The organism is Stenotrophomonas sp. TWI377 (genome assembly GCF_039674525.1).
Lineage (GTDB): Bacteria > Pseudomonadota > Gammaproteobacteria > Xanthomonadales > Xanthomonadaceae > Stenotrophomonas.
Window position 1 is genome coordinate 1 of sequence record NZ_JBDJNT010000024.1, and the last position, 44,441, is coordinate 44,441.

Genomic DNA, 44,441 nt, shown 5'->3' on the forward strand with positions numbered 1-44,441 from the left:
CGGCCTCGGCACTATCGTGGGCCGGCCGGGGTCGGCCCGCCGGGGGCCCGGCGCGGCACGTGGCGGGAGGCCCCCGGGCGCCCGCCCCCGGCGGGCACTACCGGGCTGCGGTCCGCGTGCACTGAATTCATGCATCAACCACGGTCACGGCGCGCACAATACCGCCCATGCCCGCCTCCCCCGCTGCCGGTGCACCCGGCCAGAAGAATCCCAGCCTGCGCGAGCGCGTCAATGCGATGCGCAACCTGCCCCCGTTCCTGCGCCAGGTCTGGCAGACCAGCCCCGGGCTGACCCTGGCCAGCCTCGGGCTGCGTGTGATCCGTGCGTTGCTGCCGGTGGCGATGCTGTATGTCGGCAAGCTGATCATCGATGCGGCGGTACTGCTCAGCCAGCACGATGCGGGCTTCCCGCCGTTCGGCGAGGCGCTCTCCAGCGGGCTGCTGAACCCGCTGCTCGGGTTGCTCGCACTCGAGTTCGGCTTGGCCATGGCCTCGGACCTGCTCGGCCGCATGGTCAGCTACGCCGATACGTTGTTGTCAGAGCTGTTCACCAACGTCACCAGCGTGCGCCTGATGGAACACGCCGCCGAGCTGGACCTGGAAGATTTCGAAGACCCCGACCTGCAGGACAAGCTGGACCGCGCACGGCGCCAGACCATGGGCCGGATGAACCTGATGAGCCAGCTGTTCGGCCAGGTGCAGGACAGCATCACCGTGGCCAGCCTTGCGGTCGGCCTGATCGTGTACGCGCCGTGGTTGATCCTGCTGCTCGCGGTGGCGCTGATCCCGGCGTTCATCGGCGAATCGCATTTCAACGCCGCCGGCTACAGCCTCAATTTCCAGTGGACGCCCGAGCGTCGGCAGCTGGAGTACCTGCGCCAGATCGGGGCCAGCGTGGAAACCGCCAAGGAGGTGAAAATCTTCAACCTCCATCGCTTCCTGATCGACCGCTACAAACGGCTGGCCGAGAAGTTCTACCTGGCCAACCGCGCCCTCGCGCGCAAGCGCGCGATCTGGGGCACGCTGCTCGCCGCGCTGGGGACGCTCGGGTACTACGCGGCGTATGCCTACATCGCCTGGCGCACGGTACGCGGCGATTTCTCGATCGGCGACCTCACCTTCCTGGCCGGCAGTTTCCTGCGCCTGCGCCAGCTGCTCGAAGGGCTGCTGATCGGCTTTTCGCAGGTCGCCGGGCAAGCGCTGTACCTGGACGATCTGTTCTCGTTCTTCCAGATCGAACCGGAGATCCATTCGCGCCCGGACGCGGTCGCCATCCCGCAGCCGATCACCCAGGGCTTCGTGTTCGAGAATGTCGGATTCCGCTACCCCGACGCCGAAAGCTGGGCGGTACGCCATCTGGATTTCGACCTGCGTGCCGGCGAAGTGCTGGCGCTGGTCGGCGAGAACGGTGCCGGCAAGACCACCCTGGTCAAGCTGCTGGCCCGCCTGTACGACCCCGACGAAGGCCGCATCCTGCTTGATGGCCGCGACCTGCGCGATTACGACCTGGACGACCTGCGCGCCAACATGGGCGTGATCTTCCAGGACTTCGTGCGCTACAACCTCAGCGCCGGCGAGAACATCGGCGTCGGCCTGGTCGAGGCGATGACCGACGACGCCCGCATCCGCGATGCCGCGCGCCGCGGCATGGCCGATGAAGTGATCGCCGGCCTGCCCGGCGGCTACGACCAGCTCATCGGCCGCCGCTTCAAGATGGGCGTGGACCTGTCCGGCGGTCAGTGGCAGAAGATCGCGATCGCGCGTGCCTACATGCGCGATGCACAGGTCATGATCCTGGATGAACCGACCGCGGCGCTGGATGCGCGCAGCGAGTTCGAGGTGTTCCAGCGCTTCAAGGAACTGTCCGACAACCGCACCGCGGTGCTGATCTCGCACCGGTTCTCCTCGGTGCGCATGGCCGACCGCATCCTGGTGCTGGCCGGCGGCCGGATCGAGGCCAGCGGCACCCATGCCGAACTGATGACCCAGGGCGGACGGTATGCCGAACTGTTCGAGCTGCAGGCCGCCGGGTACCGCTGAAACCCAGACGCGACAGGCCTGTCCGGCCAGTCAATGAGAATTTATCTCATTTGAGATAAACTAGACCCGACGAAACCGACCAGAACCCCACCCCCATGTCTTCCGCTTTTGGCGCCGAAACGGTGCTTGAGGTCCGTCACTGGACCGACGCCTACTTCAGCTTCACCACGACCCGCGACAGCGGCTTCCGCTTCGAGAACGGCCAGTTCGTGATGATCGGCCTGGAAACCGAGGCGCGCCCGCTGCTGCGCGCGTACTCCATCGCCAGTGCCAACTGGGAAGAAAACCTGGAGTTCTTCAGCATCAAGGTCCAGGACGGCCCGCTGACCTCGCGCCTGCAGCACATCAGGCCGGGCGACAAGGTGCTGGTCGGCAAGAAGCCTACCGGCACCCTGCTGATCAGCGACCTGCACCCGGGCAAGCACCTGTACCTGCTCGGCACCGGCACCGGCCTGGCGCCGTGGCTGTCGGTGATCAAGGACCCGGAAACCTACGAGCGCTTCGACAAGGTGATCCTCACCCACGGCGTGCGCTACGAAAAAGACTTGGCCTACCGCGACCTGTTCGAGAAGGAACTGCGCGAGCACGAATTCCTCGGCGAGATGATCGGCGACAAGCTGCTGTACTACCCGGCCGTCACCCGTGAGGCGTTCCCCAACCAGGGCCGCCTGACCTCGCTGATGGAAAGCGGCGAGATGCAGAAGACCCTCGGCCTGCCGCCGCTGGATCCGGAAAACGACCGCGCCATGATCTGCGGCAGCCCGCAGATGCTGGCCGACCTGCGCACCGTGCTGGACAGCCGCGGCTTCCAGACCTCGCCGCGCATCGGCACCCCGGGCCACTACGTCTTCGAGCGCGCGTTCGTCGAAAAGTAATCGCGGCGCCGGGCTCCGCCCGGCTGATCGACGAACCTGCGCGCCAGCCGGGCAGCGCCCGGCTCTACGGGGCTGATACGCCAACCGCAGCCCTGCCGGGTAGAGCCGACCGTTGGTCGGCTCCCGCGGCAACGATCGCATGCACGTTGGGCTATATTCCGCGTCAGCCCGGCAACGGCCGGGTCTGACCTGGAGCCGTACCGATGATCAGGAAGATCCGCCCCGCCCTCGCCTGCCTGCTGCTCGCCATGAGCCTGGCTGCCAGCGCCGCCGCGCCCGCAACGCCCTCACCGAAAGCCGGCGATATCCCGCCGCAGATCCTGGGCAAGGACCGCCGGGGCAATGTGGTGGACCTGGCCAGCCAGCGCGGCAAGGTCGTCATCGTCACGTTCTGGGCCTCGTGGTGCGGCCCGTGCCGCAAGGAACTGCCGATCCTGGGCCAGCTGCAGAAGGTCATCGGGCATGACGCGCTGCAGGTCTACGCGGTGAACCTGAAGGAACCGCGCGCCGATTTCGCCGCCATCGCCCGCAGCCGCAACGCCCCGCCACTGGACTACATCCACGACGCCAAGGGCGAGGTCAGCGACCAGTACGGCATCCAGACCATCCCGCACATGTTCATCATCGGCCACGACGGCAGCATCGCCGGGGTGCATCGCGGCTACTCCGAGCAGAGCCTGCCGAAAATCGTCGACGACATCCTCGCCCTCCTGCCCGAAGACGTGCGCAACCGGAAAGCAGGCGGCTGATTCCACCGCTGCGGTGTAGAGCCACGCCATGCGTGGCTGGAACGTCGGCGATCCGATGATGCGAGCCGGTAGAGCCACGCCATGCGTGGCTGGAACGTCGGCGATCCGATGATGCGAGCCGGTAGAGCCACGCCATGCGTGGCTGGAACGTTGGGCGAACCGGTGATGCGAGCCGGTAGAGCCACGCCATGCGTGGCTGGAACGTTGGGCGAACCGGTGATGCGAGGAGCCGGCCAGCGGCCGGCACTACCGGGATCACGGAGCCGGGCAGAGCCCGGCGTTACGCCAGCGCCGCCTCGATGTCGCCGCGCAGCGATTCGGGCTTGTCGGTCGGCGCATACCGCGCCAGCACCTGCCCATCGCGCCCGACCAGGAACTTGCTGAAGTTCCACTTGATCCCGCGCGTGCCCAATACCCCGGCCTTCTCGGCCTTGAGCCACTGCCACAGCGGATCAGCGCCGGCGCCGTTGACCTCGACCTTGTCCGACATCGGGAAACTGACCCCGTAGGTCAGCGAGCAGAATTCCCCGATCTGCGCCGCATCGCCCGGCTCCTGGTGCCCGAACTGATCGCAGGGAAACCCGACCACCACCAGCCCCCGTGGCCCGAACTCCCGCCACAGCGCCTCCAGCCCCTCGTACTGCGGCGTAAAGCCGCACTTGCTGGCCACATTGACCAGCAGCAACACCTTGCCCCGGTACTGCGCCAACGCCTGCGGCTGGCCGGACAGGTCCACGAACGGGAAGTCGAAGGCAGTGGTCATGGCAGGGGATTCCGGTGGAAAGACCTCATCTTAGCTTGCCTGCTGGACTCGTCCTGCACGGCTGGGGAGCCGGCCAGCGGCCGGCACTACTGCTCCCAATCTGGCCACACGCCGCTTTTTAAGGCGCCAATCAACTGTCCGGCGCCGCAGTTGCTTTCGCCATGCCCCGGCCGTGGTCCGGCCAAAACATGCCTTTCGACACAAGCCCCTCCGCAACGGCTCGGGTTACCCTCAAAGACTTGTCTGACCGGAGAATTCCCCTTGACCACCCGTCTTGCCCTCGCCGTCGCCGTGACCCTCGGCCTTGCCCTGCCCGCCTATTCGGCCACCGCCGCCACCCCGGCCGCGACCAGCGCCCAGCAGGCCAACCCGTTCTTCGCCGACAGCCCGCTGCCGCTGCACTTCCCGCAGTTCGACAAGATCAAGGACAGCGACTTCGCGCCCGCCTTCGACGCCGGCATGGCCCAGCAGCTGAAGGAAGTCGAGGCGATCGCCAACAACAAGGCCAAGCCGACCTTCGACAACACCCTCATCGCCCTGGAAAAGAGCGGTGATACCCTGGACCGCGCCACCACCGTCTTCTTCAGCCTGGTCGGTGCCGACACCAACGACGCACGCAAGAAGCTGCAGGCCGATTACTCCGCCCGCTTCGCCGCGCACAGCGACGCGATCGCGCTGAACGGCAAGCTGTTCGCCCGCATCCAGACCCTGTACGACACCCGCGCCCAGCTCGGCCTCGACGCCGAGGGCGTGCGCCTGGTCGAGAAGTACTACGAGAGCTACGTCCGCGCTGGCGCCAAGCTGTCCGAAGCCGACAAGACCAAGCTCAAGGAAATGAACGCCGAACTGGCCAACCTGGGCACCAAGTTCAGCCAGAACGTGCTGGCCGAAGTGAACGCCTCGGCGATCACCGTCGATGACGTCAAGGAACTGGCCGGCCTCTCGCAGGAGCAGATCTCCGCCGCTGCCGAAGCCGCCAAGGCCCGTGGCCAGGACGGCAAGTACGTCATCACCCTGCTCAACACCACCGGCCAGCCGCCGCTGACCAACCTGGCCAACCGCGCGCTGCGCCAGAAGATCTACGAAGCCTCCATCACCCGCGGCAGCCGCGGCGGTGAGTACGACAACACCGCCCTGGTCTCGCGCATCATGCAGCTGCGTGCCGACAAGGCCAAGCTGATGGGCTTTGCGAACTTCGCCGCCTACAACCTGACCAACCAGACCGCCAAGACCCCCGAAGCGGTCAACGCCATGCTCGGCCAGCTCGCCCCGGCCGCCGTCGCCAACGCCAAGCGCGAAGCCGCCGACCTGCAGGCGATGATCGACAAGGAGCAGAAGGCCGCCGGCAAGCCCACCTTCAAGCTGGAAGCCTGGGACTGGGCGTTCTACAGCGAGAAGGTCCGCCAGGCCAAGTACAACTTCGACGAATCCCAGCTCAAGCCGTACTTCGAAATGAAGAACGTGCTCGAAAACGGCGTCTTCCACGCCGCCCAGCTTGAATTCGGCCTGACCTTCAAGCAGCGCACCGACCTGCCGGTCTACCACGAAGACGTCACCGTCTATGACGTGTTCGATGCCGACGGCAGCCAGCTGGCGATCTTCATCTTCGACCCGTACGCACGCGCCTCCAAGCGCGGCGGTGCGTGGATGAACTCGTACGTCTCGCAGTCCGAACTGACCGGCTTCAAGCCGGTGGTCGCCAACCACCTCAACATCCCCAAGCCGCCGGCCGGCAAGCCGACCCTGCTGACCTGGGATGAAGTGACCACCACCTTCCATGAATTCGGCCATGCCCTGCACGGCATGTTCTCGAACGTGAAGTACCCCTACTTCTCGGGCACCTCGGTGCCGCGCGACTTCGTCGAGTTCCCCTCGCAGGTCAACGAGATGTGGGCCGATGATCCGGTCATCCTGAAGAACTACGCCAAGCACTACCAGAACGGGACGGCCATGCCGCAGGCCCTGCTCGACAAGGTCGTCGCTGCCGCCAAGTTCAACCAGGGCTTCGCCACCACCGAGTACCTCGGTGCGGCCATGCTCGATCAGCGCTGGCACCAGATCGGCCCGGACCAGGTGCCGGCTGCCAAGGACGTCATGAAGTTCGAAGCCGATGCCCTGGCCAAGGACGGCATCTTCTACGCGCCGGTCCCGCCGCGTTACAAGACCCCGTACTTCAGCCACATCATGGGCGGCTACTCGGCCGGCTACTACGCCTACATCTGGTCCGAAGTGTTGGATGCCAACACCCAGAAGTGGTTCCGCGAGAACGGCGGCCTGAGCCGCAAGAACGGTGACCACTTCCGCCAGACCCTGCTCTCCAAGGGCGGCAGCGTCGATGCGATGGAGCTGTTCCAGAACTTCGCCGGCCACGCCCCGCAGATCGAGCCGCTGCTCGAAAAGCGCGGCCTGACCTCGGGTGACAGCAAGAAGTAAGCGTCCGCTGCAACGACGTGCAGTACAAAAAACGCCCGGCACTGCCGGGCGTTTTTTTTGGTTCTTCTACCCATGGCGATACGGACGTGACGGTAGGTACCAACCGTTGGTTGGTGCGACCCTCAATGCGCCTGCGGGTCGAACCAGGCTTCCCAGGTGAACGGTGAGGCAGCCATCGTGCGCGCCTGTTCGAACGCCGCCCTCGCCTGCGCCGTGCGCCCGGTATTGAGCAACGCCACGCCAAGGTTGAATGCCGCATGCCGATCGTCGCTACCCAGCGCCAACGCCCGCTGCAACACCTCACGCGCACGGACGTACTGCGCGCGGTCACAGGCAACGGCGCCGAGCCCGGTCAGGAGCAGCGGATCTTCGCTGTGTGCCGACAACGCGGCCTCCAGCGTGGCCGTGGCCGTTGCAAGTGCAGCGTCCGCATCACGCGTACCGGCGAACGCGGCCTCCACCTCGCTGCGGGCGCTCAGCAACGCGTGGACTACGGCGGAAGAAACGGCGTCATGCATGCGGCGCAATGCTAACGGGAAACACACCCGACCGGCGATGCCGGGCGGGATCAACGCGGCCGCCAGCGCTGTGCCGGCAGCCGCAACCGCGCTTAGTTCGAGGCGGTGGTATAGGCGTAACCCAGCGGCGATCCTGCCTGGTCAACCTTCGCCTTCACCTTGAAGTGGAACGCCGGCAAGTTGGAGCCGCTCATCCGGCAGTTTTCGGTCTCGGTCACCTTGCAGGTGTACGCCTGCTCGGTCGGCTCGAAGCCCATGCCGATGTACATCTCCAGGTCCGGGTTGGTACGCAGCATGGTGGTGGTGTAACGGTTCGCCTTCGGCTTGATTACACCGGAAATGGTCTCACCTTCCATCAGCGTCACAGTCATGCCCGCCGTGCGTGAGCCGCCCGGCGCCGTCTGCAGGTTCCAGGACAGGCACACCATGTCGGACGGATCAGTGCACGCCACTTCTTCCACGTCGTAGGCCTTGCGCGCGGCCGACGCCTGGCTGGCCAGGGTGCAGGCGAACAGCACCGCGATGGCGCTGGCGAAATGGGTTTTCTTGTTGCTCGTCATCTGTTGATCAACTTCATGTTGGGGACGGATGCCATCGCGAACCGCAGCCGAGAGGCCACGGCGCGCAACGACCGCGCCAAATTGGCATGCGGCGGCGGCGAAAAACTGCGCACCGAGTCACGTATCGTCCGGCCCCGCAGCGCAGCGTGCCCGCGAGGCATTGAACGACCCAACCGCGACACATCGTGATTCTTTCAGCCTATCGAAACTGAACGAATGCAATCCCGTAATAACGCATCGAGGGGCGACACGCGGTATCCATGCCGATCCCGTCAGCGCGGCGCCACATACCCACCCGGCACCCCATGCGGCGACAGCACCAGCTGCCACAGCTGCGCATGCCGGCAACGGAAGCTGGCCATCGAGGCGGCCAGGTAGAAACGCCACATGCGCTTGAAGCGTTCGTCGTAACGCTGCGGATCCAGCTGCGGCCACGCGTTTTCCACGTTCAACCGCCACGCCTGCAGCGTCCGGTCGTAATCAGTGCCGAAGTTGTGCCAATCCTCCAGCACGAACAGCCCTTCAAACGCGGCGGTGAGCTGGGCGGCCGAGGGCAGCATCGAATTGGGGAAGATATAGCGCGCAATCCAGGGATCGGTGCGGTGGCGCGACAGGTTGCCGCCGATGCTGTGCAGCAGGAACAACCCGTGCGGATGCAGGCAGCGCCGCGCCACCTCAAAGTACCCGCGATAGTTCTTGTCGCCCACGTGCTCGAACATGCCCACCGAGAAGATCGCGTCGAAGGTCTCGTTGAGGTCGTGGTAGTCCTGCAGGCGGATTTCGATCGGCAGACCGGCACACAGCTGGCGCGCGTACTCGGCCTGCTCCTGCGAAATGGTGATGCCCACGCCGGAGACGCCATAGCGTTCGGCGGCGAACTTCAACGCTTCGCCCCAGCCACAGCCGATATCCAGCACGTGCTGGCCGGGGCGCAATTCCAGTTTGCGGCAGATCAGGTCGAGCTTGGCCTCCTGCGCCCCGTCCAGGTCCTGCGCGTCGCGCCAGTAACCGCAGCTGTAGACCAGGCGCTGGCCGAGCATGGCCTCATACAGGTCGTTGCCGAGGTCATAGTGGCGCTTGCCGACTTCGAAGCTGCCACCGCCCGCCTGCAGGTTGAACAGGCGCGCCTTGAGTCCATCGGCCACTTCGCGCCAGCTGTGCACGCGCTCGTCCAGATGAGCCTGCATCAGGTGATACAGGAAGCCGTCCAGCGAGGCGGCGTCCCACTGGCCGTCCATGTAACTCTCGCCCAGGCCGAGCGAGCCCTGGGCCATGACCCGCGCGTAGAAGCGCGGGTCGTGCACCGTGATGTCCTGCGGCTGGTCACCGTCAACGGTGACCCCCGCCTCATGCAGCAACCCTGTGACCCGTCGTTGCAGCCCAGCGTCCACGTCGCCTCCGTCGATCAGCCCCGGGCGAACAACCCCGCGACATCCTGCCCCACGTGCGGCACCAGCACGGCGGCCGGGACGTCCACGGTCTGCGTGCCGTCCGAGTACGGCCCTACCTGGTAGGGCGGGAACACGAAGCGTATCGCAGAGATGCGCCCGTCGGAACCGGTCAGCGGCTGGAACTGGCTGAAGTTGTCGGCACTTGGCCCGGTGCCGTCGGCGATCATCCGGCTGGCATTGCGCAGCGATTCCTGCATCTGCGCCGGTTCCATTTCATCGCCGCTCAACCGGGTCGCCACGCGCTCGCGCAGCTGGTCGGCCACGTAATCGCTGATCGCCTTCCAGCCCTTGGCATCGGCCACCAGCTTGTCGGCGGTCAGCATCTGCTGCTGCTCCGGCAGCCACACAAAGCGCGCCACCAGCGGCTCACCGTGGGCGCCGCCGGTATAGCGGCTGCCATCGGCGGTCACCACCACCAGCTGCGGCGTTTCCAGCACCTTCTCGAAGGTCAGCGAAAGCTCGTAGGGCATGCTCGGCTTGTCGTTGCCCAGCCCGTCCAGCGCCTGCTGCAGCTCTGCCCGCGCACTGTCGGCATAGCCACCCAGCGCCTTGGCCAAGCCCGGATACCGGGCGATGTCCGGCGGGTAGGTGATCCCGACCACGGCCTGCGGCGAGGTCTCGATCACATCGCGCAGCTCGACCGGTGCGTCGGGAGCCACCGCGGGCGCGACGGCTTCGGCGGCCGTGTCGACCGGCGCCGCCGGTGCTTGTGTGTCGCCGTCGTGCTTGTTGCAGCCTGCCAGCACCACCACGCCCATGGCCATGGCCAACGCGCTGGCGCGCAGCGCGCGACGGTTTCCTGCGATGTTCATCCTGAAATCCCCTTGTTGTAACCCACCATCATGATCGGCCATCCCTGAAGCATGACCCGCTGTCGTCATCGGACCAGCAGGTCGTCGTACTCCTCGTGCCGCTGCAGGAACGCCTCGGCGTAAGCGCAGGCCGGCACCACCTTGAATTTCTGTTCGCGCGCATAGCGCAGCGCCACCTTGGTCAACTCACCCGCCACGCCACGGCCGGCGATCGGCTCCGGCACCTCGGTATGGGTGATGATCATCCGCTTGCGCTTGATCTGGTAATCCAGCAGCGCCAGATGCCCTTTGACCCGGGCCTGGAAGCGGTGATTGGCCAGATCGTGCTCCACCTCGTAAGCCAGTCCGGGCGGCGTGACCGAAGCCATGAGCGGTGTCTCCTGCGGCGACTGCAGCGATAGTGCGCAGCCGGCCGCCATGATCGCGTGAAGCCTGAACAGGGGCAAGCAGCGACGTGCTGCGTCACATCCCGCCCTAAAGCCCGGCGCCTGCAGGCCGATACCGGAGTCGGACAGGGCGTGAAAGCTGGCATGGCTTTTGCGAAGACCTGCCTGTACGCACCCGCTTTCCGGAGGTCCGCATGGACAACACTGCACCTGCCCCCGCCCCCCACGGCGACGCCGACACATCCCTGCTGGAGGGCTTGTTCCAGTTGGCCGTGAATGGCCAGACCCAAGGCTGGGAATTCGCCCAGATCGACAACGAGGTCTATGCCCGCCTGCTCAGCACGTATGGCGTAGACGGCAAGAAGGCCGCCTGACGGTTGCCGGGCTCACGACCAACGGTCGTGAGCTACCCCGGCCAGATACCTCATCGTAGGTACCGACCGTTGGTCGGTACGCCCCACCCCGGCCAGATACCTCATCGTAGGTACCGACCGTTGGTCGGTACGCCCCACCCCGCGCCAGATACCTCATCGTAGGTACCGACCGTTGGTCGGTACGCCCCACCCCGCGCCAGATACCTCATCGTAGGTACCGACCGTTGGTCGGTACGCCCCGACTCAACCGCCGAGGCGGAAGGTCGGGTTGCTCAGCTCACGCAGGAAGTGGCTGAAGATGCTCGGCTGCATGGCCAGCATGAACAGCACACCGAAGGCCGCACCGGCCAGATGCGCGCTGTGGTTGATGCGATCGCCGCCGCGGCGGTCCATCCAGATGCTGTAGCCGACATAGAACACGGCATAGATGATCGCCGGCGCCGGAATGAACAGCACCAGGATGATCGACCACGGCTTGATCAGGATGAAGGCGAACAGCACCGCCGATACCGCGCCCGATGCGCCCAGGCTGAGGTAGTTGGGGTTCTTCTGGTTCTTCAGATAGCTCGGCAGGATCGACACCAGCAACGCACCCAGGTAGAACGCCGGATACGTCAGGTAGCTGCCGCTCAGCTGCAGCATCACCTGTTCGATGAAGCCGCCGAAGAAGAACAGCGTGATCATGTTGAACGCCAGGTGCGACAGATCGGCGTGGATGAACCCGTACGTGATCAGGCGATCGTACTGACGGTTGCGGTCCACCGCCGGCGGCCACAGGATCAGGCGGTCGGCGAGCGCACGGTTCTTGAACGCCATCCACGACACGATGACGGTAATGGCGATCAGCAGCAGGTTGACTGGGGTCATGTCAGGCTCAGGCGGTGCGGTAGTTGTCGACCATACGATAGCGCTTGGCATACCAACCGAAGGCCAACGCCGCCAGGAACGCAAAGCCGGCGAAGAAGAACATCAGGAACGCCGCCTCGCTCAAGCCGGTACTGGCGATCTGGTGGGTCACCGTATCGTTGCGCACCGCCGCGTTGGACAGCAGCACCCACAGGTTGCCGATGGTGGTGGTCAGGTTCCAGAAGCTCATCACCACGCCCTTCATGGCCTGCGGCGCCTGGCTGTAGGCGAACTCCAGGCCGGTGGCCGATACCAGCACCTCACCGAAGGTGAGCAGCGCGTAGGGCAGCATCTGCCAGAAGATGGACATCACGTTGCCGCCATCCATCATCACCTGGATGCCACCGACCACGATCCAGGCCAGGCCGCTGAAGGCGATACCGGCGGTCATCCGGCGCAGCGCGGTCGGCTCGAAGCCGAAGCGGCGCAGCATCGGGTACAGCACCAGGTTGTTGAACGGGATCAGGATCATCACCAGCAGCGGGTTCAGCGCCTGCATCTGCGACGCAGTGAACCAGCTCGGCATGGCCATCTGCTGGCCCTGCAGCACCCAGGTCGAGGCCTTCTGGTCAAACAGCGAGAAGAACGGCGTGGTCAGGGCGAAAATCACCAGCACGCGCAGCACCGAGCGCACGCCCTCGACCGCTTCGGCCGGATGCACCGCACGGGCGCGGTCCAGCTGGATCCAGGTACCGCCACCGATACCGGCCAGCAGCAGGACCAGCGCGATGCACAGGCAGATCACGATGCCCAGGCTGCCCACCAGCCCCATCGAGGCCACCGCCAGCACCGCGCCGAGAATGGCCAGGGTACGCCCCGGACGGCCCTTGCCCGGCACCTGTGCCGACAGCGCGGTGCGCACCACGTTGCCGAACGAATGCGGGTCCTTCGGCGGCAGCGGCACAAGCACATAGCGCTTGCGGCCCATCCAGAACACGAAGGTGGCCACGAACATCAGAATGCCCGGGATGCCGAAGGCCCACGATGGGCCCAGGTTCTTCAGCGCCAGCGGGATCAGCAGCGAGGCGAACAGCGAGCCGAAGTTGATGATCCAGTAGAAGGCGTCGAACACGACCTTGGCCAGATGCTTGTTGCTCTGGTCGAACTGGTCGCCCATGAACGAGGCCACCAGCGGCTTGATGCCGCCCGCGCCCAGCGCGATCAGGCCCAGGCCGACGAAGAAGCCCTGGCGGCTGTCCTCGAAGATGGCCAGACAGGCGTGACCGGCGCAATAGATCAGGCTGAACCACAGGATGGTGTGGTACTTGCCAAAGAATTTGTCGGCCAGCCAGCCACCGAGCAGCGGGAAGAAATACACGCCGATCATGAAGCTGTGCATGATGTCCTTCGCCTCACCGGCGCGGCCATCGGCGGTGATCTCCTGCAGCAGCAGCGAGGTGATCAGGAACTGCACCAGGATGTTGCGCATCCCATAGAAGCTGAAGCGTTCGCAGGCCTCATTGCCGATGATGTAGGGAATCTGGCGCGGCATCTTGCCTTTGCCTGCGCTGGCGGCTGCGATATTGCTCATCCTGTGGGGCTGTCCTGCGAACACGAAAGGACCAAGATTACCGGAACCCCCTACCCCAGCGCACGCTGCACAGCTGCATGACAGGCGGCGCCGGACATGGCAGGCGGGCCCGAAACGACCGCGCGGGATGGCGCCCATGTCACGGATCGTCGACGGGGGAAGCGTAAACTTATCGTTATGCGCACGCACATCAAGGGTCAGACCCGACGTTGGACCGGCTGGATCCTCCTGCTGTTGCTGGCGGCCCCCGCCGCAGGCGCGCATGCGCGCCAGGCCGAGGAGGCCCTGCCCTCGCTGAAGATCGCCACGCTGGAACTGCCGACCCAGGACGATGCGCAGTGGCAGCAACGGCGGGACCAGGTGCTGCAGCTGCTCGAATCCATGCAGCCGGACGTGATCGCGGTGCAGCGCGTGCTGCAGACCCAGGGGCGCAATCCGGCCTGCTGGCTCGCCAGCCGGCTGCGCTACAGCTGCGATTTCGTCACCGCCGATCCGCCCAGCCAGCCGTTGCGCCATGGCAGCGCGATGCTGACCCGGTTGCCGGTCACCGATGACGCCGTCACCCTGCTGCACCCGCCCGGGCAGTTCAGCGCGGCCGGCATGGTACGGATCAAGCTGCGCGAAGAGCTGATCAACATCTACGTGGCCCGGCTACGGCCGGAGCCGGATGACGCGCAGATCCGCCGGCACCAGACCAGCGACCTGATGACCTGGATCGGCGCGACCGCCGAGGGCCTGCCCTCGCTGATCGCCGGCGATTTCTCCGCGGAGATCACCGAACTGGTGGGCAGCACGCCGGGCTTCCAGCCAGCCCGCAAGAACCCCGGCGAACGCGTGGACCCGCCCTCACTGGCCGGCGCAGCGCGTGGGCACGGCCTGGACGTGCTGTTCCAGGTGAAGTACTTCGGCGGCATCCGCCAGGACAGCATCAAGCTGCCGGCCAGCGAGAGTGACCCCACCGCGATGCGCCTGGGAACCATGGCGACCCTGCGCCTGCAGACGCCGGAAAGCACCAGCGCGCCCTGACGTCGCAGCGCTGCGGGCGGCGCAACGAAAAACGGCCAGGCATCGCTGCCTGGCCGTTCGCGTTTCAGGTGACCGTGCCGATCAGGCAATGGCTTCCTGGTAACGACGCTCGACTTCATTCCAGTCGACGACGTTGAAGAACGCGCCGATGTATTCCGGGCGACGGTTCTGGTACTTCAGGTAGTACGCATGTTCCCACACGTCCAGGGCCAGGATCGGCGTGTTGCCGTCCATCAGCGGGCTGTCCTGGTTGGCGCTGCTTTCCACCACGACCTTCTTGTCCGGGGTGACGCTCAGCCAGGCCCAGCCGCTGCCGAAACGGGTCAGGGCCGCCTTGGTGAAGGCTTCCTTGAACTTTTCCAGGCCGCCCAGCTGCGAATCGATAGCCTTGGCGACATCACCGACCGGCGCGCCGCCGCCGTTGGGCGACATCACGGTCCAGAACAGGGTGTGATTGGCATGGCCGCCGCCGTTGTTGCGCACGACGCCCTGCAGATTTTCCGGCAGCGACTTGGTCTTCTTGACCAGTTCTTCCACCGGCAGGTCGGCGAACTCGGTGCCTTCCAGCGCGGCGTTGACGTTGTTGATGTACGTCTGGTGATGCTTGGTGTGGTGGATTTCCATCGTCGCTGCGTCGATATGCGGCTCGAGCGCGTCGTAGGCGTAGGACAGCTTGGGGAGGGTATAGGCCATGTGGTTCTCCTGGTAGCTCACTCACCCGGCAAAGACCGGGCGTTGCGGAGTCGATGATGGGGATGGCCGATAAGCTTACCAAGGGCCATGTAAAGGAAACTTCGTCCTGCGCGGTCGATCGCGTGTCCGGATCGTGACGCGACAGTGACGGTGCACGCCGGGGGACGCGGGCTCCTTCGCCGTACAACACGCCTGTTCGGCTGGGCCTCACCGTGCGGGGCGATGATCGCAGTAGAGTAGTCGCCTCGCCCATCGCCCCTGGCCCCTCATGCGCAAGCCACTGCTGTTGTTGATCGCCATCGCGCTGCTGGTGGGCGGCCTGGCCGCCATCAAGCTGGCCCAGCGCCCGCCCGCGCCGCAGTTCGCGCCCTCGCTGACGCAGCCGGATGCCGCGCCGCCCGCCGGCGCCGCGACGTCATCACCGGCATCGACCCAGGCAGTGCGCGATCCCCTGCCCCCCTTCCTGCCCGCCGAGGCGCGCGACACCATCGCGCTGATCCAGCGCGGCGGCCCGTACCCGCACCGGCAGGACGGCAGCATTTTCAGCAACCGCGAACAGCGCCTGCCGCAGCGGCCGCGCGGCTACTACCACGAATACACGGTGGACACGCCCGGCGCCGGCAATCGCGGCGCGCGGCGCATCGTCACCGGCGGCACACCCCCTACTGGCTGGTTCTATACCGATGATCACTATGAAACGTTCCGCAGTTTCGACGTTCCACCTGCCGGGAGCTGGCAATGACGCATGACGGATTCGAATTGGGCCTGCACGACATCAACAATGCCGGCATCTATGCGATCGGCAACGATGATGTCGCCCCATTGTCGGCGGCGATGCGCGATGCCGGCCTGCACGTGATCCAGATCGATCTGGACGGCTGCCACGACAAACGCACGCTGCTGATGCGCCTGGCCGCCCGCCTGGATTTTCCAACCGGCTTTGGCGGCAACTGGGATGCGCTGACCGACAACCTGCGCGACCTGGCCTGGCTGCCGGCCAACGGCTATGCGCTGTTCTTCAGCGACGCTGATGCCCTGCGCAGCGATGCCGGCGCCGATTTCGACACGCTGCTGGATGTACTCGACGAAGCCAGCCGGTACTGGAGTGACGGCAACGTGCCGTTCTGGGCGTTCGTGGCACTGCGCGATGCGGACGTGGAACCGGACGCGGACCCCGCACCGTAACGCCCAGCATCCGGTAGAGCCACGCCATGCGTGGCTGCGAGGCGCCTGATGCCTGACCCTAGCGCAGCCACCCATGGGGTGGCTCTACCGCCGATGAGGCGCAGCCTCATCGGCTGCCGTTGTCTTCCTGCAGCTCTTTCTTGAACGGGATGTCCGGCGGCGGCCGCGCGATGGCCGGCTGATCCTGCATGTTGGGATCGCTCAGGCCGCACCCGCCACCGAACTGCAACACGGAAATCACGCAGGAAATGGACGAACTCGTGCCCGGGATCGGAATCTCCACGGCCTTGATGCCCTTGCGCACCCACTCGGCCAGCAACGATTCGTTGGGGGCCCAGTACTTGTCGAACGAGGTTGGCGTGTAGTCGTACGGTGGGCGCTTGAGCCATGTGCCGGACTGTGCGATGCGCTCCTTGCTCCAGCCGTCCTTATCGCCGCCCGGTGCGCCACGCTCGCTGTTAGCGTGCCCGTCCTGGCCTGGCACGCGCACGCTGCCGTCGGCCTTGAACAGGCTACCGCCCGTACCTTGGGTCGCACTCACGGCCCGGCCATTGAGGTCGGCATCCTGCGGATGATTGGCCGCACCCCAGTCGTCGGACCGGTTGGGCGTGGTCCAACTGCCCGGGGGCGCCCTGGAGGGGCTCGACGCGGCGCGCGCTGCAGTCGCCGCCGTGGATGCACTCGCCGTACTGCTGGCATTGCTTGCCGCCGCCGGTGATGGCGGTGCCGGGCGCGGGGCGGCGTTGGGCACCGCGCGTTCGCGTACGGCGACCTCCGCCGATCGACCGGGCACCGCCACCTCGCGCGTGGGCACTGTGGCCACGCTCACCGCCGGCGCGGTCACCGGCCGGATCTCGCGTTCGCGCACCTGCACGTCACGTTGCGGAACGGCGGCCTCCACCCGTGGCCCGGGAATGGCCACGGTCGGTGTCGGCGCTTCTTTCACGGTGACCTGCCGCTCCTGCACGCTCAGCTCGGGCGTGCGCACCTGCGGTTCGGCCGGGCGCGGCGCCGGTACGGTGGCACGCGGCGTCGGCGCCTCCACCGTGACCACGGTGCGCTCACGGACGGCAATGTCCTGTGGCTCGCGCGTCATGACACGCACGTCGGTGCGCGGGACGCTGGTCGGCGGCACCACGAAATCGGTCGTGGCCTGGGCCACCTCGGTCGCCTGGACGGGCTGTTCCACCGCGGGCGTGGCTGGCGCGGGTGGCGCCGGTTGCGGCTCGCTCGGCGGCGCCGGCGCTGCGGTCGGCTGCGGGGCCGAGGCTGTCTGCGCATCGGCCTCGGCCTGCGCCATCGCCTGGGCATTGGCCATCGCCGCAGCGATCGCCGCTTCCGCCGTGGCCGGCTCGGCAGCGGCGGGTTGCGCGCCTTCCTCCTGCTGCGGCGTGCCGCGTCCAACGAACGCCACCTGCACACGCCCGCTCTCACCGCCCTGGTCCGGTTCGGCAGGCGGCCGGATCAAGGCGACCCACAGCAGCAACAACGCGAACATCAGATGAAGCAACGCGCTGATCACGGCCGAGGTCCAGCGCATCCAGCGCTGATCGCGCGGCGCCGGATCCCAGCCCTGCCAGAGCAGGCGACGCATCGCCTGGACGAAACTCAGTTCCGGCAGGCGCCCGCCCCGCGGAAGCGGCTCGCGCTGGGCCAGCTCGGCCAGCACTTCGCTGGCCCGGAACGGCCGCGGCAATGGCGACAACGCGCGCAGCCACAGGCCCCACCCATAGGGGAGGCCGGTGGTTTTTTCGAGAATGCGCTTGTCCGGCTGGCGAGCCAGCAGCCAATCGAGGATGTCGTCAGCCCGGCGCAGTGGCACGCAGCGCGATCAGGCTGCCGTGCCGCGGGGAATGTACGGCGCGTCGCCACTCTCGTGGTCGGTCGCATCGCGCACCGCGGTGATGCCGGGCACACGCCCCATCAGGGTTTTTTCGATGCCCTGCTTGAGCGTGACGTCGGCCATGCCGCAGCCCTGGCAACCGCCGCCGAAGCGCAGCAGCACCACGCCATCGGCCGAGACTTCCTGCACCGCGACCTTGCCGCCGTGCGAGGCCAGCTGCGGGTTGACTTCGTTCTCCACCACCCAGCGCACGCGCTCGACCAGCGAGGAGCCTTCGGTCGGCGCCTCGCCCTTGATCTTGGGGGCCTTGATGGTCAGCTGCTGGCTGCCCGTGGCATTGGTGACGAAATCGATCTCGGCACCATCGAGCCAGGCTACGCTGGTAGCGGCCACGTAGAGGGTGAAGCCATCGCAGTCCACGGCCCACTCGTCACCGAGCAGCTCACCGGGATCGGCGAACTCCAGGCGGGCATCGGCGCGCGGGGTACCCGCATCGACGGCCGTGAGGCGTACGCCCATGCCGGGCACGGCCTCACGTTCGATCAGCTTGCGGAAATAGGATTGGGCAGTGTCGGATATCTGGATCATCGGGCTATTCTAGCCAATCCCTTGTTATGCGCTCATTCGGTTTATACACCGGACCGCGCATTGTTCAGTCATACAGATGTGGAGGAACCCATGGCCGACCTGATTCCGCTGGCGCAAGCCCACTGCGTGCCGCGCAAAGGCAGCGACCACAAGCTCGGCACCGCCCGGGTCGCCGAGCTGCTGGCCCAGATTCCCGGCTGGGAGCTGGCCGAGGCCGGCCAGGCGCTGACCCGCACCTTCCGCTTCGACAACTACCACGGCACCATGGCCTTCGTGAACGCCCTGGCCTGGGTGGCCCATCGTGAAGATCACCACCCGGACCTGGGCGTGCATTACGACCGCGCCGTGGTGCGCTTCTCCACCCACGATGTGGGCGGCCTGAGCGAGAACGACTTCATCTGCGCGGCGAAAGCCTCGGCCCTGACGGAGTAAGCCCATGAAACTGCAGTACCTCCTGCTGTCCAGCATTGCCCTGGCCGCCCTGGCCGGCTGCAACAAGACACCCGCCGAACCGGCCGCCCCGGTCGCGGCACCCACCGAGGTCGCCGCGGTCAAGACGCCACCGCCGGAGTACCCGATCGAACTGGCCTGCCAGGGGATCGGCGGCACCAGCACCTTCAAGGTGACCATCGCCGCCGACGGCCAGCCCAGCCAGGTCCAGCTCGCCAGCGGCAGCGGCAACGCCCAGCTCGACGAGCAGGCGCAGAAGGCCGTACAGGCCTGGCAGTTCAAGGCGGCCACGCGCGCCGGGCAGACGGTTCCGACCACGATCCAGGTGCCGGTCAGCTTCAATCCGCCGCAGCCCAAGCCCGACCAGTGCTTCGCGGTCGAAGAACGGCTGCGTCGCGGCGGTTGATCGCCGCGTTGTGTTGAGGTCAGCCGCCGCAAACCTCGTGCTCCCTACTCCGCGCCCCGGTGATGTTGCCCGGGGCGCGCTGCACTTCTACAAGGACGCGTTGGCGGATGCCTGATATTTCCAGTGAAAACGTATGGATCGCCCTGGCGGTCACCCTGGCCGCTGGCCTGGCCACCGCTCTGGGCAGCCTGATGGTGCTGTTCTCGCGCCGGCCCAACCCGCGCCTGCTGGCGTTCGGGCTGGCCTTTGCTGGTGGCGCGATGGTTTTTGTCTCGCTGACCGAGATCCTCAACAAGGCGATCGACTCGTTCACCCAGGCCTACGACGCCCGGCTGGGCTTCGCCTATGGCACGGCGGCCTTCCTGGTCGGCGTGCTGCTGATCGTGGTGATCGACCACCTGATCCCGAACCCGCACGAGAGCCTGGACAAGCAGGACCCGCTGTTCCGCGACAACAACAAGGCCTACATCAAGCGGGTCGGCCTGCTGACGGCGGTGGCGATCACCGCGCACAACTTCCCCGAGGGCCTGGCCACGTTCTTTGCCACGCTGGAAAGCCCGTCGGTGGGCATGCCGCTGGCCTTCGCCATCGCCATCCACAACATCCCCGAGGGCATCGCGATCGCGGTCCCGGTGTATTTCGCCACGCAGAACAAGTTCTACGCGTTCGGCGCCAGCCTGCTGTCCGGCCTGGCCGAGCCGATCGGCGCGGCGATCGGGTATGTGGCCCTGTCCGGCGTGCTCAACCACGCCACGTTCGGCTGGGTGTTCGGGATCATTTCCGGGGTGATGGTGTTCCTGGCCCTGGACGAACTGCTGCCGGCGGCCAAGCGCTACGCCAAGGGCCACGAGACCGTGTACGGCCTGGTGGCCGGCATGGGCAGCCTGGCGATCAGCCTGGTGCTGTTCAAATGGTGAGGCCCGGGCGCTACCCCGATAACGCCGGACGCTGTTGCCCGGATAACGTCGGCGCCGGGCCCACCGCCCGGTAGTGCCGGCCGCTGGCCGGCTCTTCCCGATGTCGATCAAGGCTGGGCAGAGCCGGCCAGCGGCCGGCACCACCCTCCGTTCGGCGCGGGCTTATCTGCCGGCGCTTACTTCAACCGGTTCAACACCTCGACCAGCTCCTCGGCCAGCGGTGCATTGATCAGATACGGCGTCTTGCCTGCATCCAGCGCGAACTCCAGCGAGGCGGCGTGCAGGAACAGTCGTTTCAGGCCGATCTGCTCACGAAGTCGCTTGTTGACGTCCGGATCGCCGTACTTGTCGTCACCGGCCACCGGGTGACCCAGATGCTGGGCATGCACGCGGATCTGGTGGGTACGGCCGGTTTCGATGCGGACCTCGCAGTACGAATGCCCACCCTTGCGCTCCAGCACCTTGAAGTGGCTGATCGATTCCTTGCCGATCGGATTGACCTGCACGTGGCGCTCGCCGCCCTGGCGCAGACCCACGTGCAGCGGGGCATCCACGGTCATCGTGCCATCGGGCATGCGGCCGGCCAGCAGGGTCAGGTAGCGCTTGCGGATGCCGGCGCCGTGGTCTTCGCGCAGCAGTGCCTGCAGCTCGCTCAGCGCCGAGCGCTTCTTGGCCACGATCAGCAGGCCCGAGGTATCCCGGTCCAGCCGATGCACCAGCTCCAGGGTTTTGCCCGGGCGCAGGGCACGCAGCGTTTCGATGGCGCCGAAGCTGATGCCGCTGCCGCCGTGGCTGGCCACGCCCGACGGTTTGTTCAGGGCCAGCAGCCGATCGTCTTCGAACACGATGGCATCTTCCAGCCTTTTCATGAACGCCGCGGGCGGACCGGCCTTGTCGCCTTCCTCGTTGAGACGGACCGGCGGGACCCGGACTTCGTCGCCGCCCTCGAGCTTGCGCTCGGCCTTGGCGCGGCCGCCATTGACGCGGACCTGGCCACTGCGGACGAGCTTGTAGATCAGGCTGCGCGGTGCACCCTTGAGCTGGCCGAGCAGGAAGTTGTCCAGGCGTTGCCCGGCGCGGTCGGCCGGGACAGTGATGATACGTACGCTGGTCATGGCTTCAGCGGCTTTGGGGGTGGGCTCGGTAACGGTCATTGGCCTTTTATTCTGTTACACTCGGCGGGCGAGATAAGGGATTGATTTCGTTGGAAGTTGTTCTGGGCCAGAAGCCCGACTTCCCGCGATTCCGGCACAGTGCGCAGCCACCGCCCCCGGGGCGGCCATGTTAGCGGCTCACCGGCGGTCCCGGCCATCGCCGGATGTCTGACACGCATTCGCGCTGAACATGTCCCTGTGGCGCTCCAGCCTGGCTGAAAGCTGCCTCCGGCCCCGTTACACCCAAACCAAAACAAATGAAGCGCTCCCGCGGCCTGCCGTGGTGTTGTAGCGCTGGAAACCCAAACCGCCCTCCCCGCGCATGCGCGATGGGCGGTGAAGCGTGACCAGAAGCGAAACCCCATGGCGTTCCGCGCGGTAGCAGCGCGCGAGGAACGCAAGAATGAAGCGAATGCTGATCAATGCCACGCAGGCTGAAGAGCTGCGGGTAGCCATCGTGGATGGCCAGACGCTGTACGACATCGACATCGAACAGCCGTCCAAGGAACAGAAGAAGTCGAACATCTACAAGGGCCGCATCACGCGCCTTGAGCCTTCGCTGGAGGCCGCTTTCGTCGAATACGGCGGCGAGCGCCATGGCTTCCTGCCGCTGAAGGAAATCTCCCGCGATTACTTCCAGGCCGGCGTCGACCACAACAAGGCCGGCATCCGCGAGCTGCTGCGTGAGGGCCAGGAAGTCGTGGTCCAGGTGGACAAGGAAGAGCGCGGCAACAAGGGCGCTGCCCTGACCACGTTCATCTCGCTGGCCGGCCGTTACATGGTCCTGATGCCGAACTCGCCGAGCGCCGGTGGCGTCTCGCGCCGCATCGAGGGCGAGGACCGCGCCGCGCTGAAGGAAGCGCTGGACAAGCTGAACATCCCCGACGACATGGGCGTGATCATCCGCACCGCCGGCGTCGGCCGCGATGCCGAAGAGCTGCAGTGGGATCTGGATTACCTGCTGCAGGTCTGGAAGTCGATCGCCGAAGCGGCGCTGACCAAGCCGGCCTCCTTCCTGATCTACCAGGAATCGCGCCTGATCGTGCGCGCCCTGCGTGACTACCTGCGCGCCGATGTCGGCGAGATCCTGGTGGACACCGAAGAGCTGTACGAGACCGCCCAGGAGTTCATGCAGCAGGTGATGCCGCAGACCCTGCGCAAGCTCAAGCATTACAAGGACGACATCCCGCTGTTCAACCGCTTCCAGATCGAATCGCAGATCGAAGGCGCGTATGAGCGCAACGTCCGCCTGCCGTCGGGCGGCTCGATCGTGGTCGACCAGACCGAAGCGCTGACCGCCATCGACGTCAACTCCTCGCGCGCCACCAAGGGCAGCGACATCGAGGACACCGCCTTCCAGACCAACCTGGAAGCGGCCGAAGAAGTGGCCCGCCAGCTGCGCCTGCGCGATCTGGGTGGCCTGGTGGTCATCGATTTCATCGACATGGCCTCCAACAAGCACCAGCGCGAAGTCGAGAACCGCCTGCAGAACGCGCTCAAGTACGACCGTGCGCGCGTGCAGCTGGGCCGCATCTCGCGCTTCGGCCTGATGGAAATGAGCCGCCAGCGCCTGCGTCCGAGCCTGGGCGAATCCAGCCAGATCGTCTGCCCGCGTTGCGACGGCCATGGCCGCATGCGCAGCGTCGAGTCGCTGTCGCTGTCGATCATCCGCGTGGCTGAAGAGCATGCGATGAAGGAGAACACCGGGCAGGTGCTGGTCCAGGCCCCGGTCGAGATCGCCAACTACCTGCTCAACGAAAAGCGCAGCGCGCTGCGCGAGATCGAACAGCGCCATGACGCGCCGATCGTGATCGTCGCCGACGAGCAGCTGCACACCCCGCATTACGAAGTGACCCGCCTGCGTGAGAACGAGCTGGGCGAAGAAAGCGGCAAGCCGAGCTACCAGCGCGGCACCCCGCGCAAGCTGCCGGTGCACGCACTGACCAAGGCCCAGCTGAACATCCCGGTCGCCCCGGTGGTGACCCAGGTCAAGCACAGCCAGCCGGCCCCGGTGCGTGAAGCGCCGGAACCGGAAGCCGCACCGGCCCCGGTCGCCGCCCCCGTGGCCGCCCCGGCGGCAACCGGCGTGGTGGGTTGGCTCAAGCGCATCTTCGGTGGCGAACCGGCCCCGGCCGCCGCACCACAGCCGGGCAACCGCCCGGGCCAGGACGGCAACCGCAACGGTCGCAACAAGGACCGCAACGGCAAGGACCGCAACGGTCGCCGCGATGAGCGTGGCGAGCGTGGTGGCAACGGCAATGCGCAGGCGCAGGGCCGTGGCAAGGACCGTGGTGAGCGCGGCGAACGCGGCCCGAAGGGCGAGCGTCGCGACGAGCGCCGCCAGGACACCGCCGCACCGGCCAACGGCAATGCGGCACAGGTGCAGGCACCCGCCCAGGGCAAGCCGCGCAACGAGCAGCAGCCGTCCAAGCCGCGCAATGAAGCGCGCAATGACCAGCAGCAGCCGAAGCTGAAGCAGAAGCAGGGCCAGAACGGCCAGGCCAAGCCGCAGCAGAACGACGGCGACAAGCCGGCCGTGAGCGAGAAGCCCGCGCGTCAGCCCCAAGCCGATGCACCGAAGCCGACCACCGCTGCGCCGATCGCTGCCGACGCCGCCGTGATCGCTGCGGCTGCCGTGGTCGCCACCGATGCCGCCGCGCCGGCCGCCCACGTCCAGGAAACGGCCAAGGCCGCTCCGGCCGAGGACGCACAGCTGGGCGACACCGACGCCACCGAACAGGGTGACGCGCCGGCCAATGCCGAAGACGGTACCGGTGAAGGCGCTTCGCGTCGTCGTCGCGGCCGTCGCGGTGGCCGTCGTCGTCGTCGTGGCAATGGTGAGCAGGCTGCCGGCAGCGATGGCCTGAACGGTGACGACAACGGTCTGGATGACGAGGGCGACGACCAGGACGGCGATCAGGACGGCGATACCGCCGCCCCGGCCGAGCGCCAGGTCGCCAACAACGGTCAGCCGCAGCCGGAGTTCGAGTTCGACGACGAATCCGGCAACGCGCCGGCCGCCGCGCCTGCGCCGGTCCAGGCCCCGCGCCCGGCCCCGGTGGCGGCAGTGGCTGCCGCCGCTCCGGTCGCCGTGGTCAGCAGCCCGGTCGTGACCGCGGGTCATGCCGAGCCGACCCCGGCACCGGTGGCCGACAAGGCCCCGACCCCGGTCGTCGAGAAGGCTGCTTCCCCGGCCGTCGAGCCGGTCGCCGAGAAGGCCCCGGCCTCCTACAACGACCCGGTGCCGTTCGTGGAAAGCCCGAAGCCGACCCCCGCCGCTGCCCGGCCGGCTGCGCCGGTGGAAGCCGCGCGTCCGGTTGAACCGGTCGCTGCTCCGGCAGCCCCGGCGCCGGTCGCTGCTCCGGCGGCGCCGGCCCCGGTTGCTGCTCCGGCGGCTCCGGCTCCGGTTGCTGCTCCGGCAGCCCCGGCGCCGGTCGCTGCTCCGGTGGCGCCGGCCCCGGTTGCTGCTCCGGCGGCCCCGGCTCCGGTTGCTGCTCCGGCGGCTCAGGCTCCGGTTGCTGCTCCGGCGGCCCCGGTCGTTGAGACCACCCCGCAGGAAGTGAAAGAGCCGACCGTCGCACCGGTGCAGACCAGCATGCTGGATGCCGTGGATGCGACCCAGGCCCCGGCACAGCCGGCGGCCCCGCAGGCCCGCACCGAATCGGTCCCGGCCGGCCCGGTCGTGCACAACGGTCAGCTGTTCGGTTCGGCCGCCAGCGAAACCCCGGCGGCGACCAACGCTGCCGAACAGGCCGCGCAGGCCGAAGCCCGCGAGGACATCCCGACCGATGCCCCGCAGGCCGAGGAAGGCGACAAGGCCGACCAGGAAAAGAAAGACACGCTCTGATCCTGAGTGACTGACGCAACAAACAGACAGCGGCCTTCGGGCCGCTGTCTGCGTTTGGGGTGTTGGATGGCGCAGCAAGCGGCGTGCGTCACGCGGTCATGAGGGCGGCACTGAGAGCAATCCACGCATGGCGTGGATCTACACACGCCATCGGACGCAACAAGGGTAGACCCACGCCATGCGTGGATGCGGCCGTTTGCGTGCTACGCCGTCACCGACGACGCGGCGCGCACCTCAGGGCGTCGTCGCGCCGGCGTTTCCGGTGCCCGGCGCGAACTGCAGCCGGGTCCACACGCCGTAATGATCCGACGCCCAGCGGCCGTCTGCGTACGGCTGGTCGAACAGGATCTTCGCCTCACGGGCGAGCAGTCGATCCTGCTGGAAGAAAATGTGGTCGATGCGCGAGGGTGCTTCGTAGTAGTGCCGGTTGAGCGTACTGACCTGGGCCAGTTCGTTGTTGACGTGCACGCTGCCGTAGCTGTCCCCGTAGTGGTTGCGCAGCTCGCTCAGGTCACCGGCATCCACCAGTGCATTGAAGTCCCCCGCCACGACCACCGGCGCGTCGCCTGCGCTCTGCGCGATGAAGGCCAGCAGATCCGCCACCTGCTCTCCACGGATGCGGCTGCCCACCTCGTCCGAACGCTCATTCAAGTGCGTTGCGTAGACGTTGACCGGGCGACCCTCCACATCGATGCGCAGATGCGCCACGGTGCGGTAATCGCCCAGCGGCGCCAGCAGATGGTCGTTGCGCGACAGCACCGGCCGCCGGGTCAGCAGGGCATTGCCGTAGCGCTTGAAACGCCCCGGCGGATCGGTCGAGACGAACTGATACTCATAGCCCAGCTTGCGCGCCAACCATGCGGCCTGGTTACGCACATGGGGTTTCTGGATCACTTCCTGCAGCGCGATCGCATCGGGCTGCAGTGCCTGCAGTTCACGCAGGATCACCTGGCGGCGGGCCGGCCAGTTCTCGCGATCGTGGTGAAGATTGAAGGTGACCATGGTCATCTCCTGCGCGGGTGCCGCCACGGCGCTCTGCGCCAGTGCAACCAGGGGCGCGGACGCCAGCACCGCGGCCAGCAGGCCGCGCATCATCATCTTCCTCATTACGGTGCCTTGCGTTCCGCCCGGCGTACCGACGCCGGAATCTCGATCTCGACCTTGGCCGGCACCTGCATCACGCGCAGTTCGCCGCCCACCCATTCCGCCGGCTCACCATTGACGGTGGTGGCGCCCGGCTCGCCGCTGTACGGCCACGGCAGCACCACGCCACCGACCGGCGGCACCAGGCCGGCCGACACGGTCAGGGTGAGCTGCTTGTCGTTGCGGATCAGCGCGTAGTTGAGCTGCCCGTTCGGGGTGCGCAGGCCCTGCACGCCGACCCCCTTGCCTTCCAGCCAGCGCGACGGCACGCCCGCGGCCAGCACCAGGCTGTCGTCGATATCGCGGCTGTAGGCGAACATGTCCAATGCCGAACGCACGAAGTCCGAGGCCACCCACGCATGGGGCAGGTCCCCCAGGAAGAACGGTTTGCGCGGCGTGCGCGAGACCACTTCGGCCCACTGGTTCCACGGCTGCGGTGCACGGTCCTTGAAGAAGAACTCGGTCGCCTGCCAGGCGCGGTCGCGCCAGCCCAGGCGCACGAAGGCGGCCACGTTGCGCCACTCGTACGGGGTGTAGTCCTTCCACTCGCGCTTGCCATCGCGGCGCGCTTCGAACTCGCTCCAGTAGCGCTCGAACGTGTTGTTCAGGTAGGGCTGCGGCAGGCGCCCCTGCTCACCGGCCGGCGCCAGTGCGATGGTGGTCGATGTGGCATCGAAATCACCCAGCTCGGCCGAGCCGGGCAGGTAGTCGATCTTGTGCTGCGCGGTCGCCGCCAGCAGCGAAGCCTGCAGGTCGTCACGGAACTGATCGCGCGACTCACTGATCTGCATCGCTTCGGCCTTGCCGAGCGTGCTGGCGATGATCGCCGCGTCCTTGTAGCCGCGCAGCGCCCAGAAGTTGTCCCAGTACGAATGCATCGGCTTGGCCGAATAGCCTTCGTGGCTGATCGAGACCGGCATCATCCCGTAGAAGGCGGGGTTGCGCGCCCGATTTTCTTCGGTGCGTTCGCTCAGGCGCAACTGCTCCATGTACTGGTAGGCGCCCTGCACGTGCGGCCACATCACCTCCAGGAAGGTGGTGTCACCGGTGTAGCGCCAGTACTCGGCGATGTTGAAAATGAGCTCGCCATGGCTGTCGTTCTCCGGCACCGGATCGCTGCCGCGCGAATCGACGCAGCACGGCACCTTGCCATTGTCGAACTGATACGGCGCATACCAGTTCACGTACTGCCGCACCGCATCGCTGCGGCCCATGCGCAGAAGCCCTTCGGAGATCATTGCGCCATCGCGGATCCAGCTGCGCGAATAGGAACGCGTGCCCGGCTGCAGGCTGGGGCCGATGCGCGAGATCAGCATGTGCGCCAGCGCGGTGCGCAGCGTATCGGCCAGCGGCTTGCCGGCCGCCGGGACCTGCAGCGTCACCTGGTCCAGCTTGGTCCGCCACATCGAGGCGACCTGCTGCTGCGCCTTGGCCGCATCGAAGGCCTTGGGCATCACCCAGTTGCCGGTCTGCGGCAGCACGATGGCGACCTCGCGGCTCTGGCCAGGCTCCAGCTTCCAGCGGTACAGCAGCGCGCCCGAGGCCAGGCCGGTGCTGTCCTTCACTTCGGTGGTGCCCGGCAGCTTGCCGCTGGCCAGGTGGACCACGTCGAACTTGCTGTCGAACGCGGTGGCGAAGGCCGCGTCCGGTGCCTGTGCCGGGTACAGGCGCGGCGTGCCGTTGACGTCGACATGGGTCGGGTCGAAGGACAGGTTGTTGATCGGGCTGACGCCGCCGACGGTGTTGAGGAACTGGGTCGGCGGGTTCACCTGCCACGGGCGCACGGCCAGGGCCAGGGTGTACTCGTGGGCGACCTTGTCGGGGTTGCGCAGGGTGTAACGACCGACCAGCTGCGCGTTGTCCGGCGTGCCCTGCACGAAGCCGGTCACCTGCAGGCCAGCCTTGTCGTGGGTCCAGCCGACGTTGGCGATCGGCAGGTAATCGTCCTGCAGCGACTGGTCGGTCTTGACGTCGGCCCAGCTCAGCAGTTTGTTGTCCACCAGCACGAACGGTTCGACGCTGAAGCTGGCCTTGGCCACTTCCAGCGCACCGTCTTCGCCGATCAGGGCCTGCTCGCGGCCGCCATCCAGACCCAGCAGCGTCCAGTACGGCTGCTCGCCGGTGAAGCCGCGCGGCACCGAACCGCGCGGCAGGTCGGCACCGACCGAACGGACGAAATCATTCGGGGTATCGGCGAACTCGAGCGGCTTGAGCGTGATATCGCGGATACCATAGCGCCAGCTCGGGCCGCCCTTGAGGTCGAAGCGCAGATAGCGCGCGTCCGTATCCGGCAGCGCCAGCCAGTCGCGGCCACCGCCGCCGGCGGTCACCTCACGCAGCGTATTCCAGCTGCGCCCATCGGCCGAGGAACGCACCACGTAGCGGGTGGCCTCCAGTCCGGGCAGCCATTCGATCACCGCCCCGCCAAACTCGCGCACCTTGTGCAGGTCCAGGCTGATGGTCTGTTCGGCCACGCCGCCGCTGATCCAGACCGTGTCCGGCTTGCCATCGACGATGCGGTTCTGCAGCGCGGTGGCGGTATCGGCGATCACCGACGGGCTCAGTGAAGACGTATCGGCCGGCGGCAGTCCCTGCAGCGTGAGCCGGTCGAAACAGACCGTGCCCTTGCCGCCGACCTTGCTGTAGATCGTGAATTCCACGGCCGCGCTGCGCTTGAGCGTCTTGTCGGTCTCCGGGCCCCAGGCCTTGTCGATCTGGCGCTTGCGGTACTGCACCGGCGTCCAGGTTTTGGGGAACGCATAGCCGGGGCGGTTGACCCACCACACGTTGTCGCCGCTGGCGTCGATCAGCTTGAACTGCAGATCGTTGGCAGGGGAATCGCCGCGCAGCTGGAAGCCGAACTGGTAATTCTCCGGGTACTGGATGCCCAGCTCGCGGCGGATGCCGACATAGCCGGACACGTTGTGGAAGTCGTAATCCACGCACAGCGCGCGGCCACCCCCACTACCGGCCACGCTGCGCAGCGAGCCGCTGACCTGGTCGGAGACGACCAGCTTCCACGGCGACATGTCATCGAAGCTGTCCAGCACCTTGGGTGCGGGCAACACCGGCGTCGCCGGCGGTGCGGCTGAGGCCGCCAGTGACCAGACCAGACCCAGACCCACCGCGACGACGGCATGCTTCACCCTTTGACACTCCCCAGCAACAGACCTTGGATGTAATAACGCTGCAATGCCAGGAACAGCAGCAGCACCGGAACCACCGTGACCACCGCGCCGGCCATCATCATTTCAACGTCCATGATGTGCTCGCGCGAGAGCGTGGCCAGGGCCACCGGGAGAGTGTAGTGCTCCTGGTCGGTCAACACGATCAAGGGCCACATGAAATCGTTCCAGGCAGCCATGAAGGTGAAGATCGACAGGGTCACCAAAACCGGCTTGAGCATCGGCAGCACGATCTGGAAGAAGATCCGCAGCTCCCCTGCCCCGTCGATGCGGGCCGCTTCGAGCAGCTCGTCCGGGATCGAACGGGCGTACTGGCGGACCAGGAAGATGCCGAACACCGTCGCCAGCGCCGGCACGATCACGCCACCGAAGTTGTTGACCAGGCCCAGCTGCTTCATCAGCAGGAACAGCGGCAGCATCGCCACCTGCGCCGGGATCACCAGCGCGGCCAGCAGCAGCTGGAAGATGCGCTCGCGGCCGGCAAAGCGCAGCTTGGCGAACGCATAGCCGGCCATGGTGTTGAGCAGCAGCGAGCCGAAGGTGATGGCCAGCGACACCATCAGGCTGTTGACGAAGTTGTTGGCCATGCCGGTGCGCGCGAACAACTCATGGTAGTTCGCGGTGGTCAGCGAGGACGGCAGCAGCGGCGGCGGAAAATGCGCCGCTTCGCCGGTCGGCATGAACGACACCGACAGCATCCACAACAGCGGCGCCAGGCTCAGGACCGCCAGCACCACCAGGCCACCATTGACCCACCAGGCATGCCAGCGCGATTGACCGATTTCACGACTCATACCAACTGCCTCTTGCGGCCGAAACGCAGCATGATGCTGGTCACGCCCAGGATGATCAGGAACAGCAGGAACGCCACCGCGGAGGCGCGCCCCAGGTTCCACCACTTGAAGCCTTCTTCAAACATGAAATACAGCACGCTGACAGTGCTCTGCAGTGGGTCGCCACGCGTCATCACGTAGGGCTCTGCAAACAGCTGGAAGTAGCCGGACACCGTGATCACGCCGACCACCAGCAGCACCGGGCCGAGCATCGGCAGGGTGATGTGCAGGAACTGCTTCCAGCGCGAGGCACCATCGATACGCGCGGCCTCGTACAGGTCATGCGGAATCGCCTGCAGGCCGGCCAGGAAGATCACCATGTTGTAGCCGAAGTTCTTCCACACCGCGAACAGCATGATGGTCGGCATCGCCCAGTTCGGGTCGCCCAGCCAGTCGATCGGGCTGATGCCCAGATGGCCCAGGCCGTAGTTCACCAGGCCGTAGCTGGTATGGAACAGGTAACGCCAGATCACCGCCACCGCGACCAGGGTGGTCACCACCGGAGCGAACAGCGCGGTACGGAACAACGCTTTGAAACGGGCGGCCGGTGCATTGAGCAGGATCGCCGCACCCAACGACACCGCGATCGACAGCGGCACACCGACGATCACGAAGTACGTGGTATTCCACAGCGACTTCCAGAACATCGGGGTCTGCAGCAGATCGATGTAGTTGCCCAGGCCGACGAAGCGCAGGTTGTCACCGTCGGCCAGTGCGTACAGATCGAAATCGGTGATGCTCAGCGCCAGCGCCGAGAACACCGGCAGGCCGAAGAACACCGCGATGACCAGAATGGCCGGACCGGCGAACATCCAGCCGGCAAGCGAACGCTGCTTCATGGTGCCGCCTCCGTGGCCACCGCACTGGAGTGCGCCGTGTCGCTCGCCCCGGAGGATTCCTGCCGGTGCTGCTCATGCATCCAGCGGCGTTTGGCGAGGACCTTGTCCACGCGTTCGTCCAGCTCTTTCACTGCTTGATCCTGGTCTAGGCCACCACGCACCACCTGTTCGGTGGTGATCCGCATTTCCTGGGCGATCCGCTCCCACTCCAGCACCTTCGGGGTCGGCTTGACCCGCTCGAGCTGGTCGCGGAACGGCTGCGCCAATGGGTCGTTGGCCAGCGAGGGGTATTCCCAGGTGCTGCGCCGCGGCGGCAGGTCGCCGATGATCGAATGGAAGCGCTCCTGGATCGCCGGGCGCGACAGGAACTCGATCAGTTTCCACGAGGCTTCTTTCTGCTTCGAATCGCGGAAGATCACCAGGCTGGTCCCGCCGGCGATGCCCGCGCCCGGGCCATCCGGACCCGGCAGTGCGGCGGTGCCCCACTGCCCTTCCAGTTCCTTGGGCTGCAGCTTCTTGAACTCGCGGATGTTCCAGGGGCCGGACACGTAGAACACATTGAAGCCGCGGAAGAACTCGTCCCAGACGTTGGAGATCTGCGTCTCGGACATGCGCGGGGCCCAGCCCTGCGCGAACATGTTCTCGTAGAAGCCCAGCGTCCTGCGGAAGCCCGGGCTGCTGAAATTGCCACGGGTGTCTTCATCGCGCAGCAACGGATCGGGCTGCTGCAGCGCGAAGGAGAGCTGCTGCTCGAACTCGTTGATCGGCATCAGTACCGCGTAGCGGTTCGGGCCCTGCATGGCCTTGATCGCCGCCATCATCTCGTTCCACTCGGCCCAGCTGCGCGGCGGGTGGTCGTAGCCGGCCTTGGCGAGCATGTCCTTGCGGTAATACAGCAGGCGCGTATCCACGTACCACGGCACCCCGACCAGTTCGTCGTGGATGACATTGGTATCCCAGATGCCCTGGAAGTAGTCGGCCGGGTCCACCACCTTGGACTGCGCCACGTAGGGCTGCAGCGGGGTCAGGGTATTGAGTTCGGCGAACTCGGGGATCCAGGTATTGCCCAGCTGGCACACGTCCGGCAGCCCTTCGGCGGCGAACGCGGTCAGCAGCTTTTCATGCGCGGCCGTCCACGGGATGTTCTGCACATCGACATGGATGCCGGGATTTTCCGCTTCGAACTCACGGACCAGGCCGGTGACGACTTCGGCCTCGCGGCCCATCGCCCAGAAACGCACGGTGACCCCTTCCGGTTCTTTCCGGCAGGCACTCAACAACAGACTGCCGGCAATCAGCAGCAACAGACTCAACCCCAGCTTCGGGCGCGACGACAATGGCACTGCTTACTTCCCCTGCTGCTGGTTGCGGTTCGAATTGGAATTGTTTTTCTGTTCCTGGGCGGCCGCCGCGCGCGATTCGGCGATGCCGACCGAGCGGGCCGAGGCCGCCTTTTCATCTTTCTGCAGTTCCATCGGCTGATCCTCGCCTTCCGGGGTCAACCAGCCACCGCTGAAGCCGGCACGCTCCAGACCCTTGCGGATATGGGCGTTCTTCTTCATCACATCCCAGACGAAATCGTTCCGGTAGTTGGCGATCATGGTCAGGATCGGGCCCTGGTCGATACCGATGTAATCGCTGGCCACCCAGCCGCGATCCGGCACCAGGCGACCGGTCTTGATCGGAATGTCGTAGTTGAAACTCGGGTTGAACGAATCCAGGAAGCCGTAGCTGGAATAGATGTAATCGCCATAGCGCTTGTGCATCTCCACCGCGGCCGGGATGACTTCTTCCGGCGCGAACACGATCGAGGCGATCGCCGCGGTCGGCGCGATGGTGCCGTCATCGAAGTTCTCGCGCAGGCCCGCGCCGCGCGAGGAGTAATGGCGGAACTGGCGCTGCTCGCCGCGGTATTCCTGGGTGGTGTTCTGCGGGCCATCGCTGGCGGTCAGGCCCCACACGTTCTGGCCGTAATCCTTCCAGTTCATCGGGTTGGCGATCGCGTACTCGCGCTGCGCCAGGGCAGCCGAACGGCTGTTGAGGAAGTAGGTGCTGCCCCGCTCGCGCATGTAGGCATCCTGGATGTCGCGGAAGTCCACCCAAACATGCGTGTACTGGTGCCCGAACAGCGGGCCGAAGGACAGGTATTCCTGGCCCTGGTAGACGCCCCAGTCGTTGTCGTAGGTACGCGTCCAGACCGTCCAGGCGTCCGGGCTGACCGGGTGGGTCGGCGAGCCGAGCGCGAGGATGTAGACCATCATCGCCTCGTTGTAGCCCATCCAGTCGTGGTCGATGAAGCCGCTCTCCGGGAACCAGCCCATCGAGATCAGCGGCGCGCGCTGCTGCAGCCACGGCCAGTCCACGCGCTTGTACAGCGTATCGGCGATCTCGCGGATCTCTTTTTCGCGTGCGTCGTCACCATCGTAATAGGACTGCGCGAACAGCACGCCCATCATCAGCAGCGCGGTATCCACGCTGGACAGTTCCACCCAGCTGTCGTAGCGGCGGCCTTCCTGCATGTCCAGGAAGTGGTAGTAGAAGCCTTTGTAGCCGCCCTTGCCGGTGCGCTGCGGGCCCATCGGCAGGTCGCGGAAGAATTTCAACGTCAGCAGGGTGCGGTCGATCGCCTGGTTGCGGCTGACCCAGCCGTTCTCGATGCCGATCGGATAGGCGGTCAGCGCATAGCCCACCGAGGCGATGCTGGCGAACGGGCGCGACGGGTAACGGTCCGGGCTGAGCCCGTTGACCTCGTTGGTGGTATCCCAGAAGAACTGGAAGGTGCGGCGCTCGATATCGTCGAACAGCGGCGGCAGCTCCGGCTTCATCGGCCGCGGCGGCACATCCGCCTCGACCAGGATCACGGGCGGCTTGGGCTTGGCCGGCTCCTGCTGGGCCTGCGGCTGGCAGGCAGCGACGGCGAGACTGATCGTCGCAGCGGTCAACAGGTGGCGTGCCTGCATGGGCCAACTCCTTGTGCGTTGTTCGTGACTGGGAAGCATAACGTCCAATGACCTGAAATCGTTTACAGAACGCGTCCTTAAAAAACCACGCAGGCGTGGTCCAGAGCCGCGGGTCATTGCCCAGGCCGCTGCCACCCTCCGTGGCACCGGCCTGGACAATGGACTGGCCCGAAGGCCAGCCATTGCCATGAAACCGGCCCCGTCCGAAGACGGGGCCGTTGTTGCATCAGAAGCGGAAGCCGACTTCTGCCTTCACCTGACGCGGCGTACCGATGATGTCGCCGGTCTCGTTGTAGCTGGCCTGCAGCTTGCCGTTGGTCTTGACGTAGTTGTAGGTGGAGAAGTTGTCGAAGTTGAACACGTTGATGATGTCGATGCGCGCGTACAGCTCGGTCTCGCCCGGCATCTTGAACGTCTTCGTCGCCTGCAGATCGACCGAACGGTAGCCGAAGATCTTGCCACCCAGCAGGAACTTGCCATTGGCGTTGGGCACCGCGGCCTGCGGGGTCGGCAGGTTGTAGCCACTGGCCTGCGGCACGCCGTACCAGTCATTGACGGCAGTCGGGGTGGCCAGGGTGACCTTGCCACCGAAGGTGATGCCCCAGAAGCCCGCGTACGAACCGGTGACCACCAGGCGGTGGCGCGGCGCGCCGTTGGAACGGATGGTCGGGTAATCCTCGATCAGGCCGCGGTCGAACGCGTACTTCTCGTTGATGTCGCGGTTGTGGCGCGCGGTGGTCCAGGTGTAGGCCACCGAGGTACCCCAGCCGCTTTCCTGGGTGAACGGCTTCTGCGCCGACAGCAGGACCTGGGTCGCACGGGTCTTGATGCCCTGCTGACCGATGATCAGGCTGCCGAAGCCCGGCACGTTGCAGCTCCAGGCCTGGCTCAGGCCCGGGTCGGTGCCGCCGCACAGGCGCGGGTCATCGAAGAACTGGCCGGTCGGGTAACGGTTGCCCAGGGTGAAGGCGAAGCCGTCGTAGCTCAGGGTGCGGGAGATGGTGGCATCGGTCAGCCACTCACCCACCTGGTTGCTCATGCCGAAGCTGAACTGATCCGAGTACGGCACCTTGAGGTTGTTGTTCAGCAGATCGACTTCCAGACCGGCATTGCTGGTCGAGCCGACCAGGGTCTGCAGGTTGCCGATCCCGTTGAGCAGGTTCGGGTTCCAGTCGTAGCAGGCGGCCTGACCGTTGATGCAGGTGCCGGTCGACGGATTGCGGAAGTAGATGGTCGGCTGCGGCAGGGCCAGCTTGGTGGTTTCCAGCTGCAGGTTGTCGAACAGGTCGCGATCGTACGAACGACCGGCACCACCGTGGAACACGTGCTGCTCGTCGGCGTTGAGGTCATACGAGAAGCCCAGGCGCGGCTGCCAGGCATCCTTGAACGCCTTGCGGTTCTTGCCGGTGCTGATGTAATCGCCGATGTTCAGGCCACCCAGCGCCAGCGAATCGGCGTAGGTCTGGCCAGCGGCCGCACGCGGATCCTGCGAGTAGATCGCGTCGACCACCTGCTGCGGGGTGACGAAGTCCAGGTACGACGGGGTCTTCTCGTAGTCCCAGCGCAGGCCGAGGTTGAGCTGCAGGTGATCGTTGACCTGCCAGTCGTCCTGGATGAACAAGCCGATCTGCTTGGACTTCGAACGCACTTCGCCCGACACGCCCGACACGCCGGTCACCGGCTTGACGAACTGCGCCTTGTAGGGGATGGAATCCGGGAAGTCCGGATCGCCCAGGGTGTAGGTGAAGGTCGGGTTGATCTGCGCCGCGTCAGATGCGTACAGGTCGATCTGCTTGTACTTGGCGCCCATCTTGATGGTGTGATCGCCGGCCCACTGGATGCCATCCAGGGTCAGGTTGTCTTCGATCGACCAGCCCTTCTGGCCCTTCACCTGCGAATCCAGCGCCGATGCGCCACCGATCTTCACCACGGTGCGGTCTTCGGTGCCGTCCGGTGCGGTGTAGGTGATGCCGTTGGCCAGGGTCAGCGGGGTCGGGTTGTTGAACGAATCTTCATGGGTGACCATCAGTTCGTTGTAGTAACGCTCGCCGCTGTGGTTCCAGCGCAGGGCGTAACGACGGTCGGTGTTGACCACTTCACGGCCGGCTTCCGGCGCGGTCTGGCCGCTGAACTGCGACTGGGTTTCATCGCGATCCTGGAAGGTCAGCTCGATGCGATCGTTGTCGGTCGGCTCGAAGTCGACCTTGGCGAAGATCAGATCCTGCTGGAACGGCTGGCTGGCCGGGCCGAGACCGGCGGCGCCTTCCGGCGGCAGCAGGGCGGCAGCACGGCCGACCGCGCCGTCAGGCGCGATGGTGACCGGCAGGTCGAAGCGCTTGGCTTCATAGGTCACGAAGAAGTGGGCCTTGTCCTGGATGATCGGACCTCCCAATGCAAACCCGTATTCCTTCTCGGCCGATGCCTCCTTCGTCTGGCCAGCCTGACGCTCGGCCGGGGTCTTGGCGCGCATGTCTTCGTTGGTGTAACGGTAGAAGGTTTCACCCTTGAACTCGTTGGTGCCGGACTTGGTGGCCGCGGTCACGGCCGCGCTCGACACCTGGCCGTATTCGGCCTTGTAGTTGCCGCTGATGACCTTGTATTCGCCGATCGCCAGCTGCGGGAACGGGTTGCCGGCGCTGCCGGACTGGCCGGCCACGCCGCCGCCCTTGACGTAGCTCTTCTGGCCCACGCCGTCGATGTAGACGTTGGTGCCGTCGGAGTTGGTGGCACCGCCACGCAGGGAGGTGTTGCCCTTGGCATCACGGGTGAAGATCAGGCCCGGCACCGCATCGGCGAATTCCAGGAAGTTGCGCGACACCTGCGGGGTGGTCTGGATCTGCTGCAGGCTGACGGTCTTGCCCACTTCGGAGGTACGCACTTCCTGCAGCAGGGTCGGTGCAATGACGTTGACCGTGTCCAGGTTGGTGGCGTTGGCGGTGCTGCCGTTGGCCGGCGCGCCGCTGAAGTTCAGGGTCGCGGTCGAGGCCACGGTGACGGTCACCTTCTGCGTCTGGCCATTGGCCACGACGTTGTAGGTGCCCGGGTCCAGGCCCATCAGCGAGTAGCTGCCATCGGCACGGGTGGTGGCGCGGCGCACGGTGCCGCTGGCCACGTTGGTGGCGGTGACTTCGGTGCCGGCGGCAGCCTCGGCGACCTGGCCGCGCAGCGACGAGGTGGCCGACTGCGCCATCACGCTCGGGGCGGCGCCCAGCATCAGGCAGGTGACCAGCGCGCTGGACAACAGACTGCGGGCGGGCGCGCGGTTGCGGTGATTGGAATACGTCATGTAACTCTCCGGGTGGTGGTGGCCGTCTTTGCGGCCCCTGTCGTTTTATGTGGTGCGTTGTTTTAGGGCGTCACGACCAACGGTCGTGACCTACTGCTAGGTTCTGGCTTTGCTCGAATCACGCACGATCAGGGTCGGCACGAGCGTCTGCTTGTCGCCGGCCCCTTCTGTGTTGTTGCCATCCATCAACTGCAACAGGCGCGTCGCGGCCTTATCGCCGAGGTCGGCGATACTCACCTGCATCGTTGTCAACGATGGGTGAACGAAACGTGCCAGCGGAATGTCATCGAAACCCGCCAAGGCGACATCGGTCGGCACACGGACACCTGCCTGCGCGAACGCATACAGACACCCCAGCGCCATCATGTCGTTGGCGGCGAACACCGCATCGGGCAGCGTGCCGGCTGCCAGCAACTCCTGTCCGGCGCGATGGCCGGAAGCTTCGTCAAAGTCACCGGGCAACTCGATCCCTTCGGCAGCATCGCCGAAGGCCGCCAGCGCATCGCGGAAACCGCGCAGGCGCTCACGGGCGTCGTAGTTGAGATCCGGACCGGAAATGAAGGCGATGCGCCGATGCCCGACGTCCAGCAGGTGACGGGTCATGGCCATCGCGCCGGCATGGTCATCGATGCTCAGCACCGGATGATCCTGCTCGGGCAGGTACGTGTTGATCAGCACCGTGGGCAACGACTGCGGCAGGTTGTCGGTCAGGAAGCCCGGGCTCTCGGCATACGGCGAAAGCACCAGCAACCCATCGACACGGCCGCGCATGGCCCGCAGGGCCGCGCCCTGCTGCTCCTGGTCACCGTGGTAACTGGACACGAGCAGATGCTGGCGACGCTCGCGGGCCACCCCGTCGATGCCACGCATCAGTTCGGAAAAGAATTCGCCATAGAGATCGGGCAACACCACGCCAATGGTGTTGGTCCGCCGGCTGCTCAGGCTCCGGGCCGCTGCATGCGGGGTGTAGCGCAGTCGCGCTGCCACCTCCAGCACCAGCTTGCGCACGGGCTCGGCAACATTTTCATGGCCATTGAGTGCGCGCGAGACCGTGGCAACAGAGACACGGGCCTCACGGGCGACATCTTTGATAGTGATCGCTGCCTTGTTCACTTCGCCGCCCTCCACGGCTTAGAGATCTGGGCTTGGCGCGGAATGTAAGCGTTTTCAAACCCGGATGTAAACACTACGTTAGCCTCATGTCGTACGGCGGTAACCAAAAGCTGTCCATGGCGGCCCCTTTCGGGACTGACCAGGACAAGGCGGGACAAGGGTTTCAGCGGTTTTTGACCGGTGTCTCGGCTCGGATGGACAACGCATGGATATCGGTCTCCATCATCGTCCCCAGGGCCGCATAGACGGCCCGGTGGCGCGCCAGCGGGAGCTTTCCTTCGAAGGCGGCGCTGACCACGTGCACCTTGAAGTGCCCCCGGCCGTCACGCGCGCCCTCATGGCCGGCGTGGCGGTGGCTGTCGTCCTTGACCTCCAGCAGCTCCGGATCCAGTGCCTGCTGCAGCGCCTCGCGGATGCGCTCGACCCGGTTCACGGCAGGACCTTGCGGAACGGACGCACCTGGACGCGAACATAGACGCCCACCTCTACATAAGGATCGGCGGCGGCCCAGTCCTGGGCGTGGGTCAGCGAATCGAACGCGGCGATCACCACGCTGCCACTGAAGCCGGCCGGGCCGGGATCTTCGCTGTCGATGGCCGGGCACGGGCCGGCCAGCAGCAGCCGCCCCTCGTCCTGCAGGGCCTGCAGCCGGGCCAGGTGAGCCGGGCGCGACGCCAGACGGGCCGCCAGCACATCCGTGCCGTCATAGCCTTCAATCACATACCACACGGGCAACTCCGAGGTCTTGTTGAATCAATCCCGGGCATTCTAGCGGGCTGGCTGGACACTGGCGCGGCAACCCCGTAGTCTTATGTCCATTGCACGTGGCTGGATGCAGCGCCCCGTCGGCAACCGGCTCCACCGCCAGCCGACGACCGATCCACTGCCCCACACCAGCACACGTAGACGACCTCCCCGTAGTTCTGTCGCTGCCCATCGCGGCGCGCCTTGCTGTTTGAAGTGTGGAATCGCGCCGACCCAGGCGTGTCATGGCTTGCCATCCTGCCGCCCGGGACCGTTCCGGACGCTGGCATGGTGCGGCGACCGGTCCGTTGCAATACTGACGTCTATTTGATGACTGCCGAACTCGCGCCCGACGCGAACCCGCCAATCCGAGTGCCCGCCCCACAGCAGCAGGAAATGCCGCTGGCCGTGGTGCATGGACAGCCGGTCCTGCAGATTCCGCAGGACCTGTACATCCCGCCGGACGCGCTGGAAGTCATCCTGGATGCGTTCGAGGGTCCGCTGGACCTGCTGCTGTACCTGATCCGCCGGCAGAACCTGGACATCCTGGATATCCCGGTCGCCGAGATCACCCGCCAGTACGTCGAATACATCAACGTCATGCAGGAGCTGCGCTTCGAACTGGCGGCCGAGTACCTGGTGATGGCGGCGATCCTGGCCGAAGTGAAGTCGCGGATGCTGTTGCCGCGACCGCCCAGCATCGAGGGCGAGGAAGCCGATCCGCGCGCCGAGCTGGTGCGCCGGCTGCAGGAGTACGAACGTTTCAAGCAGGCCGCCGAGGACATCGACAGCCTGCCCCGCCAGGACCGCGACACCACCGTGGTCCACGCCTTCGTCCCCGACCGCGCGGCCGTCAAGCTGCCGCCGCCGGTGGATCTGAAGGAAATGCTGATGGCGCTGCACGACGTGCTCAAGCGCGCCGAGCTGTTCACCGGCCACGCGATCAAACGCGAGGCACTGAGCGTGCGCCAGCGGATGGGCGACGTGCTGGGTCGTCTGGAAGACGGCAGGTTCTACCGGTTTGAAACGCTGTTCACCGCCGAAGAAGGCAAGCTGGGGGTGCTGGTCACCTTCCTCGCCCTGCTGGAACTGGCCAAGGAACAGCTGCTGGACATCGTCCAGGAAGCTCCGCTGGCGCCGATCTATGTCAAGTCCCTGGCCGCCGGCAACACCAACGAACCGCTGCAGTTCAACAGCGAGTTCGACGACAACGACGCCGCCAACGCATCCGACTGAGCACCCGACCCACGTATGGATCAACCGCTGATCAACCGTATTGTCGAAGGCGCCCTGCTGGCGGCCAGTGAGCCGTTGACGCTGGCGCAGCTGCAGGGCCTGTTCCCGGAAGAGGAGCCGGCACCGCCGGGCAGCATCGAACGCGCGCTGGAACTGCTGCGCGAGGGCTGTCAGGACCGTGGCGTGGAACTGGTCGAGGTGGCCTCCGGCTTCCGCTTCCAGGTCACCAGCGAAGTGCATGGTTACATCACCCGGCTGTGGACGGAGCGCAAGACCCGCTACACCCGTGCCACGCTGGAAACGCTGGCATTGATCGCCTACCGCCAGCCGATCACCCGCGGCGAGATCGAACAGGTCCGCGGCGTGGCGGTCAGCAGCAACATCATCCAGGCCCTGGAAGAGCGCGAATGGATCCGCGTGATCGGCCACCGCGACGTGCCCGGCAAGCCGGCGCTGTTCGGGACCACCAAGGGCTTCCTGGATTATTTCGGTCTCAAGCGCCTGGACGAACTGCCGCCGCTGTCCGAGCTGCGCGACCTGGGTGAGCTGGAACCGCAGCTGCCGCTGGACAGCGAAGGCCAGCCGGCTGGTCGCCTGCCCGCCGGCGCGGCGACCCCGGAGGCCGAGCGGGATACGGACGCGGCCAATGACGACGCCACTCCGGCGCCGTCAGGTCCGTCAGACCCGGCAGACCCGCCAGGCCCGATGGACCCTGTTGCCGCCCGGCTGGCCGCCCGCGTGGCGCTGGCCTCGGCGAGACTGGCGGAGCAACCGGCAGAACCGGACAATAGCGAGGCGGCCGATGCTTCGGACGCCTCCGACACCCCATCCCATGCGCCGTTGCCGCTTGCCGACGACGACGCGGATACGACCGCCAGCGATGGCGAACCCGATACCGCGCCGGGAGAGCGCGCGGCGCCCCAGAACGAAACCGAAAACAACGCCGTCGCGAAGACGACCGTGGCTGTTGACGAAGCCGATCCCGAACCAGAGGCCGACGCATCCGTTGCCGGCCGGAGCCAAGTAAATGAGTGACACCCCCCGCAAGCCATCGTTGAACAAGCTTTCGCTCAAGCGCGAAACCGCCTCCGAACAGCCCAAGCTCGAAGAGCGCCTGCACAAAGTGCTGGCGCAGGCCGGCCTGGGTTCGCGCCGCGCGCTGGAACAGCGCATCGCCGATGGCCTGGTCAAGGTCAACGGTGAAGTCGCGCAGACCGGCCAGTCGATCAAGAGCGGCGACAAAGTCGAACTGGACGGCCGTGGCTTCGTCGCCACCGCGCTGACCGAAACCTCCCGCGTGCTGGCCTACAACAAGCCGGAAGGCGAAGTGACCACGCGCGAAGATCCCGAAGGTCGCCCGACCGTGTTCGAAGCGCTGCCTGCCCTCAAGGGCGCGCGCTGGATCGCGATCGGCCGCCTGGACATCAACACCACCGGCCTGCTGCTGGCGACCACCGATGGTGAGCTGGCCAACGCGATGATGCACCCCTCCTACGAGGTCGAGCGCGAGTACGTGGTGCGCGTGCGCGCCCCGGAAGGCGAAGAGAAGGTGCCCGACAACATCGTTGACCGCCTCGCCCGTGGCGTGGCGCTGGAAGACGGCCCGGCCAAGTTCGACGAGATCGAACGCATCGGCGGCACCGATTCGCACGACTGGTTCCGCGTGGTGGTCAAGGAAGGCCGCAACCGCGAAGTGCGCCGCCTGTGGGAATCCCAGGGCTGCCAGGTCAGCCGACTGAAGCGCACCCGCTACGGCAAGGTCAGCCTGCCGCGCGAACTGCTGCGTGGCCAGTCGGTCGAACTGCCGGCCAAGCAGGTTGAAGCGCTGCGCGCCGAACTGAAGCTGGAAGAAGGTGCCCCGTCGGCACTGACCCTGCAGCCGGTGATCGGCCAGCGTCGTGCCGCCAAGACCACCGTGCGCGTGTCGCGCGACGGCGGCCGTGGCAACGCCTACGTCAACGGCCACAACTCGGCCGATGAAGGCCGCGAACTGCGTCGTTTCGACAATGTGCGCGAAGAGCGTGGCCGTGGCCGCGGTGGCAAGGGCGGCGGCTTCAAGGGTGGCCTGACGGTCAGCGGTGAAGCGGCGGCCAAGCAGTCGCAGCGCCCGTTCAAGGCGCGCCCGGACAAGGGCAACCGCGCGCTTCCGGAAGGCAACCCGGCCGCGTTCCGCAGCTGGTACGTGCCGGACGGTGTCAGCACCGGCCCGAGCGGCCACCGCAATGCCGGCCCGGGCGCAGCCCGCGGCCCGGGCGCGCGTGGTCCGGGCGCTGGCGCAGGCGCCGGTGGCCAGGGCCGTCCGTACGGCAAGCCGAAGGGTCCGGGTGGCGCAGGCGGCCCGGGGCGCGGCAGCTACGGCGGCGGTGCTGAAGGGCGTGGCGGTTACGCCGGCGGTGGCGGTGGTTACGGCGGCGAGAACCGCGGTGGCGAAAGCCGTGGCGGCTACGGCGGCCAGGGCCGTCCGGCCGGCGCCGGTGCCGGTGGCAACCGCGGTGGCCAGAGCGGCCAGGGTCCGTCGCGTCATCCGTACGGCCATCCGGGCAATGCCCCGAGCTTCCCGTCCGACCACGCCAATCCGGGCAGCAGCCCGTACGGCAGCGCGCGTCCGGCGGGTAACCGCGGTCCGGGTGGTCCGGGTGGTCCGGGTGGCAATCGTGGTCCGGGTGGTCCCGGTGCGCGTGGCCCGGGCGCCAATGCGCGCGGCCCCGGCGGCCCCGGTGGCAACCGCGGTCCCGGTGGCCCGGGCGGCAACCGTGGCCCGGGTGGCCCCGGCGGTCGTGGTCCCGGCGGTCCGGGCGGTCGCCCGGGTGGCAACCGCGGCCCGGGTGGCGGCGGTCACCGTGGTGGCGGCCCGCGCGGCGGCTGATCAGTGAGATAAAAAAACCCCGGCTTCGGCCGGGGTTTTTTGTTGGGGCTGAGCGGTGCAGCCACGCAAGGCGTGGCCCTACCCCCTCAACGGCGTTCGATGGTGAACCGCCCCACGCCCACGCCCAGATCCCAGCCCTTGCCGGTTCCGGCCAGGGCCAGCGATACATCGCCCTTGGTCATCACCTGCGCATTGCTGGATTTGTCGGCGCCGGCGTGCGCTTCAACAGCCGCGTAGGAACCGATCAGGTCGTTGACCGAGTAGGCGCCGGAGAACTTGCCCTTGCCGTCGACGATCTTCGACTTGCCCACGGTGAGCCCGCCGCCCTTGGCGGTGATCTTGACCGGGATGCGGGTGCCGTTGTCGCACTGGATGGTGCCGGTACCCGAGGCGGTCTTGTACAGCACCGACCAGCCGGCCAGGTTGTAGTGCAGCTCGCAGTCAATGTTGCCGGCGGCCTGCGCGGCCGGGACGGCCGAGATGCCGGCCAGTGCGATCAATGCCAGGGAGAACTTCTTCATGCGGGTCCGCTCGTACTGAAGGGGTAACAAGCCGAATCTAGCAGCGCGCGCGTGTGGCGCGGATGATGCGCATCGCGCGCATCCGGCATCCGTTCAGCACGAGCGGCCCGGGTAGTAGTGCCGGCCGCTGGCCGGCTCCAGGCAATCCTGCAACGCCCATGAGTGCCGGCCGCTGGCCGGCGATGCGCACCGCCAGCAACGTGCAGAGC

Annotated in this window: 38 protein-coding genes; 15 read left to right on the forward strand and 23 right to left on the reverse strand. The window is 66.5% G+C overall.

Going from position 1 to position 44,441, the window contains the following annotated elements:
* The first annotated feature begins 167 nt into the window (after positions 1-167).
* The 3 genes from ABE546_RS16580 (at position 168) to ABE546_RS16590 (ending at position 3,663) form a co-directional block, all read left to right on the forward strand.
* On the forward strand, positions 168-2,039 hold the full coding sequence (locus tag ABE546_RS16580; RefSeq protein WP_259261553.1) for an ABC transporter ATP-binding protein: 1,872 nt from the start codon (positions 168-170) through the stop codon (positions 2,037-2,039).
* 95 nt (positions 2,040-2,134) lie between these two features.
* Positions 2,135-2,914: a ferredoxin--NADP reductase gene (locus tag ABE546_RS16585; RefSeq protein ID WP_346464518.1), complete on the forward strand. Its 780-nt coding sequence runs from the start codon at positions 2,135-2,137 to the stop codon at positions 2,912-2,914.
* Positions 2,915-3,117: 203 nt separating this feature from the next.
* Positions 3,118-3,663, forward strand: a complete 546-nt coding sequence (locus tag ABE546_RS16590; protein WP_313210322.1) for a TlpA disulfide reductase family protein — start codon at positions 3,118-3,120, stop codon at positions 3,661-3,663.
* 280 nt (positions 3,664-3,943) lie between these two features.
* On the opposite strand, the gene ABE546_RS16595 is transcribed toward ABE546_RS16590, so the two are convergent.
* Positions 3,944-4,426: a glutathione peroxidase gene (locus ABE546_RS16595; RefSeq protein ID WP_313210324.1), complete on the reverse strand. Its 483-nt coding sequence runs from the start codon at positions 4,424-4,426 to the stop codon at positions 3,944-3,946.
* 261 nt (positions 4,427-4,687) lie between these two features.
* Between ABE546_RS16595 and ABE546_RS16600 the strand changes: the two genes are divergently transcribed.
* On the forward strand, positions 4,688-6,859 hold the full coding sequence (locus ABE546_RS16600; protein ID WP_346464519.1) for a M3 family metallopeptidase: 2,172 nt from the start codon (positions 4,688-4,690) through the stop codon (positions 6,857-6,859).
* 122 nt (positions 6,860-6,981) lie between these two features.
* Here the strand turns inward: ABE546_RS16600 and ABE546_RS16605 are convergent, their stop codons facing one another.
* The 5 genes from ABE546_RS16605 to ABE546_RS16625 form a co-directional block, all read right to left on the reverse strand.
* Positions 6,982-7,377: a tetratricopeptide repeat protein gene (locus ABE546_RS16605; RefSeq protein ID WP_346464520.1), complete on the reverse strand. Its 396-nt coding sequence runs from the start codon at positions 7,375-7,377 to the stop codon at positions 6,982-6,984.
* Positions 7,378-7,469: 92 nt separating this feature from the next.
* On the reverse strand, positions 7,470-7,937 hold the full coding sequence (locus ABE546_RS16610) for a hypothetical protein (protein WP_346464521.1): 468 nt from the start codon (positions 7,935-7,937) through the stop codon (positions 7,470-7,472).
* Positions 7,938-8,209: 272 nt separating this feature from the next.
* The gene (gene cfa, locus ABE546_RS16615) at positions 8,210-9,328 is read right to left on the reverse strand and encodes a cyclopropane fatty acyl phospholipid synthase (protein WP_346464522.1); all 1,119 of its coding nucleotides are present in this window, start codon (positions 9,326-9,328) and stop codon (positions 8,210-8,212) included.
* A gap of 14 nt (positions 9,329-9,342) precedes the next feature.
* Entirely contained in the window at positions 9,343-10,200 is an 858-nt protein-coding gene (locus ABE546_RS16620; protein ID WP_346464523.1) for a DUF3298 domain-containing protein, read from the reverse strand.
* A 65-nt stretch (positions 10,201-10,265) separates the two neighbouring features.
* The gene (locus tag ABE546_RS16625) at positions 10,266-10,568 is read right to left on the reverse strand and encodes a GNAT family N-acetyltransferase (protein ID WP_121041132.1); all 303 of its coding nucleotides are present in this window, start codon (positions 10,566-10,568) and stop codon (positions 10,266-10,268) included.
* Between the two features lie 212 nt (positions 10,569-10,780).
* Between ABE546_RS16625 and ABE546_RS16630 the strand changes: the two genes are divergently transcribed.
* The gene (locus ABE546_RS16630; RefSeq protein WP_313218851.1) at positions 10,781-10,960 is read left to right on the forward strand and encodes a hypothetical protein; all 180 of its coding nucleotides are present in this window, start codon (positions 10,781-10,783) and stop codon (positions 10,958-10,960) included.
* Positions 10,961-11,203: 243 nt separating this feature from the next.
* Here ABE546_RS16630 and ABE546_RS16635 read toward each other — a convergent pair whose 3' ends face one another.
* Positions 11,204-11,827, reverse strand: a complete 624-nt coding sequence (locus ABE546_RS16635; protein ID WP_019182898.1) for a rhomboid family intramembrane serine protease — start codon at positions 11,825-11,827, stop codon at positions 11,204-11,206.
* A gap of 7 nt (positions 11,828-11,834) precedes the next feature.
* Entirely contained in the window at positions 11,835-13,397 is a 1,563-nt protein-coding gene (locus ABE546_RS16640; protein ID WP_070470348.1) for an oligopeptide:H+ symporter, read from the reverse strand.
* Positions 13,398-13,574: 177 nt separating this feature from the next.
* Here ABE546_RS16640 and ABE546_RS16645 point away from each other — a divergent pair, with 177 nt between their 5' ends.
* Positions 13,575-14,423 carry an endonuclease/exonuclease/phosphatase family protein gene (locus ABE546_RS16645; protein ID WP_313210343.1) on the forward strand — a complete coding sequence of 283 codons (849 nt, stop codon included), beginning with the start codon at positions 13,575-13,577 and terminating at the stop codon, positions 14,421-14,423.
* Between the two features lie 81 nt (positions 14,424-14,504).
* On the opposite strand, the gene ABE546_RS16650 is transcribed toward ABE546_RS16645, so the two are convergent.
* Complete coding sequence (locus ABE546_RS16650) at positions 14,505-15,116, reverse strand: superoxide dismutase (RefSeq protein ID WP_123730769.1); 612 nt, start codon at positions 15,114-15,116, stop codon at positions 14,505-14,507.
* Between the two features lie 268 nt (positions 15,117-15,384).
* Here ABE546_RS16650 and ABE546_RS16655 point away from each other — a divergent pair, with 268 nt between their 5' ends.
* Both ABE546_RS16655 and ABE546_RS16660 read left to right on the forward strand, forming a co-directional pair.
* A complete protein-coding gene (locus ABE546_RS16655; protein ID WP_313210346.1) occupies positions 15,385-15,858 on the forward strand; it encodes a ribonuclease domain-containing protein in 474 nt (157 codons plus the stop codon).
* The gene (locus ABE546_RS16660; RefSeq protein WP_346464524.1) at positions 15,855-16,301 is read left to right on the forward strand and encodes a barstar family protein; all 447 of its coding nucleotides are present in this window, start codon (positions 15,855-15,857) and stop codon (positions 16,299-16,301) included. The genes ABE546_RS16655 and ABE546_RS16660 overlap by 4 nt, the downstream gene beginning before the upstream one ends.
* 106 nt (positions 16,302-16,407) lie before the next feature.
* Here the strand turns inward: ABE546_RS16660 and ABE546_RS16665 are convergent, their stop codons facing one another.
* Together ABE546_RS16665 and ABE546_RS16670 are read right to left on the reverse strand one after the other, a co-directional pair.
* A complete protein-coding gene (locus ABE546_RS16665; protein WP_346464525.1) occupies positions 16,408-18,123 on the reverse strand; it encodes a hypothetical protein in 1,716 nt (571 codons plus the stop codon).
* A 9-nt stretch (positions 18,124-18,132) separates the two neighbouring features.
* The gene (locus tag ABE546_RS16670) at positions 18,133-18,732 is read right to left on the reverse strand and encodes an NfuA family Fe-S biogenesis protein (protein WP_313210352.1); all 600 of its coding nucleotides are present in this window, start codon (positions 18,730-18,732) and stop codon (positions 18,133-18,135) included.
* A 90-nt stretch (positions 18,733-18,822) separates the two neighbouring features.
* Here ABE546_RS16670 and ABE546_RS16675 point away from each other — a divergent pair, with 90 nt between their 5' ends.
* The 3 genes from ABE546_RS16675 (at position 18,823) to zupT (ending at position 20,505) form a co-directional block, all read left to right on the forward strand.
* Positions 18,823-19,164: a 4a-hydroxytetrahydrobiopterin dehydratase gene (locus tag ABE546_RS16675; protein ID WP_346464526.1), complete on the forward strand. Its 342-nt coding sequence runs from the start codon at positions 18,823-18,825 to the stop codon at positions 19,162-19,164.
* 4 nt (positions 19,165-19,168) lie between these two features.
* A complete protein-coding gene (locus ABE546_RS16680) occupies positions 19,169-19,588 on the forward strand; it encodes an energy transducer TonB (RefSeq protein WP_346464527.1) in 420 nt (139 codons plus the stop codon).
* A 107-nt stretch (positions 19,589-19,695) separates the two neighbouring features.
* Positions 19,696-20,505 (forward strand): zinc transporter ZupT, encoded by an 810-nt coding sequence (gene zupT / locus ABE546_RS16685; protein WP_019182887.1) that lies wholly within the window; start codon positions 19,696-19,698, stop codon positions 20,503-20,505.
* 176 nt (positions 20,506-20,681) lie between these two features.
* Here zupT and ABE546_RS16690 read toward each other — a convergent pair whose 3' ends face one another.
* Positions 20,682-21,620 (reverse strand): RluA family pseudouridine synthase, encoded by a 939-nt coding sequence (locus ABE546_RS16690; RefSeq protein ID WP_019182886.1) that lies wholly within the window; start codon positions 21,618-21,620, stop codon positions 20,682-20,684.
* Between the two features lie 442 nt (positions 21,621-22,062).
* Between ABE546_RS16690 and ABE546_RS16695 the strand changes: the two genes are divergently transcribed.
* Entirely contained in the window at positions 22,063-25,506 is a 3,444-nt protein-coding gene (locus ABE546_RS16695) for an Rne/Rng family ribonuclease (RefSeq protein ID WP_346464528.1), read from the forward strand.
* Positions 25,507-25,740: 234 nt separating this feature from the next.
* Here the strand turns inward: ABE546_RS16695 and ABE546_RS16700 are convergent, their stop codons facing one another.
* The 10 genes from ABE546_RS16700 to ABE546_RS16745 all read right to left on the reverse strand — a co-directional run bounded on the left by ABE546_RS16700 (position 25,741) and on the right by ABE546_RS16745 (position 39,594).
* Complete coding sequence (locus tag ABE546_RS16700; RefSeq protein ID WP_346464534.1) at positions 25,741-26,604, reverse strand: endonuclease/exonuclease/phosphatase family protein; 864 nt, start codon at positions 26,602-26,604, stop codon at positions 25,741-25,743.
* Between the two features lie 8 nt (positions 26,605-26,612).
* Positions 26,613-29,795 carry a discoidin domain-containing protein gene (locus tag ABE546_RS16705; protein WP_346464529.1) on the reverse strand — a complete coding sequence of 1,061 codons (3,183 nt, stop codon included), beginning with the start codon at positions 29,793-29,795 and terminating at the stop codon, positions 26,613-26,615.
* A complete protein-coding gene (locus ABE546_RS16710; protein WP_123730759.1) occupies positions 29,792-30,628 on the reverse strand; it encodes a carbohydrate ABC transporter permease in 837 nt (278 codons plus the stop codon). Before ABE546_RS16710 ends, ABE546_RS16705 begins: the two co-directional genes overlap by 4 nt.
* On the reverse strand, positions 30,625-31,506 hold the full coding sequence (locus ABE546_RS16715; protein ID WP_123730758.1) for a sugar ABC transporter permease: 882 nt from the start codon (positions 31,504-31,506) through the stop codon (positions 30,625-30,627). The genes ABE546_RS16710 and ABE546_RS16715 overlap by 4 nt, the downstream gene beginning before the upstream one ends.
* Positions 31,503-32,825: a sugar ABC transporter substrate-binding protein gene (locus ABE546_RS16720; RefSeq protein ID WP_313210393.1), complete on the reverse strand. Its 1,323-nt coding sequence runs from the start codon at positions 32,823-32,825 to the stop codon at positions 31,503-31,505. The genes ABE546_RS16715 and ABE546_RS16720 overlap by 4 nt, the downstream gene beginning before the upstream one ends.
* Positions 32,826-32,852: 27 nt before the next feature.
* Positions 32,853-34,466: a glucoamylase family protein gene (locus tag ABE546_RS16725; protein ID WP_121038093.1), complete on the reverse strand. Its 1,614-nt coding sequence runs from the start codon at positions 34,464-34,466 to the stop codon at positions 32,853-32,855.
* Between the two features lie 226 nt (positions 34,467-34,692).
* Positions 34,693-37,752: a TonB-dependent receptor gene (locus tag ABE546_RS16730; RefSeq protein WP_346464530.1), complete on the reverse strand. Its 3,060-nt coding sequence runs from the start codon at positions 37,750-37,752 to the stop codon at positions 34,693-34,695.
* Between the two features lie 96 nt (positions 37,753-37,848).
* On the reverse strand, positions 37,849-38,880 hold the full coding sequence (locus tag ABE546_RS16735; RefSeq protein WP_313218863.1) for a LacI family DNA-binding transcriptional regulator: 1,032 nt from the start codon (positions 38,878-38,880) through the stop codon (positions 37,849-37,851).
* Between the two features lie 148 nt (positions 38,881-39,028).
* On the reverse strand, positions 39,029-39,298 hold the full coding sequence (locus tag ABE546_RS16740; RefSeq protein WP_070470362.1) for a BolA family protein: 270 nt from the start codon (positions 39,296-39,298) through the stop codon (positions 39,029-39,031).
* Positions 39,295-39,594 (reverse strand): YciI family protein, encoded by a 300-nt coding sequence (locus tag ABE546_RS16745; protein WP_346464531.1) that lies wholly within the window; start codon positions 39,592-39,594, stop codon positions 39,295-39,297. Before ABE546_RS16745 ends, ABE546_RS16740 begins: the two co-directional genes overlap by 4 nt.
* A gap of 219 nt (positions 39,595-39,813) precedes the next feature.
* Between ABE546_RS16745 and ABE546_RS16750 the strand changes: the two genes are divergently transcribed.
* The 3 genes from ABE546_RS16750 to ABE546_RS16760 are packed head-to-tail and all read left to right on the forward strand — an operon-like array spanning position 39,814 to position 43,711.
* Positions 39,814-40,845: a ScpA family protein gene (locus ABE546_RS16750; RefSeq protein ID WP_313218865.1), complete on the forward strand. Its 1,032-nt coding sequence runs from the start codon at positions 39,814-39,816 to the stop codon at positions 40,843-40,845.
* Positions 40,846-40,860: 15 nt separating this feature from the next.
* Entirely contained in the window at positions 40,861-41,880 is a 1,020-nt protein-coding gene (gene scpB / locus ABE546_RS16755; RefSeq protein WP_346464532.1) for an SMC-Scp complex subunit ScpB, read from the forward strand.
* Positions 41,873-43,711, forward strand: coding sequence for a pseudouridine synthase (locus ABE546_RS16760; RefSeq protein ID WP_346464533.1), 1,839 nt, complete (start codon positions 41,873-41,875; stop codon positions 43,709-43,711). Before scpB ends, ABE546_RS16760 begins: the two co-directional genes overlap by 8 nt.
* Positions 43,712-43,797: 86 nt before the next feature.
* On the opposite strand, the gene ABE546_RS16765 is transcribed toward ABE546_RS16760, so the two are convergent.
* On the reverse strand, positions 43,798-44,232 hold the full coding sequence (locus ABE546_RS16765; protein WP_123730749.1) for a hypothetical protein: 435 nt from the start codon (positions 44,230-44,232) through the stop codon (positions 43,798-43,800).
* Between the last annotated feature and the right edge of the window lie 209 nt (positions 44,233-44,441).

Bases quoted from the DNA above. Each gene is read 5' to 3' on its own strand.
- ABE546_RS16760 (WP_346464533.1), top strand. From the start codon at position 41,873: ATGAGTGACACCCCCCGCAAGCCATCGTTGAACAAGCTTTCGCTCAAG.
- zupT (WP_019182887.1), top strand. From the start codon at position 19,696: ATGCCTGATATTTCCAGTGAAAACGTATGGATCGCCCTGGCGGTCACC.
- ABE546_RS16680 (WP_346464527.1), top strand. From the start codon at position 19,169: ATGAAACTGCAGTACCTCCTGCTGTCCAGCATTGCCCTGGCCGCCCTG.
- ABE546_RS16730 (WP_346464530.1), bottom strand. From the start codon at position 37,752: ATGACGTATTCCAATCACCGCAACCGCGCGCCCGCCCGCAGTCTGTTG.
- scpB (WP_346464532.1), top strand. From the start codon at position 40,861: ATGGATCAACCGCTGATCAACCGTATTGTCGAAGGCGCCCTGCTGGCG.
- ABE546_RS16635 (WP_019182898.1), bottom strand. From the start codon at position 11,827: ATGACCCCAGTCAACCTGCTGCTGATCGCCATTACCGTCATCGTGTCG.
- ABE546_RS16630 (WP_313218851.1), top strand. From the start codon at position 10,781: ATGGACAACACTGCACCTGCCCCCGCCCCCCACGGCGACGCCGACACA.
- ABE546_RS16655 (WP_313210346.1), top strand. From the start codon at position 15,385: ATGCGCAAGCCACTGCTGTTGTTGATCGCCATCGCGCTGCTGGTGGGC.
- ABE546_RS16700 (WP_346464534.1), bottom strand. From the start codon at position 26,604: ATGATGATGCGCGGCCTGCTGGCCGCGGTGCTGGCGTCCGCGCCCCTG.
- ABE546_RS16710 (WP_123730759.1), bottom strand. From the start codon at position 30,628: ATGAGTCGTGAAATCGGTCAATCGCGCTGGCATGCCTGGTGGGTCAAT.
- ABE546_RS16765 (WP_123730749.1), bottom strand. From the start codon at position 44,232: ATGAAGAAGTTCTCCCTGGCATTGATCGCACTGGCCGGCATCTCGGCC.
- ABE546_RS16595 (WP_313210324.1), bottom strand. From the start codon at position 4,426: ATGACCACTGCCTTCGACTTCCCGTTCGTGGACCTGTCCGGCCAGCCG.
- ABE546_RS16670 (WP_313210352.1), bottom strand. From the start codon at position 18,732: ATGATCCAGATATCCGACACTGCCCAATCCTATTTCCGCAAGCTGATC.
- ABE546_RS16660 (WP_346464524.1), top strand. From the start codon at position 15,855: ATGACGCATGACGGATTCGAATTGGGCCTGCACGACATCAACAATGCC.
- ABE546_RS16650 (WP_123730769.1), bottom strand. From the start codon at position 15,116: ATGGCCTATACCCTCCCCAAGCTGTCCTACGCCTACGACGCGCTCGAG.
- ABE546_RS16645 (WP_313210343.1), top strand. From the start codon at position 13,575: ATGCGCACGCACATCAAGGGTCAGACCCGACGTTGGACCGGCTGGATC.
- ABE546_RS16725 (WP_121038093.1), bottom strand. From the start codon at position 34,466: ATGCAGGCACGCCACCTGTTGACCGCTGCGACGATCAGTCTCGCCGTC.
- ABE546_RS16590 (WP_313210322.1), top strand. From the start codon at position 3,118: ATGATCAGGAAGATCCGCCCCGCCCTCGCCTGCCTGCTGCTCGCCATG.
- ABE546_RS16620 (WP_346464523.1), bottom strand. From the start codon at position 10,200: ATGAACATCGCAGGAAACCGTCGCGCGCTGCGCGCCAGCGCGTTGGCC.
- ABE546_RS16580 (WP_259261553.1), top strand. From the start codon at position 168: ATGCCCGCCTCCCCCGCTGCCGGTGCACCCGGCCAGAAGAATCCCAGC.
- ABE546_RS16695 (WP_346464528.1), top strand. From the start codon at position 22,063: ATGAAGCGAATGCTGATCAATGCCACGCAGGCTGAAGAGCTGCGGGTA.
- ABE546_RS16605 (WP_346464520.1), bottom strand. From the start codon at position 7,377: ATGCATGACGCCGTTTCTTCCGCCGTAGTCCACGCGTTGCTGAGCGCC.
- ABE546_RS16715 (WP_123730758.1), bottom strand. From the start codon at position 31,506: ATGAAGCAGCGTTCGCTTGCCGGCTGGATGTTCGCCGGTCCGGCCATT.
- ABE546_RS16585 (WP_346464518.1), top strand. From the start codon at position 2,135: ATGTCTTCCGCTTTTGGCGCCGAAACGGTGCTTGAGGTCCGTCACTGG.
- ABE546_RS16625 (WP_121041132.1), bottom strand. From the start codon at position 10,568: ATGGCTTCGGTCACGCCGCCCGGACTGGCTTACGAGGTGGAGCACGAT.
- ABE546_RS16610 (WP_346464521.1), bottom strand. From the start codon at position 7,937: ATGACGAGCAACAAGAAAACCCATTTCGCCAGCGCCATCGCGGTGCTG.
- ABE546_RS16675 (WP_346464526.1), top strand. From the start codon at position 18,823: ATGGCCGACCTGATTCCGCTGGCGCAAGCCCACTGCGTGCCGCGCAAA.
- ABE546_RS16640 (WP_070470348.1), bottom strand. From the start codon at position 13,397: ATGAGCAATATCGCAGCCGCCAGCGCAGGCAAAGGCAAGATGCCGCGC.
- ABE546_RS16690 (WP_019182886.1), bottom strand. From the start codon at position 21,620: ATGACCAGCGTACGTATCATCACTGTCCCGGCCGACCGCGCCGGGCAA.